Annotated in this window: 27 protein-coding genes and 1 pseudogene; 20 read left to right on the top strand and 8 right to left on the bottom strand. The window is 44.3% G+C overall.

Annotation, left to right across the window (positions count from 1 at the left end; translation table 11 throughout):
• Positions 1 to 383: 383 nt before the first annotated feature.
• The 7 genes from RCH61_RS06810 to rsmI all read left to right on the top strand — a co-directional run bounded on the left by RCH61_RS06810 (position 384) and on the right by rsmI (position 16,751).
• The gene (locus RCH61_RS06810) at positions 384 to 10,706 is read left to right on the top strand and encodes a Spy0128 family protein (protein WP_306480247.1); all 10,323 of its coding nucleotides are present in this window, start codon (positions 384 to 386) and stop codon (positions 10,704 to 10,706) included.
• Between the two features lie 161 nt (positions 10,707 to 10,867).
• A complete protein-coding gene (locus tag RCH61_RS06805; RefSeq protein ID WP_306480246.1) occupies positions 10,868 to 12,361 on the top strand; it encodes an aminotransferase class I/II-fold pyridoxal phosphate-dependent enzyme in 1,494 nt (497 codons plus the stop codon).
• On the top strand, positions 12,354 to 12,938 hold the full coding sequence (locus RCH61_RS06800) for a guanylate kinase (protein WP_306480245.1): 585 nt from the start codon (positions 12,354 to 12,356) through the stop codon (positions 12,936 to 12,938). The genes RCH61_RS06805 and RCH61_RS06800 overlap by 8 nt, the downstream gene beginning before the upstream one ends.
• A 142-nt stretch (positions 12,939 to 13,080) precedes the next feature.
• The gene (gene holB, locus RCH61_RS06795; RefSeq protein WP_306480244.1) at positions 13,081 to 14,076 is read left to right on the top strand and encodes a DNA polymerase III subunit delta'; all 996 of its coding nucleotides are present in this window, start codon (positions 13,081 to 13,083) and stop codon (positions 14,074 to 14,076) included.
• A gap of 4 nt (positions 14,077 to 14,080) precedes the next feature.
• On the top strand, positions 14,081 to 14,959 hold the full coding sequence (locus RCH61_RS06790; protein WP_178006869.1) for a PSP1 domain-containing protein: 879 nt from the start codon (positions 14,081 to 14,083) through the stop codon (positions 14,957 to 14,959).
• 16 nt (positions 14,960 to 14,975) lie between these two features.
• Entirely contained in the window at positions 14,976 to 15,773 is a 798-nt protein-coding gene (locus RCH61_RS06785) for a tRNA1(Val) (adenine(37)-N6)-methyltransferase (protein WP_306480243.1), read from the top strand.
• A 126-nt stretch (positions 15,774 to 15,899) separates the two neighbouring features.
• Entirely contained in the window at positions 15,900 to 16,751 is an 852-nt protein-coding gene (rsmI, locus tag RCH61_RS06780; RefSeq protein ID WP_306480242.1) for a 16S rRNA (cytidine(1402)-2'-O)-methyltransferase, read from the top strand.
• Positions 16,752 to 16,794: 43 nt separating this feature from the next.
• Here the strand turns inward: rsmI and RCH61_RS06775 are convergent, their stop codons facing one another.
• Positions 16,795 to 17,448, bottom strand: coding sequence for an ABC transporter ATP-binding protein (locus RCH61_RS06775; RefSeq protein ID WP_306480241.1), 654 nt, complete (start codon positions 17,446 to 17,448; stop codon positions 16,795 to 16,797).
• A gap of 105 nt (positions 17,449 to 17,553) precedes the next feature.
• Positions 17,554 to 18,069 carry a spore maturation protein gene (locus RCH61_RS06770; protein ID WP_178006861.1) on the bottom strand — a complete coding sequence of 172 codons (516 nt, stop codon included), beginning with the start codon at positions 18,067 to 18,069 and terminating at the stop codon, positions 17,554 to 17,556.
• Between the two features lie 134 nt (positions 18,070 to 18,203).
• On the opposite strand from RCH61_RS06770, the gene RCH61_RS06765 reads away from it, so the two are divergent.
• Positions 18,204 to 19,946: a DUF885 domain-containing protein gene (locus tag RCH61_RS06765; protein ID WP_306480240.1), complete on the top strand. Its 1,743-nt coding sequence runs from the start codon at positions 18,204 to 18,206 to the stop codon at positions 19,944 to 19,946.
• 10 nt (positions 19,947 to 19,956) lie between these two features.
• On the opposite strand, the gene RCH61_RS06760 is transcribed toward RCH61_RS06765, so the two are convergent.
• The 3 genes from RCH61_RS06760 to RCH61_RS06750 all read right to left on the bottom strand — a co-directional run bounded on the left by RCH61_RS06760 (position 19,957) and on the right by RCH61_RS06750 (position 23,240).
• The gene (locus tag RCH61_RS06760; RefSeq protein ID WP_306480239.1) at positions 19,957 to 20,652 is read right to left on the bottom strand and encodes a 3'-5' exonuclease; all 696 of its coding nucleotides are present in this window, start codon (positions 20,650 to 20,652) and stop codon (positions 19,957 to 19,959) included.
• 331 nt (positions 20,653 to 20,983) lie between these two features.
• Positions 20,984 to 22,099, bottom strand: coding sequence for a glucose-1-phosphate adenylyltransferase subunit GlgD (gene glgD, locus RCH61_RS06755; protein ID WP_306480238.1), 1,116 nt, complete (start codon positions 22,097 to 22,099; stop codon positions 20,984 to 20,986).
• Position 22,100: 1 nt separating this feature from the next.
• Positions 22,101 to 23,240 (bottom strand): glucose-1-phosphate adenylyltransferase, encoded by a 1,140-nt coding sequence (locus RCH61_RS06750; protein WP_306480237.1) that lies wholly within the window; start codon positions 23,238 to 23,240, stop codon positions 22,101 to 22,103.
• Between the two features lie 254 nt (positions 23,241 to 23,494).
• Here RCH61_RS06750 and RCH61_RS06745 point away from each other — a divergent pair, with 254 nt between their 5' ends.
• The 3 genes from RCH61_RS06745 to RCH61_RS06735 are packed head-to-tail and all read left to right on the top strand — an operon-like array spanning position 23,495 to position 27,640.
• Positions 23,495 to 23,965 carry a MarR family winged helix-turn-helix transcriptional regulator gene (locus RCH61_RS06745; RefSeq protein ID WP_306480236.1) on the top strand — a complete coding sequence of 157 codons (471 nt, stop codon included), beginning with the start codon at positions 23,495 to 23,497 and terminating at the stop codon, positions 23,963 to 23,965.
• A 53-nt stretch (positions 23,966 to 24,018) separates the two neighbouring features.
• Positions 24,019 to 25,752, top strand: coding sequence for an ABC transporter ATP-binding protein (locus tag RCH61_RS06740; RefSeq protein ID WP_306480235.1), 1,734 nt, complete (start codon positions 24,019 to 24,021; stop codon positions 25,750 to 25,752).
• Positions 25,745 to 27,640 carry an ABC transporter ATP-binding protein gene (locus RCH61_RS06735; RefSeq protein WP_306480234.1) on the top strand — a complete coding sequence of 632 codons (1,896 nt, stop codon included), beginning with the start codon at positions 25,745 to 25,747 and terminating at the stop codon, positions 27,638 to 27,640. The genes RCH61_RS06740 and RCH61_RS06735 overlap by 8 nt, the downstream gene beginning before the upstream one ends.
• Before the next feature lie 19 nt (positions 27,641 to 27,659).
• On the opposite strand, the gene RCH61_RS06730 is transcribed toward RCH61_RS06735, so the two are convergent.
• Genes RCH61_RS06730 through RCH61_RS06720 form a run of 3 tightly spaced genes read right to left on the bottom strand, consistent with a single transcriptional unit; the run spans position 27,660 to position 31,806 of the window.
• Positions 27,660 to 28,706: a glycosyltransferase family 2 protein gene (locus RCH61_RS06730; RefSeq protein WP_306480233.1), complete on the bottom strand. Its 1,047-nt coding sequence runs from the start codon at positions 28,704 to 28,706 to the stop codon at positions 27,660 to 27,662.
• Positions 28,690 to 29,136 carry a GtrA family protein gene (locus RCH61_RS06725; protein WP_306480232.1) on the bottom strand — a complete coding sequence of 149 codons (447 nt, stop codon included), beginning with the start codon at positions 29,134 to 29,136 and terminating at the stop codon, positions 28,690 to 28,692. Before RCH61_RS06725 ends, RCH61_RS06730 begins: the two co-directional genes overlap by 17 nt.
• A gap of 21 nt (positions 29,137 to 29,157) precedes the next feature.
• Positions 29,158 to 31,806: a YfhO family protein gene (locus RCH61_RS06720; RefSeq protein ID WP_178006884.1), complete on the bottom strand. Its 2,649-nt coding sequence runs from the start codon at positions 31,804 to 31,806 to the stop codon at positions 29,158 to 29,160.
• A gap of 275 nt (positions 31,807 to 32,081) precedes the next feature.
• Here RCH61_RS06720 and RCH61_RS06715 point away from each other — a divergent pair, with 275 nt between their 5' ends.
• The 9 genes and pseudogenes from RCH61_RS06715 to RCH61_RS06680 form a co-directional block, all read left to right on the top strand.
• Entirely contained in the window at positions 32,082 to 38,717 is a 6,636-nt protein-coding gene (locus tag RCH61_RS06715; RefSeq protein WP_306480231.1) for a discoidin domain-containing protein, read from the top strand.
• A 1,112-nt stretch (positions 38,718 to 39,829) separates the two neighbouring features.
• Positions 39,830 to 43,444 carry a hypothetical protein gene (locus RCH61_RS06710; protein WP_442920447.1) on the top strand — a complete coding sequence of 1,205 codons (3,615 nt, stop codon included), beginning with the start codon at positions 39,830 to 39,832 and terminating at the stop codon, positions 43,442 to 43,444.
• Positions 43,445 to 43,627: 183 nt separating this feature from the next.
• A complete protein-coding gene (gene glgB, locus RCH61_RS06705) occupies positions 43,628 to 45,706 on the top strand; it encodes a 1,4-alpha-glucan branching protein GlgB (protein ID WP_330692936.1) in 2,079 nt (692 codons plus the stop codon).
• A gap of 298 nt (positions 45,707 to 46,004) precedes the next feature.
• Positions 46,005 to 46,796 (top strand): uridine phosphorylase, encoded by a 792-nt coding sequence (gene udp / locus RCH61_RS06700; RefSeq protein WP_178007685.1) that lies wholly within the window; start codon positions 46,005 to 46,007, stop codon positions 46,794 to 46,796.
• Positions 46,793 to 47,443 (top strand): annotated as a pseudogene (gene deoC / locus RCH61_RS09880) (deoxyribose-phosphate aldolase); the annotation flags it as partial. The gene udp and the pseudogene deoC, both read left to right, overlap by 4 nt.
• Before the next feature lie 66 nt (positions 47,444 to 47,509).
• The gene (locus tag RCH61_RS09875) at positions 47,510 to 47,983 is read left to right on the top strand and encodes a cytidine deaminase (RefSeq protein ID WP_334307310.1); all 474 of its coding nucleotides are present in this window, start codon (positions 47,510 to 47,512) and stop codon (positions 47,981 to 47,983) included.
• A 17-nt stretch (positions 47,984 to 48,000) separates the two neighbouring features.
• Positions 48,001 to 49,191 (top strand): phosphopentomutase, encoded by a 1,191-nt coding sequence (locus RCH61_RS06690; protein ID WP_178007681.1) that lies wholly within the window; start codon positions 48,001 to 48,003, stop codon positions 49,189 to 49,191.
• A 174-nt stretch (positions 49,192 to 49,365) separates the two neighbouring features.
• Positions 49,366 to 52,590, top strand: coding sequence for a carbamoyl-phosphate synthase large subunit (gene carB, locus RCH61_RS06685; RefSeq protein ID WP_306480229.1), 3,225 nt, complete (start codon positions 49,366 to 49,368; stop codon positions 52,588 to 52,590).
• A 404-nt stretch (positions 52,591 to 52,994) separates the two neighbouring features.
• A partial coding sequence (locus RCH61_RS06680) for a discoidin domain-containing protein (RefSeq protein WP_306480228.1) occupies positions 52,995 to 57,597 on the top strand: 4,603 nt, incomplete at its 3' end.

The raw sequence follows: 57,597 nt of genomic DNA, 5'->3' as shown, positions 1-57,597 counted from the left end.
ATAAATGGGAAAATAATATTAATAAAATACAATATTCAGAAAAAACCAACCGGTTACGGAAAAGAAAATTTCGTATCGGTTGGTTTTTTAGTTATCCACATTGTGTGGATAACCTATATGAATTATGTGAAAAAGTAAAAAAGTAAACAATGATGAAAAGTAACACTTTAGTAACACTGCCTTTTTTATACTGTTTTAAAGATAGGCGTATTTTGCGTTTTATGTTGTTTATATAGAGATGGGAGGTTAGATATAAGGGTGAAATCAGCAAAAATACACTATCGTTTTATAAAACTCTCCTGTTGGTTCTGAAGGAAATCAGGATGTGGCAGACTATGAAAGAGTTTTTATGAAAATAAAAAAGGAAAGGAAAGATTGCAGGAATGAGGAAGAAAGAAAAACGCAAAAAAGTATGTGCCTCAGTGCTTGCCCTTTTGCTGTCAGTGGCGATGATACTTGGCATGATCCCCGGTGAGATCGGTCAGGTATATGCTGCGGAACAAAAGACAAAAGGCGAGCCGGTTCTGGCGTCAGCGTTTGATGCGGAAACAAAAGCAGATCCGAGTACTCTTCAGACATGGAAATCATTAGTGTCGAATACGACGGAGAATATCGGACGCATTTGGACTGATAAGACGGTTTCGACAGAAGATATGGCATTTGATGGAACAACAGAAAAGGCAGAGATAGGCGACTCGCAGTTTTTAGTAGCATTATCCGCACTGTCGTCTACATCGAATACAGTAGCGATGTCAGAAAAGCCGCTTGATATTGTACTTGTTTTGGATGTATCCGGCTCTATGGGAAACAGATTGAGTACGAGATATATATACGAAGAGGTGTATGATATTAACACCGGCAGGCGGGGACCTTCTTATTATGCTATAAATGATAATGGTGATTATGTAGAAATCGATAAGATCCAATATTTTGGATTTTTTGATCATTGGGAACTGGAAGGCAAAGAAGTTGAACCGAAGACGAGTGCAAGCGATAACACAGAAGGGCACATTCAGTTTTATACGAGAAAAGAAGAAAATATCACGAAAATGGAAGCGCTGAAAAGTGCGGTCAACAGCTTCGCAGAAGCTGCTGCAAAACGGAATGATGACATTCAGGATGTTACAAAGCAACATGCTCTTTCCGTAGTGAAATTTGCAGATGATTCTACCAGTGATGTATATGGAGATGACAAGAATGGTGGATACAACTATACTCAGCGTTTAAATCCTCTGACCAAATATACAAGCACAACTATTTCAACATTGACAGATTCAGTGAATAAATTAGATGAGGCAGGATCGACTGCTGCAGATTTTGGTTTGAGCATGGCGAGGAAAGAACTGACGCAGAATGGAAGAAAAGATGCACAGAAAGTCGTTATCTTCTTTACTGATGGAGAGCCGAATCATCAGAATGGTTTTGACAGCAGCGTTGCGAATGACGCTATCGCAAATGCGGCTATATTAAAAAGTGAGGATCAGGCGTTAGTTTATTCAATCGGCGTATTTGAGAATGCAGATCCCACCAATACTTCTACAGCGGACTCCAATCGATTTAATGCATATATGCATGGTGTTTCCAGTAACTATCCGAATGCGTCGAGCTGGAAGCAGTTAGGAACGCGGGAAGCGGATTCTGATTATTATAAAGCGGCAGCAAATGCAGACGAGTTGACTCAGATCTTTACAGATATTTTTGAAGATGTGAGCATCGGTTCCGGTTTCCCGACAAACGTTACACAGGGATATGAACCGAATAAAGGTGGATATGTGACGTTTTACGATCAGCTCGGTTCTTATATGCAGGTAGATGAATTTAAGACGATTTTATTTGCAGATAAGAAATTTAACCTGAATAGAGACACAGGAATAAAAACAGAAGGAAATGTAACAACATATACATTTGAGGGAGAAGGCGGAAACGCCCTTTATCCGCAAGGGAATCTCCACGATATCCTTATTACGGTGACGAAATCCGATGACCTGAAAACAGGAGATATTGTGGAAGTTAAAGTTCCGGCATCTATGGTTCCGCTTAGACATTTTAAAGTGGATACAGATATAAACGGGCAGGCGACTATGAATGTAGATGAAGCTTATCCGATTCGTATTATGTATGGTGCAAGTATAAAGCCGAAAGTAATCGAGACACTGCGGGATGGATTGGATGACAGCGCAGACGATGCGGCGCTGGAAGCGTATTTGGAAGAAAATAAGACAATGACAGGAGGGAATACCGCAGCGCTGTTTTATTCAAATGCTTATACAGGCACATCGTGGCCGGGACATCCGAATAAGACACTTGGCGATACGGTGGCTTCTTTTGAACCGGCAAAAGGAAATACATTTTATTATTTTACAAAAGATACACCGATCTATACGGATGAAAATTTTGAACATCCGGTGACGGACAAACCGGTATCTGGAGATACTTATTATTATGCGAAAACGTATTGGGCGTTGGAAAACGGACAGGCAGTTGAAAAAACGAAAGCTTTTCCGTTTGCAAGCGACAACTTTGAGCAGGCGTCGGCAAACTGGGAAGTAAATGACAAAAATGAAGTTTATATTAAGGCTGGATCAGCCAGACTGACAAGAGTAGATTCTTTGACCTTGAGCAAGGAAAATAATGCTACGTCTACAGCCACAGAAGTAATCAATCCGTTGTGGGACAATGTAAATAACCCGCAAACGCTGCATGTGTATTTGGGAAATAACGGACTTATTGCAGTGGAAGTACCGGGAGCGTTGGAGATCACTAAGGACGCGACGGTTGCTGCGGATAAAAACTTAAATGAAGATGAGGTTGTTAAAGACAAGGAGTTTGCATTTAAGATCAACATTCCGGATATGAAAAATAAAACTGTTAAGGCGGAAAAGAGAAACCTTCAGAATGAACTGTTGGGAGAAGTTTTTGATCTTACATTTGACTCAAAGGGAGATATCGTTCAGTCAGTGAAGTTGAAAAACAATGAACGGCTGTATATTCATGGGTTGGATGCAGGCGCTTCTTATACAGTAACTGAAGATGGAACGTCTATGCCGAAAGGATTTTCGCTTACATCTGTCGTGACAGACGGAAAAGAAGAGAAGACGGAAAAAGCGGAAGGAACGATTGAAGCCGGACTCTCAAAGAGACATACATTTGTAAACACGTATGATGTAAAATCAGTGGATGCAGAAGAGTTTGCACCTTTTAAAAAGACATTTGAGCGTTGGGATCTTGCGTCAGAATTTGACATGATGCTTGTAGCAGACAGCGCTTCTTATCCGATGCCGGAAGGAAGCAAAAATGGTCAGAAGATCGTGAAGGCAACAGAAGAGAATTCGAATGGAAATTTTGGAACGATTACATTCTCAGCTCCGGGAACGTACGGATATACGGTACTGGAAAAGATAGAGAATGAAGATCGTGTATCAGGAGTTCATTATTCGAAGGCGCTTTATGATGTGACGGTAACTGTGTCTGATAATGGAGACGGTACATTATCCGTTGATTCTATCGTTATGAAGAAGACGAACGGAGATGATGGATCACAGATCCCGGAAGGACAGCAGCAGGAGACGAGCATCGCAGAATTTGTCAATACATTTAATGCAGACAGCGCATCACTTTCGGCAAGAGTACGCAAAGAATATACAGATACTACAGGCGGAAGTATTTCAAATGGACAGTTCAGATTTAAGATGACTCCGAGGACAGATTTGGACGAAGGAGATACTGTACAGGAAAATCGCCCGCAGCTTCCGGCAGGAACACAGTTTGAGGATGACGGAAAGAGTATTATTGTAAGTAATATCGGAAATAATGTTCATTTCGGTGAGGCAACGTACAATGCAGATTGTATTGGAAATACATATGCCTATGAATTGACGGAAGTTGTTCCGGATGAAGTGACGGCGGAATCTCCGAAACTTGATGGGATGAAGTATGATCTGAATCGCTATCTTGTTAAGATGGCAGTGACAAAAGGGGAAGATGCAGAGGGAAAAGCAAAGGTAGTTGTAAATGCATCTTACTATAGAATAGAGACAGATCAGAGCGGAAAAGAGATCTATACGCTCTTAAAAGACGAGAATGATAAACCGGTGATTCCGGTATTTACAAATGTCTATGATCCAGAAGATCTTATTTTACCGGGTGACGGACAGAATGCTGTTTGCGGCAGTAAGACGCTGGAAGGACGTGATTCCCTGACAGGAGAAACGTTTACATTTACATTGTCTGCTGCAAATGAGGCGACAGCAACAGGGCTGGCAAATGACTGGATTGTTTTTGAAAATGATCCGTCAAAGACAGAAATGCAGGCAAACGTATCAGAACTTATTAATAAGCAAGAAAAGCCATTTGATTTTGGCGAAGTGAGATTTACCCGACCGGGAATATATCAGTTTAATGTAGTTGAAAATGCTCCCGAAAACGGAAAAGGTATGGTGTATGACCGTCATACGGCATTGGTAACTGTGACTGTGAATGATAGAAACGGAACGCTGGAAGGGAACGTTACATATAATAACGGACAGGGAATGTCCGAAGATAAAGCAGCGTTTGTGAACGTTTATAAAGCAGGTACGGTTTATGGAAATGGTATGGATCTGAATTTGTCCAAGACATTGAACGGCCGAGCACAGACGCTTGGAGAATTTAAGTTTAAAATTGCAGGACAAACAGAGGAAGCGGACTTAAAGTTAAATAATGCAGACAGGGAATTTACAACGATCGCGCCTGCAGATGACGGAGTTGCATCGAAGATTTTCAATAAATTGTCAGGTGTGCAATTTGATGAGACAGATGCAGGAAAGACATTTTCGTATACAGTGCAGGAAGTTTTGCCGGAGGATGACGATGCGGAGGTAGCAGGAGTTCAGAATTCGGGCGTCACATATACGCAGATGCAGTATCAGGTAGATATCAAGGTAAAGGATAACGGCGACGGAACGATGAGTACACTGACAACAGTGTCACGCACATATGATGATGCAGGAAATCGGCTGGATACTCCGGAAGTACTGGAAACATATAATAGCGCAGATGGAAAAGACGTATGTAATGTGATTTCTTTTATAAATACATATGCGGCAAAATCTGTGACTGTAGATACGGATACAGATGAAAATGTAATGCTTACAAAACAGCTTAAAGGACGCAGTTGGAAAGAAACAGATCGTTTTCAATTTACATTGAAAGCAAACAATCCGGCAGATGCGCCGCTTCCGGTGAAAAACGGGCAGCAGACAACGACAGCAGAAGTAAGTCAGCCGGTTGGAACAGAAGATTCAACTGTTGTCGACTTCGGATTTGGTTCGATTACATTTGATAAACCAGGAGATTATTATTATCAGGTAACAGAAGCGCATGCCGGAGAGACGATTGATGGAATTACATATGACAGTGAGGCGGCATATATTTGGATTCAAGTAAAAGATTCAGGCAAAGGTCAGCTGACAGCTGAGGTTAACACAACGGATTCAGATTTTGTCAACACATATGGCGCAGTATTAAACCATAATGCGGCGGGCGGTATTGTGACCGCAAAGACGCTGAATGGGCATGATATGGCAGATCGTCAGTTTACGTTTCAAGTAGAGGCGCTGGCTGGTACAGGAACGACAGCAGAAGAAAACGCAAAGCGCATCGGAGTGAAAGATGGAACAACTGAATTGTATAGAAATGACGGATCAGCAAAAGCCGGTGAGACGCTTACAATGGAAACAGAAGATAAGAATGCGATTGAATTTACGGCGGATGACGTCGGAAAAACAATGGTATATCGATTTTCGGAAAAAGGTGCTGACGGAAACTTCGGCACAGGCGGAACAAAAGACGGATATACTTATGATGGTGCAGTTTATACAGTAGAACTGGGAGTAACGGATGACGGAGACGGAACATTGACGCTCCACACGACGGTAAAAGATAAGGAAGGCACGGTACTTATTGATAATCAGACAAGCAATGAGACTGATCCGAAAGAAACCGTTGTGTCGTTTGTAAACAACTACACACCGGATGAGATCTCTGTCGAACCGGGAACTTTTGCAGGAAAAGTGACAAAAGTGCTGAAAGGAAACCGTGGAACAGATCTGAAGAATGGCGAGTTCACGTTCCGGATGAAGATTACGGCATCTGATGGAAGCAGCATGGACAATGTCGTACTTCCGGAAGGCGCGGTGGATTCAGCAGTTACATCGGCAAACAAGGCGGATGGATCTGTAAATTTCGGAAATATTTCGTTTAAGGCTGCAGGAACGTATCATGTTGAGATCAGCGAGGTTATTCCGATAGAGGATGCAGACCCGAATATGACGTATGACGGACATACGTTTAGTTATGATATTGTAGTAACTTATGACGCGGCGAAAGGTGAGTTGAGCGCGGCTGCAGCAGAGGAAAGTAAATCCGGAAGCGCGACATTTACAAATGTTTACGAGAAGGGAGAGCCGAAAGACGTATTCACCGGAACAGGAGATGCGAAGACATCAGTAAACGGAAAAATGGTCGGAGTCGGTGATGAATTGACATATACGATCGACTGGGTCAATAACGCGTCCGACGAGAAAGGACAGCCGACGGAGGCAGAAGTCACGGTTACGGATGTTGTACCAACCGGTACAGATTTTGTAAGTGCGGGACAGGACGGAACTTATGATAATACGACAAATACGATCACATGGAGTCTTGGAAAGCAGGAACCGGGAGCTTCGGGAACAGTTTCATTTGTTGTGAAAGTGACAGATGAGGCAGCAAAAGGCGGAACGGTAGAAAATACGGCGTCTATTACAATCGGAAAAAATGATCCGAAGACAACAAATACAACAGTCACTCATATACCGGGAAAAACAGTTGCAAATAACGATGTGGAAGCATCGTCTATAAAAGTCGGGGATACGGTGACTTATACGATCAAATATCACAATACGGAATCTGAATCGGCAGAGGTGATTATTAGTGATCGTATTCCGGACGGAACGGACTATGTAGATGGAAGCGCCGGAGATGATGCAGTTTATGATAAAGAGAGCCGGACGCTGACATGGACACTACAGGATGTGAAGCCAAACACAAGCGGTGAGGTAACGTTTAAGGCAGTTGTAAATGAAAGCGCGTTGAAAGAAAGCGTTAAAAATAAAGCAACTGTTCAGATCGGTGAAAACGGACCGCAGGTGAAGACGAACACAGAAACATTTGAGGTGAAGGTGGGAGATGTTACCCTGTCAAAAGAAGTTCAGGTGACGGAAGGTCAGGGTACGAATATCAACAAGAAACAGGTATTTACATTTATTGTCAAGTTGACAGATTGCTCCGGTAAGGAATTAAGTGGAACGTATAAGTATGAAATTGCGGGAGCATCAGAAGAAAAAGATCTGAAGAATGGATCTAGAATCGAATTGACTCACAATCAGACAGCCAAGATCAAAGGATTGCCGGAAGGTGCGGTATGTACGGTAACAGAAGAGCCGGTCACCGGATATACTTCGAAGGATGGAGCTGAGAAGTCAGCAGAGGTCATTGCCGAACAGACACAGGCAATCAGGTTTGTTAATGTTTATAATGCAGCAGCAGGTGAGCTGACAGAAGGCAGCTTGAACGTTGAGAAAGCATTAAGTGGTCGTGAATGGAAAGAAACAGATCGTTTTATTATTCAGCTGGAAGCAAAAGGCGGAAGAAATGCAGCAGGAGATGAGCTTGAAGCATCAGAAGTTCCGATGCCTGTGGGCGCATCTGAGAATAAGATCACGCTGGATCTGACAAAAGAAAAACAGAACGCAAGTTTCGGAACGATCAGTTACAGCAAAGTGGGAACATATAACTATATTGTTACGGAGCTTCAGCCGGCAGAAGGAGCAATCGAAGGAATTACTTATTCAAAGGCTTCTTATGACGTTAAAGTGAATGTGACAGATAAAGGCGACGGTACGCTGAATGTGGCTTTTTCGCTGGGTCAGACAGCAGATGATCAAGGAGAGGAAATCTTTAAAAATGTAGACAAAGCAATGTTTACGAATACATATACAGCGTTGATGCCGGAGGAAGATAAGGCAGCTACAAATGCAGTCTTCACGAAAGTAGTGAATGGACGCCAGTGGATTCAAGGTGACAGTTTCACGTTCCGCTTAGCAGCAGTAACGAATGGAGCGCCTCTTCCGAAAGATGCCGAAGGAAATGATGTGACAGAGAAAACGGTGACAGCGGCAGATGTGTTGGACGGGAAAGTGGATTTCTCTTTCGGAGTGATCGAGTATAGTCTTGATATGGTCAAAGAAGAAGAGAACCGCACGAAAGAATTTGTATATGAAGTAACAGAAGTTGAGCCCGGTGAAGGTGAAGCAAAAATTGCGGGAATGACCTATGATACGCATAAAGCAATCATGAAGATTACAGTGAGTGACGACGGAGAAGGACATTTGCAGGCAGTGACAACGATCGAAAACAATACGTTTACGAATGTGTATCAGTCGAAACTGGATTATAACAGTATTGGCGGATTGCAGATCTCCAAAACTTTGAACGGAAGAGATCTGCAGAAAGATCAGTTTACATTTACCGTGACTCCGAAGGAAACTGTAGGAAGTACGACAGCGGAAGAAGCGGCACAAAAACTTGGACTTCGCACAGATGGAGAGAATGCATTCACGAATGGAGCAGCTCAGTCTGGCGAGGCGGCGATCACAGATGTTCTGGCAGGCAGGAATGTTGTATTTACACAGGCAGACGCAGGCAAGACGTATACTTATGAAATAAGTGAAAAAGCAGGTGAAAATGCAGCGTATACTTATGATACGGAAACGGCGATTGTGACAATTACGGCAGAGGATCATAACGACGCAACGCTGACTGTTACAACAGTTGTAACAAAAGGCGGAAAAGAAGTTGATCGTCAGGTCGTTACAACAGGAGCAGCAGAGGCGTCGGCGGCAACTGTTCCGTTTGTCAATGAGTACAATGACCAGCCGGGATATTTAGGCGGCAGAGGAAGTGTGAAGCTTGAGGCAGAAAAAACATTGACGAACAGACCACTGTCAGACGGTGAATTTACATTTAATGTGCTGGATCAGAACAACAACGTAGTAACTTCCGGTGTGAATGATGCTGCCGGCAAGATTACTTTCGGGGAAGTCGAATATACGACAGATCAGTTAAATCAAGATGCGGCATCGGGAATTGCAGTTAAGAAGTACGATGCGCAGACAGATCAGTACACATACAGCTACGCATATAAAGTTGTGGAAGATCTGACAGATGCAGGCGAAGGAATTACAGGAATTACAACAGAGTTTGCAGTAACAGTGACAGTTTCCGATAATGGAGACGGAACTTTAGCAGTGAAGGTTACATATCCTGAAGGCTCAAACAGTCTTGTGTTTGAAAATGCATATGGAACAGGAGCAGAAGCGGAACTTTCGGTTAACGGACAAAAAGTTCTGAATGTGGAAAGTGGAAATAATGCACCGGATATTACAGGAAAATATACATTTACGCTGGAGGGATCAGAAGGCGCTCCAATGCCGGAGAATATGACTGCTGTTAATGATGCGGCAGGAAATGTGATCTTCGGTAAGATCGTGTATACGATGGAAAATGTATTCGGAGATACAGGAGTGCAGGATTTGCAGAAAGAAAAAGACGATGAAAAAATGCCGGAGATCGAGAGCCGTACAAAAACCTTTACATATACCGTGAAAGAGAGCGGAAGTGCAGCTGGTGTTAGAAACGATACGGAAAAGGTATTCCATGTGACGGTAACAGATAACGGTGACGGTACGATCAGCGTCGATAAGGATTATGAGAACTTTGCATTTGTATTTACAAATACATACTCGGTTACAGAAACAGAGTACAGCATCAGTACAGATATATCCGTGACGAAGATGCTGGAAGGACGCGACCTGAGAAATGGAGAGTTTACATTTGAATTGATTAGCGATAAAGATAAATCAATTCGGGAAGCTGTTAATGATGAAAACGGAAAAGTTGCTTTCGATTCAATTACATATACAACTCCGGGCGAGTATTCTTATACAATCCGTGAAAGAAATACGGGATTGAAGGGGATTACATACGACGCAAGAGAATATAAAGTTGTGGTGAAGGTGACAGATAATGGCGACGGTACGATGAGCGCATCGGCAGAGTCATCAGTTGGATCACAGGAGATCGTGTTTGAAAACAGTTATAAAGCATCGCCTACGTCGGTTGTTCTCGGAACATCGAAGATACTGAAGAATAAAGATTTGAAAGCAGGTCAGTTTACGTTCTTGCTGAAGGACAACGGAACGGTGATTGATGAGGCAACGAACGATCAGGACGGACAGGTTATGTTTAAATCGATCGGATTTGAGTCGGCAGGTACTTATAAGTACGTTATTGCCGAGAAAAATGATAAGCAAAAAAATATCATTTATGATACGACAGAATATGGCGTGATGATCGAGGTGACAGATGACGGAGAGGGAAGTCTCAATGCCGTGGTTCATTACGATCAGGGCGTTCCGCCGACATTTATGAACAAATATGTCAAACCGGCGGAACCAAAACCGGAAGAACCGAAACAGGAGACACCGAAACCGTCTGAACCGGAACAGATTAACACCGTTCAGACAGGAGACAAGACTCCTCTTACAGGAACAGCGGTGATATTGGCGGCAGCGCTTGCAGCAATGATTGGCGCGGCAGGATTTGCTGGTAAGAAACGCAGGAAATAGTTTTATGATGCTGTGATGATACGGAAAGGTATCGTCACAGCATTTTTTTGCAATGGCATATTACATGAAAATGATTTTGGAAAATACAGACTATTTCTTTTGGGAAAAGCATGGTATGATAAAGTAGGAAAAAATTCGGGATATTTGACAGGGGTATAAAAATGGAATCACTGTATAAAAAACTTGTGTCATATGGAAATTCGGACTACTATCCTTTTCATATGCCGGGACATAAGAGAAATGCGGCATTGATCGGGGCAAATCTTCCGTATGAGATAGATATTACGGAGATTGACGGATTTGATGATCTTCATCATGCGGAAGGAATTTTAAAAGATCTGCAGGAATATGCGGCAGACGTATATCATGCGGAGGAAACGCATTATCTTGTCAACGGAAGTACGGTCGGACTGCTGAGCGCAGTTATGGGAAATACAAGAGCCGGAGATTGGATATTAATGGCAAGAAACTGTCACAAATCAGTATATCATGCAGTTGAGATGAATGGTCTTCATCCGATCTATATTTATCCGGAAAAGCTGAATATCGGCGATAAGTGTTCTTTTGGTCAGGAGCTAAACGGAGAGGCATCGCCGGAAGAGATCGAAAGACTTCTTGAAGAATATCCGAAGATAAAGGCAGTGGTCGTTACATCGCCTACTTATGACGGCGTTGTTTCTGATGTGAGGCGGATTGCCGAGATTGTTCATAAAAAAGGGATTCCGCTGATCGTAGACGAAGCGCATGGGGCACATTTTGGATTTCATCCGTATTTTCCGATGAACAGCAACGAGCTGGGAGCAGATCTGGTTATTCATAGTTTACATAAGACGCTTCCGTCTTTGACCCAGACGGCGCTTCTGCATATGAACGGAACTTTGGCAGACAGAGAGAATGTCAGAGAATATCTTCATATGCTGCAGTCAAGCAGTCCTTCTTATGTACTTATGGCAGGGATTGATGAGTGTATTCGTTTTGTCGGAGATAGAGAAAGTCCTGTTTTTGCTCAGTATGCGAAACGCCTGCAGTCGGTTCGGGAAAGGCTGAAGAGCCTTTCTGAATTGCAGCTGGTGGAATCAGAGAAGTATGATAGATCCAAGATTGTGATCGCTGTCAAAAACAAAGAAATAAATAAATTTACTGGAAAACAATTATATAATGAATTGAAAGATAAATATTTACTGCAACCTGAAATGGCAGCGGGATCATATGTTGTTTTGATGACATCTCTGGCCGATACAGAGGAAGGATTAGAGCGGCTGGTGCTGGCGTTGAAAGAGATTGACAGAAAACTTGCAAAAATCGGAAAAAGCGGAAGAAATAATTCTTTGTTACAAGATATAGATGTGCATGGAGATATTTGTAAGAACATCTTGTGGAAAGAGGAAAAGCAAAGAAATACTTATGTGTATAATCCAGGTGATGCAAAGCGGCTGCGCCGTGAGGAAGGGTGTGAATCTGTCGGATGGGAAAAGTGCAGCAGAAGGATATCGGGAGAGTACGCATATCTGTATCCGCCGGGGATTCCTTTGATCGTTCCGGGAGAGAGAATCTCGGAGAAAACGGCAGAACGGATAAAAGAATACGAAGAAATGGGATTTCAAATTGAAGGCACGAAGAAGAAAGGAAAGATTGAGGTATTGATAAATGGGTAAAATCTATTATGTAATGGGAAAGAGTTCTTCGGGAAAAGATACCGTTTATAAAAAATTAAAAGAACAATATCCCGATCTGCGTTCAGTCGTGCCGTATACGACCCGTCCGATCCGTGAGGGAGAGCAAAATGGTGTGGAATATTATTTTGTGGATGAGGAGAAATTGCATGAGATGGAAGAGAAGTCTCAGGTGATTGAAGCGCGGTCTTATCATACCCGCTGCGGAGTGTGGACTTATTTTACTGCGGATGACGGACAGATCGATCTGGATGGATCGGATTACCTTTTGATCGGAACGCTTGTGTCGTATCAGGCGCTGAGAAAGTATTTCGGGGAGAAGGCGCTTGTGCCGGTCTATCTTGAAGTGGAGGATGGTCTGAGACTTGCCCGGGCGCTTGAGCGGGAACGCAGACAGGATCAGCCGAAATATGCGGAGATGTGCAGGAGATTTCTTGCGGATGAGAAAGATTTTTCAGAAGAGAATCTTGTGGAAAGTGGAATTACACGGCGCTTTTATAATGAAAGTTTGCCGGAGTGTCTTGATGAGATCGGGGCATATATTAAAGAAATGCGATAGATTTAATTAGTTTTTGATAGATTTCACTGTTTTGTAATACCTTTTAATTTAAAGTTGTAGTACAATAGGAGTATGTTTTAAAGGGAGATGATCCCGATAGGGCATATAATAAAAATTAATTTTATGAGTGCAGGTGATATGGATGAGTGGTTTTAAAGACGTAGTAGGACATAAGAATATTATTAAGTACATTCAGAATGCGGTGACTGCGGATGCGGTTTCTCACGCGTATATACTGAATGGCGAGAGAGGTTCGGGAAAGAAGCTGCTTGCGAATTTGTTTGCCATGAGCCTGCAGTGTGAGAACCGGGATGAAGACGGCGACGCCTGCGGCAAATGCCGTTCGTGCAGGCAGGCGGTGAGCGGCAATCAGCCGGATATTATCAGGGTGATGCATGAGAAGCCGAATACGATCAGCGTGGATGATATCCGCGTGCAGATCAATGATGATATTGTGATCCGTCCGTACAGCAGTAAATATAAAGTATATATTATTGCAGATGCGGATATGATGAGCGTGCAGGCGCAGAACGCGCTTTTGAAGACGATTGAAGAGCCGCCGGAGTATGCGGTTATCATGCTTTTGACAGAGAATGCCGAGACGCTTCTTCCGACAATCCGCTCAAGATGTGTTATGATGAAACTTCGGAACATTAAGGATCAGCTTGTAAAGAAGTATCTTATGGAGCAGTTGGAAGTTCCGGATTATAAGGCGGACGTCTGCGTAGCATTTGCCCAGGGAAATATGGGAAAGGCGATCATGCTGGCAAATTCGGAATATTTCAATGAGATCAAAGAGGAAGTCGTCCATTTGCTCAGAAATATAGATGAGATGACTGTTCCGGATCTGATGGAAGCGGTAAAGCGCTGTATGATTTATAAGATGGAGATCAGCGATTATCTTGACATGATCGCTATCTGGTACCGGGACGTCCTGATTTATAAGGCAACGAGAAGTGTGGATCGGGTTGTATTTTCCGATCAGATGAAATATATTCGGGAGCGGGCGAAAAAAAGCTCATATGAAGGAATTGAGAATATTCTTGATTCGCTTGAAAAGGCAAAGGCGCGAATGAAAGCGAATGTAAATTTTGAGCTGACGATGGAGCTGCTCCTGTTGACAATAAAGGAGAATTGACAAAATGATAAAAGTAATCGGAGTCAGATTTCGTACGGCAGGGAAGATTTATTTTTTCTCTCCCGGACAGTTTGACATAAAACAGGGCGACAATGTAATTGTCGAGACTGCCAGAGGCGTGGAGTTCGGACGCGTTGTGAGCGGCGTGAAAGAAGTGGCTGAAGAGGAAGTGATCCAGCCGCTGAAGTCAGTGATCAGGATCGCGACAGAACAGGATCAGAAAGTAGTCGAGAAAAATAAAAAGAAAGAAAAAGAAGCGTTTAAAATCTGTCTTGAAAAGATTCGCAAGCATGAGCTGGAAATGAAGCTGATCGATGTCGAGTACACTTTTGATGGTAATAAGATATTATTTTATTTCACAGCAGATGGGAGAATTGACTTTAGAGAGCTTGTAAAGGATCTCGCGGCTGTCTTTCGGACCCGAATCGAACTTCGTCAGATCGGCGTTCGAGATGAGACGAAGATCCGCGGCGGTATCGGAATCTGCGGGCGTCCGCTTTGCTGCAGCACGTATTTAACGGAGTTTTCTGCGGTGTCGATCAAGATGGCAAAAGAGCAGAATCTTTCTCTGAATCCGACGAAGATCTCAGGGGTGTGTGGAAGACTGATGTGTTGTCTGACGAATGAGGAAGAGACTTATGAGATGCTTAACAGCCAGCTTCCGTCGGTGGGAGATTCGGTTACAACAAAGGATGGTCTTACAGGAGTCGTTCATTCACTGAGTGTTCTTCGCAGACAGGTGAAAGTTATCGTGAACCTTGAAAATGATGAGAAAGAGATCAGGGAATATTTAGCAGATGAACTGAAGTTTAAGCCTAGAAGAAAGAAACAGAAGGTTACGAAAGAAGAGCTGAAACAGCTTGCGGAACTGGAAAAAGAATAAGGAGTACGAGGACCGGATGTCGGATGAATATAAGGCGGCTGCCGCCAAAGAGCGGACGGAAGAGAAGGATGCGGTTCTGTCAGATCGAGACGGAGAAGGACATGGAAAGTCGAGAGAGCCGAGAACGGCGGAACTGTTGGAGGGAGAACGGCTGGATGATTTGCAGCTTAATGGTCTTGAACTGATCCAGAATCCCGAGAAGTTCTGTTTTGGTGTAGATGCGGTTTTTCTTTCGGATTTTGTGAAAGTAAAGCCGGGAGAACGGGTGCTTGATCTGGGAACGGGAAACGGGATTATACCGATTCTTTTGTCTGCAAAGACGAAGGGCAGCCATTTTACAGGATTGGAAATACAGCCGGAGATGGCGAAGATGGCGCGAAGAAGCGTGTCATACAATGGACTGGAAGAAAAAGTGGACATCGTGACCGGTGATATCAAGGAGGCGGCGGAAATATTTAAGCCGGCCTTTTTTGATGTGATCACGACAAATCCGCCGTATATGATCGCAGAACATGGTCTGCGTAATCCCGAAGATGCGAAAGCGATTGCAAGGCATGAAGTGCTTTGTACGCTTGATGATATTTTGCGGGAAAGCATGAGACTTCTGCAGGATAAAGGCAGATTTTATATGATACACCGACCGTTTAGATTGACGGAAATCATGATTAAAATGAATCATTATAAGATAGAGCCGAAGCGGATTCAGTTTATTTATCCACATATTAATAAAGAGCCGACGATGGTTTTGATCGAAGGTGTGCGCGGGGCAAAACAGCGCGTAATAGTAGAACCTCCGATTGTGATCTATGAATAGACAGTCAAATAAACAGAGCGGTGAAATCAAAGAACATGAGAATCGGATAAAACAAGAAAAACAAGAAAAGAAAACGAGAGTCAGCTAAGATCATAAAAGCAAGGAAAGGAAAAACGGGAGGGAAAGATGGCAGGAACGCTCTATTTGTGCGCGACACCGATCGGGAATCTGGAAGATATGACATTTCGGGCGGTTCGTGTGCTTCGCGAGGCGGATCTCATTGCAGCAGAAGATACGCGTAACAGTGTGAAGCTTCTTAATCATTTTGAGATTCAGACTCCGATGACAAGCTATCATGAATATAATAAGTTTGAGAAAGGGAGAAAGCTTGTAGAGAAGCTTTCTGAAGGAAAGAATATTGCCTTGATTACAGACGCGGGCACGCCTGGGATTTCCGATCCCGGAGAAGAACTTGTGCGTATGTGTCATGAAGCGGGGATTACGGTGACGGCAGTGCCTGGAGCAGCGGCATGCGTAACGGCGCTTACGATCTCCGGTCTTCCAACAAGAAGATTTGCATTCGAAGCATTCCTTCCACCGGAGAAAAAGGAGAGGGAAGCAGTGTTAAGTTCGCTGGAGAAGGAACAGAGAACGATCGTACTGTATGAAGCTCCGCACAGGCTTGTTAAAACATTAAAATTACTGGCAGAACGATTGGGGGATCGTCAGGTCAGTGTTTGCAGAGAATTGACAAAACGCCATGAAACGGTGTACAGATCAACCCTTTCCGGGGCGGCGTCCTATTATGAGGAACATACGCCGAAGGGAGAGTGTGTTCTTGTCGTTGAAGGCTTGAGCCGGGAAACGATTGAACAGGAAGAGCAGGAGCGATGGACGCAACTTTCGATTGAAGAGCATATGGAATATTATTTGTCGCAGGGGATTGACAGAAAAGATGCGATGAAGAAAACGGCGAAAGATCGAGGTATGCAGAAAAGAGAAATTTACAACTATCTTGAGAAGATAAAAAATAGCTAATGAAACTTAAAAGTTTCACATCTAAAATAACCGATATCGGAGGTTATCCGATATCGGTTATTTTTCCGTCTTTCATAAAAACAATTTTTTTCCCTAATGTTCGTGCTTCCAAAGGATCGTTTGTCACATACAAAACCGTGATCTTAAGTTCTTCGTTGATTTCCAAAATATCACAGAGCATCTCTTTCCTGCGTTCGGGATCTTGCCGCGCGAAGTCTTCGTCTACAAGGAGTACTTTCGGGTGGCAGACGATCGCGCGTCCGAGAGCCACTTTTTGCTTGTCTCTTTCGGAAAGGGACTTGATCTTTTGGTTAAGAACTCCTGAAATTCCGAGAAGGCTGGCGGCGTCATTCACACGGTTGTCGATAATATTGCGGGGAAGATCTCTTAGCCGCAGACCGAGAGCCATATTGTCATAGGCGTTGAAATGCTTGTAAAGCGTGTAATTTTGAAAAGCCATCGCAAGCCGCCTGTCTCGCGGCAGGATATCGTTCAATAATTCGTCGCCGAGATAAATCTTTCCCGAAGTGATGTCTTCCAGTCCGCCGATCATGCGTAAAATAGTGGATTTGCCACAACCGCTCGGACCGTGAAACGTGATAAATTCACCGTCATCAACATGAAGACTGACGTCGTTTACGGAAACAAAACCGTTTGAGTAAGTTTTTGATAAGTGTTCTAATGTCACACTTGCCATAAAAACACCTCCGTATTTACATGATAATATTATATTAGCACAAAGAAGTTTTATCTACAATCCCAAACCCTCGTTCAGCTCCTGATTGGAGCACAAGTGCGGCGGTCAGGCAAGCAGAACACTTGCTGCAAGTCCTGCGAATGTCGCGATGAGAGCGCCTGCAAGCGTGTAGCGGGATTTTTTGATTCCGGCAGTCATGAAATAAACGCTCATCGTATAGAAGATCGTTTCTGTGCAGGCAAGCGAGATCGAGGCGATAAGTCCAATATGAGAGTCAGGTCCGAATTGCTTGAAAAGATCCAGCAGAAGTCCGGTCGCGGCAGAAGAAGAGAACATTTTTACAACAGTAAGAGGAACAAGTTCTCCGGGAAATCCGATCAGATCCGTAAAGTTTCCGATCAGTGCCGCGATAAAATCGAGAAATCCCGATGCGCGGAGTATTCCGACTGCGGCCATCAGTCCGATCAGTGTGGGCATAATACGGATGACAGTAAAAAATCCGCTTTTAGCTCCTTTGATAAATGTTTCATAAACATTGACTTTTTCAAAAAGACCGTAGACAACGATACTTAAAATAAGGAACGGAACTATATAATTGGAAACATAGACGAGCAGATGCATAAAAAGACCTTCCTTTACAGAATACACGGATTATTTGATTCTATGTACGCTGTGCAGATACATTCCTCAAAAAGCGATGTATATTAGGAAAAAAGGAAACATAGGATGCAGTAAAAGACGGTTCGGGGGTCGGGATGTCGGTAAGGAAAATGGTTGCTTTGCTCCTTGCTGTGGCAGTTGCTTTCTCTGTTGTCGGAGGGGCAAGTGGATGCGCTGCAAAAAATGCATCGGAAGGTCAAAGCGAGGATGCGAAATTCGAGGAATATACGAAGGAATTATTTTGTAAAGAAGTGTCCGCGAATACAATTAGCCTTCACTATACGCTCAAAGCTCCGGAAGAGTATGGAATCGAAGTGTCTGGCGCCACATTCGGTCAATTTGAAAGAGAGCCGGAAACAGTCAAGGCTGCGGCGGAAAATATGAGGCAGGCTCTGTTGAAATTCGAATACGATCAATTAAATACTCAAAATAAGATTACATATGATATTTTAAATTATCGGTTAAAGATGATGAAAAAAAGCGCAGATTATACAATGTACGAAGAACCTCTTGGGCTTGTGAGCGGGGCGCAGACACAGCTCCCGGTTGTTTTATCGGAATATCGGTTTTATGACAGGGAAGATGTGGACGTTTATTTGGCGCTTGTGCGTCAGACAGAAACGTATTTTGAGGAGATTATAGAGTTTGAGAAACAGAAGGCGGAAGCGGGGTTGTTTATGTCGGATCAGGCAGTAGAAACTGTAATCAATCAGTGTCGGGCATTCCTTGAAACAGGAAACGGAAACTACTTATATTCTACATTTGCAGACCGCGTGATGGAATTAAAAGAGTTGACGGAGAAAGAAAAAAGTGACTATATACAAGAAAATGCACTTGCCGTATCCGATTATGTTTTTCCGGCATACGAGCGTCTGACAGAGGAACTTGAAGGACTGAAAGGGGAAGGAAAAAACGAGGAAGGGCTAGTGCATTTTCCGGAAGGAAAGGCGTATTATGAACTGCTCGTGCGTCAGTCGACAGGATCAGGACGGTCGGTGGAAGAACTGAAAGATATGACACGACGGCAGATCAATGAAGATCTTACGGCAATGGAGCAGGTGCTTGGGATGACAACGAAGGAAGCGAAAGAAGCAGCCGCTCTTATGTCGAACAAAAAGGCAGAGCAGATTTTGGAACAGTTGAAAGAAGGCTGTGAAACGGCGTTTCCGAAACCTCCTAAAACAGACTTACAAGTAAAATATGTGCCGGAATCGATGGAAGAACATCTAAGTCCTGCGTTCTATATGATCCCTGCCATTGATAATTCCGGGCAAAATGTAATCTATATTAACCGGGCGCGCATGGGAAATGATATGACGCTTTTTACGACGCTTGCCCATGAAGGATATCCCGGCCATCTCTATCAGACGATCTATTATGAAAGCACTGATCCGGATCCGATCCGCAGCCTGCTTGATTTCGGAGGTTATGTAGAAGGGTGGGCAACCTATGCGGAGATGGGAAGTTATTATCTGATGGGACTGTCGAAAGAACAGGCAGTTTTGCTGCAGAAAAATGCCTCTATCATATTGGCTCTTTATGCACTTGCAGATATAGGGATCCATTATGATGGCTGGAGTATTGACGATGCGCTTCGGTTTTTTAAAAATTATGGCATCACAGATGCAGAGACTGTGGGGGAGATATACGAGTTAATCTTAGGGTCGCCCGCCAATTATCTGAAATATTATATCGGGTATGTAGAGTTTCTGGAATTGAAGAAAAAATGGGTTGATGAGAAAGGAAAAGATTTCTTACAAAAGGAATTTCATTCGGCTGTGCTCAATGTAGGCCCTGCACCGTTTGAAATTGTTGAAGATTATATGTGGAAAATGTAAATGTAAAAAATCAAATTCCTTTCAGCAGCTTGTCGATCATTTTGGAAGCCTCGCTTCGGGTCAGTGTGTCGGCATTCGGAAAAATGCTTCCGGTTCTTTTCGTGAGACGTTCAAGAAGAGCAAGCTGTTTCGGGGTGGCAGGCTGAGGTTTTTTGATCTTATATGTAAGCTGTTCTGGTTTAAATGTTTTCGGATTCTCTGCTTCGAAGTAATGAGAAAGAGTTTGATATAATTTGGCAGTTGCAAGCGCGTCGAAATAGGCGCGGTGCGCTGCCTTGTTTTCGATGCTGTAGTGATCGCACAAAGCGCCCAGACTTCGGGATTCCAGTTCGGGGTGGACTTTTTTGGCAATCTTTAAAGTGTCGATTCCAAGTTTCTCAAAAGAAAGTCCTTCGCGGGCGGCAGTGCATTTTGTGAAACTGTAGTCAAAGATGATATTGTGTCCTATAAGAATATCGTCTTCGCAAAAGTCTACAAAATCTGAGATGACGGAACGCGCAGTTCTGGCAGAGCGAACCATATCGTTCGAGATGCCGGTTAAGTCTGTGATTGCGGGAGAAATAAGCTCTGTCGGTTTGATAAATTCCATAAAACGTTCGCTGACTTTTCCGTTACGGACTTTTAAAGCTCCGATTTCTATAATTTCGTTTGTCATAGGATTTAATCCGGTTGTCTCAAGGTCGAAAGCGATGTAAGATTTCAACATGGTAATCGTGCTCCTTTTCAGATGTGGAAAGTTGTTGGGAATAAACTTTACTATAATTAAAATTACTATAATTATATAGGAATCAGAACGGAAAATCCAGCAGGAAAAGAGGATATTCGGATTTATAAAAGACAGTTGCCGGAAGCGTCCAAAGGCACATTCCGGGATTGTAAGTGGTCGCCAAGGTCTTGTGCAAGCCGGAATTTGGCTCATCGCCATTGCAAAAATACAGGGAGTCCGAGGCAGAATACTTGCCGTGGACTCCCTGTACTGTTTATAAGATCCTGTTAAGGAGGAAATCTCGAAGCTATGTTTTCGGGATTTTTTATGATTAAAGTTTATCGCCACGTTTTACATATCCCGGTTTGTCAGGAGCTGCGATGACACGTTTTCCGCGGATGAGGCGGGCGTGTTTGTCTACAACAAGATTCTCTACATGAACTCCTTTTCCGATGACAACGTCTGCAGATATGATACAGTTTCTTACAATCGCGCCGGGTTTGATGACGCAGCTTCTTCCGATGATCGAGTTCTCAACAGTACCTTCGATCAGACAGCCGTTGGAAATAACAGAAGAAGTTACTTTGCTGCCCTCAAAATATTGTGTCGGGCAGGAATCGTTCGTGTGTGTGTAGATCGGCCAGTCTTTATCAAAAAGGCTGCTCGCATTAGTCGGATTTACAAGCGACATATTTGCCTGATAATATGCGTTGAAATCATTGATCACTGCGAAAAATCCACGATGAGATACCGCGCGGATATCAAGGTTCTGAGATTCTTCATCGATAATGTCAGAAAATGTATACATGGATGACATCTTGCTGGCTTTGCGTACGAGTTCGATGAAAAGATCTTTTTTCATAACATATGTATCCATTGAAATGTTGCGGTTCTTTGCATTGCCGTGATTCTGCTCAATAGAAAGGACACCTTTCTGTTTGTTGATATTCAGAACATAACAGTTCAGGAACGCTTCTTTTGCGTTGTCTACCGAGTGATACATCATAGAAATATCAGCGCCGGATTCGATATGTGCGTCAAGGAACTCACTGTAATCCGCCTTGTAAACCATGTAGCTTGGTGCGATCACAACATATTCCTGTTTCATCTCTTCAAGACAGTCCATATTCTCCATATATGCAGTGATATCTGTGCTGTAAATATCGCCGATCTGACCATGCTCTGTGTACATGATATTCAGACTGCCGCGCTTGGAGTTGATGTTATAGTGACGTCCTGTTCCGAGATGCTCTGTGAGGGAACGCGGTTTTCTGCGTACAAACACTTCGATGTTGTCGATTCCGCTGTTGCTCATATTAGAGATTGGGAAATCGATGATACGGTATCGACCGAGGAAAGAGAACGCACCTACAGGACGGAAGTCCTGAAGACCGTCTACTTTAATATGATTTCCGGCAAAATTTATAATTCCAAAAGCTTTGTTCATATTATTCATCCCCCTTTACACGTTTGGCAACAAGCTCGATATTTTTGCTGTCTGCACTTCCGACAACAGCATTCTTGCCGATCTTAATACCGTCGGCAACGAGCGCGCGGGTAACGACTGCACCTTCGGCAACTTCTGCGCCCGGCATAAGAACGCTGTCGATCACCTGTGCTCCTTCCGCTACTTTTGCGCCTGTAAACAGGACGGAATTTTTCACTTTTCCGTTGACAACACAGCCCTGTGTGATAAATGCGCGGTCAACAACGGCATCAGCGCCGATGTACTGCGGAAGAGCTGTAACGTCTTCTGTATAGATCTTCCATGCCGGATCGTTCAGATCAAGGGCATTGTTTTTGTCGAGAAGATCCATGTTTGCTTCCCAAAGAGAATCAATCGTTCCTACATCTTTCCAATAGCCTTTGTACTTGTAAGCGCAAAGTTTTTTCTCGTTGGTAAGAAGTGTCGGGATGATATCTTTTCCGAAATCGTGGCTTGAATCTGCGTTCTTCATATCGGCAAGAAGTGTCTTGCGGAGCAGTTTCCAGTTGAAGATGTAAATACCCATAGAAGCAAGATTGCTCTTCGGGTGTTCCGGTTTTTCTTCGAATTCTACGATACGTCCTGTTTCGTCTGTGTTCATAATACCGAAACGGCTGGCTTCCTTGAGCGGAACTTCGATTACCGCAATCGTTGCGTCGGCTTTACTCTCTTTGTGGAATGCGAGCATCTTTGCATAGTTCATCTTGTAAATATGGTCGCCGGAGAGAATAAGAAGGTATTCCGGAGAATAAGTGTCGATAAAGTCGATATTCTGTGAGATCGCGTCAGCAGTTCCACGGTAAACATCAAGATTGGCATCTGATTTTTCACGGGGCGGGAGTACATAGACGCCGCTGTCTTTCGCGTCCAATCCCCAACGTCTTCCGGCAGCTACATAACTGTTAAGAAGAATGGATTCGTACTGTGTTAATACGCCGACAACATCAATTCCGCTGTTGGCACAGTTGCTGAGTGGAAAATCAATAATTCGATATTTTCCGCCGTATGAAACAGCCGGTTTGGCAACTTTTTGGGTCAGGTCATGAAGACGGGAACCGCGTCCACCGGCCAAGATCATGGCTAACATATTATTTTGTTTCATGCTTGAGTCCTCCCTTATAATTTACTCCCTTTTATTATACAATTTTATTTGTTAAATTGCTATACTTTGTTAAGGAAAACAGTAAAAAATTCGTTAAAATGGTATAAATTGTAAAATTGTGCAGAAAGAAAGGATTGACATTAAAAATTTTGATACATATACTATATTGTTAGCACCCGAACTATTATAATTTACATAGAAAACGAAGGTATCATTTGCGGAACGAAAGAAGCGGAAAGAGAAGAGGAAAGATTATGAACGAGCGGCGGGATGCAGGAAAGATCATTAATCGGATCTCTCATCAGCTAAAGCGGAGAATGAATTGTCATGAGGAAGAAGATTCGCTGACGAATATGCAGAGACATGTACTTCATTATGTATTGCTGCAGTCGCTGAGCAGAGATATTTATCAGAAAGATATTGAAGCAGAGTTTCAGATTCGAAGGTCAACGGGGACAGGGATCCTGCAGTTATTGGAAAAGAATGGATTCATCACAAGGAAAGCAGAAGATCGGGATGCACGGCTGAAAAAGATCGTGCCGACAGAAAAAGCGGAGAAGGTCAGAGAACATGTACTGATGAATATAGATTGTACAGAGAAGATCATTCGTCGGGGAATACCGGATGAAAAGATGGAAATCTGTATGGATGTGCTGGAACAAATATCGGCGAATCTGTCTGAAGATGAGAGCTGCTGCATGGAGAATAAAAAAGAGTTGGAATAGACAGAACGTATAGTTTGGGAATGCGGAAATAGAAGAAAGGGGATCATAGGAAGATGGATAAAAAATTACTGCGCTCCGTGCGCGAGTATAAAAAGCAGTCATTTCTGACGCCTGTTCTTGTTGCGGCGGAAGTGTTTGTAGAAGTGCTCATCCCGCTGTTGATGGCAAAGATCATTGACGTAGGGATCATGAACGGCGATATGGCATATATTATCAAGTTGGGAGTTTTGCTCGTAGCGCTTGCGGTCGTTGCTCTCTTTTTCGGAGCAAAGGCCGGACAGCTTGCTGCCATAGCGTCTTCGGGTTATGCAAAAAACTTGAGGCATGATATTTTCTATAAGATTCAGGATTTTTCTTTCGGCAATATCGATCATTTTTCGACGCCGGGACTTGTAACAAGATTGACGACAGATATTACGAACGTACAGATGGCGTATATGTTTACAATCCGCCTTCTTGCGAGAGCGCCGATTATGATCGTGATGTCTTTGATCATGACTGTGACGATCAGTCCGGCAATCGCGCTGATGATGTTGATTACAATCCCGGTGCTGGGAGGTATTTTGATCTTTATTGCGAAGAAGGCGCATCCTCATTTTATCAAAGTATTTGATGAATATGATGAATTAAATAATGTCGTTCAGGAAAATGTCAATGCAGCCCGTGTTGTGAAAGCGTATGTGAGGGAAGAGCATGAAGTGGAAAAATTCGGGAAAATCTCGGGCGTTGTATTCCGGCTTTTTACGAAAGCGGAAAAGATCGTTGCGTGGAACTCTCCGACGATGCAGTTCACAATGTACGTTGTTGTGCTGGCAATGGTTCTGATCGGAGGCGAGAGTATTATGAGCGGCGATATGCTTACGGGAGAACTGACAAGTGTGATCGTCTATGCGCTTCAGATACTGACCTCTCTTATGATGGTGTCGTTTGTGTTTGTAATGATCATGATCGCAGAAGCATCTACGGAACGTATTAATGAAGTACTGGATGAAGCGCCGGAAATGGAAGATAAAGAAGACGCTGTCTCAGAAGTTGCGAACGGTGATATTGAATTTGACCATGTGGATTTTAGTTATTCAGGTGAAGGAGGCAATCTTTCGTTAAAAGATGTAAATCTTCATATTAAGAGCGGTCAGATTGTTGGAATTATCGGCGGTACAGGAAGTGCAAAGTCAACGCTTGTACAGTTGATCCCGAGACTGTATGATGTGACATCGGGAACGGTGAAAGTCGGAGGAGTCGATGTGCGGGACTATAATTTGAAAGTACTGCGGGATCAGGTGTCTGTCGTGCTTCAGAAAAACGTACTTTTTACAGGAAGTATTTATGAGAACATTCGTTGGGGAGATGAAAATGCCGGTGATGCGGAAGTAGAACGTGTATGTAAGCTGGCGCAGGCGGATGGATTTATCAGAGAGTTTCCGCATCAATATGAAACGATGATTGTTGAGGGCGGAAATAATGTGTCAGGAGGTCAAAAACAGAGACTGTGTATTGCAAGGGCGCTTTTGAAAAAGCCGAAGATCCTTATTCTGGATGATTCGACAAGTGCGGTAGATACAAAAACAGACGCGCTGATCCGTCAGGCGTTCAGAGAAGAGATCCCTGATACGACACGGATCATTATCGCACAGAGAGTTTCTTCTGTAGAAGATGCCGATGTGATCATTGTTATGGATAACGGAGAGATCAACGGAATCGGAACTTCGGAAGAATTGCTGAAAACAAATGCGATTTACAGGGAAGTGTATGAATCGCAGATGAAAGGGGGCGGAATCGATGAGTAAAGAGAGAGGACAGAAGCCGTCTGTGGATAAAAACACTCTGAAAACGGCAAAACGTCTGCTTGGCTATGTGACAAAGACATATAAAGTTCAGTTTATTATTGTATTGATCTGTATTCTTGTCAGCTCCATTGCAACAATCTCGGTTTCTTTGTCATTGAAGTTTTTGTTAGACGACTATATCATCCCGTTGATCGGACAAAAAAGCCCTGATTATACGGAACTGTATCAGGCGCTGGGTGTGTTGGCATGCATTTTCTTAAGCGGTGTGATTGCTTCCTTTGTATACACACGGCTTATGGTCGTGATCGGTCAGGGAGTGCTTAAGCGTGTCCGTGATGAAATGTTTGAGCATATGCAGAAATTGCCGATCCGTTATTTTGACCGGAATACAAATGGTTCGATCATGAGCCTTTATACGAATGATACGGATACGCTCCGGCAGATGATTAATCAGTCGATCCCGCAGGTTCTGATGTCGGCGCTCACGATCGTAGTGACATTTATCGCCATGCTTGTGTTGAGTCCGATTTTGACCGTACTTGCCGTTGTGATGATCGGGGTGATGACGTTTGTATCGAGAGTTGTCGGCGGAAACAGCGGAAAATATTTCGTGCGGCAGCAGCTTGATCTGGCAAATATCACCGGATTTGTGGAAGAGCGAATGACGGGGCAGCGTGTCGTTAAAGTGTTTAACCATGAGCGGATTTCGGAAGAGGAGTTTGATGCGCTTAATGAGAAGTTGTTTGTGAGCGCATCTAAGGCGCATACATTTGCAAGTATTATGGGACCGGTCATCGGAAACCTTGGAAACTTGCAGTTTGTTTTGACTGCTGTGCTGGGCGGAGCTCTTTCTGTTCTCGGCATTGGAAATATTACGCTCGGTGTGATGGCGTCTTATCTTCAGTTTACGAAGAGTTTTACCCAGCCGTTTATGCAGATCGCCCAGCAGTTTAACTCGATCATTATGGCTCTTGCGGGTGCAGAACGTATTTTTAATATGATGGATGAAGCGCCGGAAGTAGATGAAGGATATGTTACTCTTGTAAATGCAAAGAAAGATGCAAATGGAAATCTTACAGAGTGCAAAGAAAGAACTGGTTTATGGGCGTGGAAGCATCCGCATCAGGCTGACGGTACGGTGACTTATACGGAGCTGAAAGGTGATGTGAGATTTTATGATATGACGTTTGGATATACGGAAGATCATATGGTGCTCCATGATCTGACCCTGTACGCGAAACCGGGGCAGAAACTAGCCTTTGTCGGATCGACGGGAGCAGGAAAGACAACGATCACGAACTTGATCAATCGCTTCTACGATGTGCAGGATGGAAAGATCCGTTATGATGACATTAATATTAACAAGATTAAAAAGTCGGACCTGCGAAGATCGCTTGGTATCGTTCTTCAAGATACACATTTGTTTACAGGAACGATCATGGAAAACATTCGTTACGGAAAGCTGGATGCCACAGACGAGGAAGTTTATAAGGCAGCAGAGCTGGCTCACGCAGACGGATTTATCAAGATGCTTCCGAAAGGTTATGAGACACGCTTGAGCGGAGACGGGGAAGAATTGTCTCAGGGGCAGCGTCAGCTTCTTGCGATTGCCAGAGCCGCTATTGCCGATCCTCCGGTACTGATCCTTGATGAAGCGACATCCTCTATTGATACAAGAACGGAAAGTATCGTTCAAAAAGGCATGGATAACTTGATGAAGGGACGTACCGTATTCGTGATCGCCCATAGACTTTCGACGATCCGAAACAGCGATGCAATCATGGTGCTGGAACACGGACGCATTATCGAACGTGGAACGCATGATGAACTGCTGGCGCAGAAAGGAACATATTATCAGCTTTATACAGGGAACTTAGAGTTGTCGTAGAATAGAAAGAGAGGGGATTTTAAAACCCCCCTTTCTTTTTTATAATATAGATCGGCCGCTTCTTACTTTCCATATAATCTTTTGACATATATTGTCCAAGCAGAGACAGGAAGATCATCTGTATTCCGTTTAACGCGAGAATCAGGCAGATAAGCAGGATGATCCAGTTTGTTCCGTGTCCGGTTAAGACGGAAACGAGTTCTGTGACAACCGCGGCGATCAAAAGAAATATTCCGATGAATCCGGGAAGGGAAGCAGGAGCGGAAGAGAAGGATAAAATTCCGTCCATGGCATAGCGGAACAGAGAACGGAAATTCCACTTTGTTTTTCCTGCGGCGCGCTCGGTGTTGTGAAATGGAATCCATTTCGTGTCAAATCCGACGAAAGAGAAGATCCCTTTCATATAGCGGTTGTATTCTTTGAGTTCCAAAACGGAATCGGTCATGGCGCGGTTCATCATTCGGAAATCTCCCTTTCCGTCACCCATGTCAAGATGACATGTTTTGCCGATCAGGTGGTAGAAAGAGCGGGATAAAAATGTTCGGACCGGATTTTCGCCGGATCTGTCTTCTCTTAGACCTGCACAGCAGTCGTACCCTTCGTATTTGACGGCATGATACATCTCTTTGAGCAAAGCGGGCGGATGCTGCAAGTCGGCGTCCATAAATACACAGTAGTTTCCCGATGCATTCTGAAGACCGGCGTACATTGCGGCTTCTTTTCCGAAATTTCTGGAAAATGTAAGGAAACGGACGCGGTCATCTTTCTCGGTGAAGAGCTGCAGGATATCCGCTGTGCGGTCAGAACTTCCATCGTCTACGAAGATCAGTTCACAGACAGCGCTTTCGATCGAGGATGCGGCGTTTGAAACTGCGTCGTAGAAAGCGGGGAGAACTTTTTCTTCGTTGTAACATGGCACGATAATGCTGATCACATCAGCGGCGGGACTTGGATTTGATTCTTCGCAAGGCAGCATCTTTTCAGCAGATGCGGTCAGGTGAGGCTTAAAAGAACAAATATTGTTTTTGATCGTATTATTTTTGGCAGCGTTATTTTTGGTTGTCATAGGGCAGCAGCTCCTTTCTGATCATAGGTTGTCCCTGCCGATGGCCGGCAGTTTTGAAAACACGGTATTTGCACAGTACATAGTTTCCGATTACAGTTACGGCGCTTACAATCAATTTTGATATAAGCGGAGATAAAGCGAATTGGTCAATGGCAATCCACAGAAGGAGATTTTCGACAAGCAGCGTAAGGAAACGCAATGCTGCGAATGCAAAAAATTCTTCCGGGATTCGTCTGTCTGATCGGAAGACCCACCTGCGGTTCAGCGTATAGGCAGTGATTACTGCGGCTGCCCACGCGATGCTGTTAGAGCCAAGATACGGCATGTGAAAAAATAAAAGTAAACTGTAGAATATATAATTTACTCCGGTTGTGATGACTCCGGTTATAAGATAGGTAAGCAATTCTTTATTTAAATAATTTCGTTTCAAAACAAATTCCTTCTTTCTTCATCAAGATGTTATAGTCAAAGATTTTTCCCTCAAAATAAAATGCAGAAAAGATAAGATCAGCCTGCAAAGGTATAGGGACAGAGCAGTGAAACTTATTATGCAGCCGACAGTTTTTCCGGGTGGGGAAAAACGGATTTCTATCAGGTGAGTTCCCTTGTCAGCGGCCGTTCCGGCAAATGCTTTGTTTATACGAATGATATCTGCCTGTTTTCCGTCAATGAGAAGTTCCAGCCCGTTTTGGTATGGGATCGAAGTGGCAAGGATTCCGTCTTGATCTGCGGTAAATGTTCCGGAAAAAACGGTTGTGCCTGAAAGAAAGTTCTGTTTCTCTTTTCCTTCGGCAGTCCTTCTCATCGAGGCAGGGGAGACGTTCTTTTCATTAAAAATTTGTTCGCTGCACGAATACCACTGCACATGGCTGATGATAAAATGTCCTTTCGGGATCGTGACATGCATCTTGGTTGAGCCGGCGTCCTTATCAGTGGAAAGTTGGTAGTGAAACGTATTGTTTCCGTTTGGATAAGGGGCGAAAGTTCCCGAAAGTTTGTTGCGGATTTTATTAATATCAATTACGACAGGTTGGAACGTCTTGTTTTTTACTTCAAAAGAAAGCAGCAAAATACTGCCATTTCCCGTGTTGTCCATCGAAAATGTCAACGATTGTTTACATTTCGAAATTATTTCATACCCTTTCGATGTCTTTTTAATATCAAGACTTTCCGGCAGCGCGCCGCTGACAGAAAGCTTTGGAGAAAAAGGGGTGATGAATGTCTGCAGCTTGAAGCTTTCAGCGGAGGAATCAGAGGAGAAACCTGAAGAATGGTCGGCAGTACTGGCGTCAAACGTTTTCTTCTGATTGCTGATAACTGTTTTTTGAAAGAGCGCTTCCAGCTGCTCGATCTTGCTTAAGCGGTCAAAGTTTTCTTCAGAGATCGTGTCTGATGTGAAATAAACATTCGGAAGCACATTTTTATTTTCTGCAATAATCGTGTCCTTTGCAGTGGAACACAGCGGCGTGTAACCAAAAGGAATATGATCCTTTTCGGTTTCAATGTACCGAACGCCGAGAAGCCGAAGCATGAATGGATTATCGGCGGTGAGCAGAGCCACACGATTGTTGATCCCGATGGGAGTCATTAATATGTCGTAGTACAGATCAGAATAAGCGCTGTTTGTCACAGAAGAGTACATGGAACTTCGCGTCATTTCGGAAGTGACTGTTTCGTTTCCGCTTGCAAGCGGGGCAGCCAGACTGTCAAAATGATAGCGCGGATCCATCGGGACATTCGCAGCTTCTTCTGAAAGAGAATCCGATGAAAGTGCGGATCTCTTTACCCAGTTTTCCTTCGATGCGGTTGTAATATACATGCCGATTGGGGCAATAAGTACGAGCAGATAGACAAGCATTTCCATTTGGCGAGAAATACAGGGGTTTTTGAGCTTCTGTAAATCAGGCGTCTGCTTTCTCCTTTGGATCAGGCAAAATAAAAACAGAAGACAAAGTTCGGTCAAAATCCATGGGAATTGTATCTGACTGAACCAGAGCAGTCCGATTGGGAGCATGACCGCAAACGGATAGAGCGGATACCATGAGCCGGAATTTGTCGTATGTTTTTCGGCATGGGCTGATTTTAAGTAACGGATGCAGTGCAGGATGAACAGAGGCAGAAACGGAATGAGTATTTTCGGTCTTGCGTAAAGCGTTCCGTTTAAAATGTAGGAAAAGAATCCGAACAGTCCAAAAGACAGAAATAATACGCTGTCTGCGAAGAAGTTCTTTTTTGCCGGATCTTTGCGGTTTAATCCGGCAAGGATCGTATAAAAGCAGATGAGCGTCAGTCCTAAGCCGTATTCGTTAAACAAAATATTGTTCATGGACACGTTTGGTCCGAATAGTTCCAACAGTTTAAAAAGGGAGAATCCACCTCCGTTTCGCCTGTGTTCTGTCAGTACAAGTCCGGTCGGCAAAAGCAGCGCGGCAGACATACATATAGAAAGAGCGGCGGAAGGAAGATATTTTTTGAAAAAAGAATGCTTCCAAAAGGAAATGCCCTCCAGCCGCAGCCAGTACCAGCCGATGGAGGCGAATGCAGCGATTGCAAAATAAAAACTGTGCAGGCAGATCAGCAGTATACATAACGGAAGGAAACGAAACCGCTGTTTCTTAATGCATAGAAAGGCAAGGATTAAAAACGGCAGATAATTGACAAACATAATCTGACGGTGCATATGGAAAAGACATCCGGCAGTCAGAAAGAGAATGCTTCCGATCAGGGCGAAAGACGGAGAAATCTCTTCGCTTCGCAGCCATACATAGCAGAGCAGGATGGCGGCAAGATAAAGGAAAAACATATAACCGATTAAAATGGAAACCATCGGGATCTGAGGAAAGAGACATCCGATGAGAATATCAGGTCTTAAAAATCCGTAGTAGGAAAACTGATATCCGTTACTGCCGCTGCCGAGATTGATCCAGTCGGGAAGAAGCGTGTGCTGTTCCACGCAGGCATCACGGATCGTTTCTGCCAGTACGGCATGTTGGGAGAGCCAGTCGGTATTGGAACCATAGATGGCATCGGACGGCAGGATTACAGCGGTTAATATGATGAAAAGAACAATCAGCATTGTCGGATAAACGTATTTCTTCATATATATAAGCTCCTTTATCGGGTGACTATAGCATTCCCGTTATTTCTTGATGTAAACAGAGTAAAACATCTCTCTTAATAAACAGTGGAAAATAAATCGAAGAATTCTTAAGAAAAACCGATGAAATCTTAAAAAAATGTGGATATGTTGATAAAAATTAAGCAAAATTCACAAAACAAATATTTGCCATATCTAAATCAAGGGGAATATGCTATCATAAAATAGATGCAGACTGTGAAAAGATAAACAATTTCACAGAGAAAGGAGAGAAAATTATGAAAAAGAAATTTTTCAGTGCAGTGCTCGCCACAGCAATGGTTGTGACGAGCGTCTTCTCCACGACATCAGTTGTAGGGGCTGTAGAAAATGAGACAACAGTTCCTTATGGCAATGTGACCGTAAAACAGGAAGGTAATACTGTTACAATCGGAAACGATGCCATTGAAAGAACATTTTCAACAGCGGGCAATAAATTGTCCACGACTGAAATTGTGAACAAAAGAACTGGTGGAGAAGGCACAGTATTCACGCCTCAAGAAGGCAGTGAAGAATTCGTTGTAAAAACAACGAAAGAGCAAAAAGAACCGATTAGCTTACCGGCAATCGAGCGTACAGGCTGGACAGCAACGGCAGACAGCTATCAGAATGCATCGGGCGATTCAGATGGTCCGGCGCAGAACTTACTGGATGGCAATATCAATAGTATTTGGCATTCTAATTATGGTGGAGGAACTGGTACTCAGGCATATCCATACAATGTAGTAATTACATTTGGAAAAGACGTGACGTTCCAGTCCTTCTCTTACACGCCGAGAAAAGAAGGGGAAAATACAAATGGAAATATCAAGGGATATGAGCTGTATGCATCAACAGCAACAGATCCACTTGCTTATGATTCCAAAGATTGGGGAGAACCGATTGCCAGAGGTGACTTCGAGTATAATGGAGTGAACCCGATCTATGTGAACTTGAAAGAAGCATGTACTGCGAAACAGATTAAGTTCGTAGCAACGTCTTCAAACAATGGAGCTCAATTTGCCGGCGGAGCAGAGTTTAATCTTCACGCAGAGAAAGCACCGGTAGATACGGATGATCGTGCATTTGAGACAAGCGACTTAGAGCTGAAAGATACGGATGCAGTGAAAGTTGAAGATACGACGGCGACGATTAACGGAGTACAGAAGAATGGTAAGAAAGTAACATTTTCTTTCAAGCCGTATACTCACAAAGACGTAGCCTATACGATCGACGAAGTAATCGTAATGTATGAAGGAGATCACTTCATGCGTAAATTCCTTGAGATCGATGTGCCGGATGACAAAATGGCAGATGCTGAAATCGACTACATCGACCTTGAGTCTCTGAAAGTGGCAGAGTCCGATGCACAGTGGACAATTCCGAGAGGAAAAGGCGGCATCGTAGAGATGGAAGAGTTCAAGGCAAACCTCGGACAGCCGATCTACATTCAGGGAATGTTCTTCGGATGTGAATTCCCGGTGGCGGATACAGAGATCGTTGACGGAACTGGATTTATGCGCTATTACAGCGGTAAGACATTCAGCAGATTGAAAGAAGACAACCAGTTGACAACAGATAATAAGTATGTAACATGGCAGACAGTTGCAGGAGCGGCAAGAAGTACGGAGCAGGAAGTTATTCAGGCAGACTTCTTCGAGTATATCAAGTCGATCGCAACTCCGTCAGAGTTCCGTACACAGTATAACTCATGGTTCGATAACATGATGAAGATCAGTGATGAGAATATTCTGAATTCCTTCATTGAGATTGACCGCGAGTTGAATAAAGCGGAAGTCAGTCCTCTTGATTCCTATGTAGTAGACGATGGATGGAATGCATATAATAATGGATCAATAGGCGAAGGTTCGCACGAACAATCCGGAGCAACAATTAACAACAAAGGTTTCTGGACGTTTAATGAGAAATTCCCGGAAGAACTGACACCATCCAGCGAACTTGTTAAGAAGTTCGGAAGTAACTTCGGAGTATGGGTTGGACCGAGAGGCGGATATAACTTCTATAGTACATTAGCAGATATTATTCAGACAGCAAAAAACGGAAGTAAAGCCGGCGGCTCTATCGACGTGGCTGACCGCACATATGTAGATAACTTTACAAAAATGGCAGTTGAATGGCAGAAAAAATGGGATGTCAACTACTGGAAATGGGATGGATTCGCAGACAATGCTCAGTACAACCATTTTAATAATGCAGGCGGAGCAGACGGTGTTCCGGTATACAGCGAGTCAAACCACCATATGACAGGCGGTTATCATCAGATGTATCATGTGACTGATCTGTGGGAAGCATGGATCGATCTGATGGAAACAGTTCGTAAGAGTGAAAAAGAAGACAATATTAATAATCTTTGGATTTCCCTTACATGTTATGTAAACCCGAGTCCGTGGTATTTACAGTGGGCGAACTCCGTATGGCTTCAGTGTACAGCGGATCAAAGAGACGCATCTTTTGGAACGACAAAGATGAACAAGCAGATCACATACCGTGACGCTTGTTACTATGATTTCCTGAAGAATCATCAGTTCCAGTTCCCGCTCCAGAACCTTTACAACCATGATCCGATTTACGGAAAAGAAGGAACAGGAATGACGGTTAATACTGCTACAGATGAAGATTTCCAGAACTATCTGTACATGCTTTCTACTCGTGGAACAGCATTCTGGGAGTTGTACTATTCTGACAGTATTATGACAGACGGAAAATACGAGATCACAGGAGAATTCCTTGAGTGGGCAGAGGCAAACTACCATATGCTGAAAAACTCCAAGATGATCGGCGGAAAACCGGATGTTACAAAATTAAATAATTTTGACTCAAACGAAGCGCAGGCAGAAGCATACGGATTCTCATGCTTCGACGGAACAGACGGAATCATCTCACTCCGTAACCCGTCTGCAAGCGCAGATAAGACGATCAAGTTCACATTTGACCGTACAATGGGCGTTGCAGAAAATGCAGGCACATTAAACTACTACTTAGAGCACAGCTATCTTCTTTCAGATGAGTCTGCTCAGACAGGTACATTAGAGTACGGCAAAGAATATACAGTGAACCTGAAACCGAACGAAGTGCGTATCTTACGCGTTTCAGCTCAGAAAGACACAACAGCGCCGAAGATCGACAGAATTATGACAGACGGTGCGAAAGAAATCACAGTGAAGTTCGATGAGAAAGTATCAGGAAACCTCTTTAAGGTAGAAAATGGAAAAGTTGCTTCCGTTAAGAAGAGTGCAGACGATACAACATATCATATCGAATTAGCAGAAGCTCCGGCAAATGAAGCGGCAGTAAAAGTAACTCCGCAGGATATCAAAGATATGTCCGGCAACAAAGCAACAGAAGCTGCATCTGTTGTATATCACAAAGATAACGTGATCGTTGAAAACGGAAGCGTTACAGCAGGAGAACTTGCAGCAGAAGATAAATCTCTGAATTCCAACAACGGATTCACAGTAGCTGCTACAGTAAACACAACAGGTACAGATAAGTCTCTCGTAAAACAGGATGCTCAGTATGAGTTGAAAGTAACGGCAGAAGGAAAAGCATCATTTACACTGAACGGCGCTACAGCGGTTTCCGGCAAGGTAATCAATGACGGAGCAGAGCATAAAGTGGTAGGGGTGAAAGAAAACAACGGTATGCTGAAGCTTTATGTAGACGGAACACTGGAAGGATCTGCTTACAATGCAGATAACAGATTCCATACAGTGAAAAAAGCTGCCATCACAGCAGGTGAAGGCGTGACAGCGGCATCTGTGTACGATATCGCATATGGTTATGATGAAGTAGCTAAGATGGGAGAGCCGGAAGGACTTCCGAAACTGACACTTGAAGACAGCATGATTACAGTTTCTGGTACGAGTGAAGGTGAAAAAGTCAAGATCTTGGACGGAGACAAAACAACATTCTGGACAAGTCAGGAAGTGCCAGAAGGCAATGTAAGCAGTGATAATGCATGGCTGAAAGTTGACTTAGGATCTACATATAAGTTGGATCAGGTTGATTACACACCGCGATACTTCAATGGGGCACAGAATTACTGGGCATGTACAGGTAATATTAAGAATCTGGTGGTAGAGCTTAGTAAAGACGGACAGACATGGACTCCGGTAACAGGAGAAAACGGACTTGATCTTTCAAGCAAGATTAAAAATACAAATGATGAGTCATTCTTCCCTGAGGAGATTATGTTCGCGGCACAGGAAGCGAGATATGTACGCATCAGCGGAACAGCGTCCTATCACTGGCAGGCGGCTAAAGAAAATACATCTATCACAGTCGGTGATCTTGCAATCTACGGAGAAAAAGTAGAAGCACAGAACATCGCAAAAGATGCAAACGTAACAGCAAAATGGACAAAAGATGACACAGACGCAGCAAAAGGCAGCGACAGACCAATGTCTATGGCTGTTGATGGAAACAAGACAGATTATGGTTCAAACTATGCTGAGTTCGGTGCAGACAACAGACGCGAATCCTCTTATATGCAGGTTGATTTAGGGGATGTATGTGATGTGAATTCCCTGTCACTGTATCGTTACTGGGGTGATGGTAGAACATATGGCGATACAGTAGTGGCTGTAGCAGAAAAAGAAACAGACTTCAAAGAAGGAAAAGCTACAATCGTCTACAATGCAGATGATCAGAATGTTCATAAACTGTATACACAAGCACCGGAAAAATTCGACGAAGACTATGCAGAATCTGCACAGGGCAAATCATGGACATTGCCGGAAGGCACAAAAGCACAGTTTGTTCGTGTTTATATGTACGGAAGAACGAACAACGCTACAACAACAAACCACGTTGTAGAGCTTGAAGTATTCGGAACAAAACCGGAAGAAGGCGAAACACCGAGCGTAGACATTACAACATTAATCGAAAGATTGACTGAATTGTCAGCAGTAGACACATCCAAAGCAACGACAGACAGCGCGGCAGCATTCAAAGCGCTCGTAAAAGAAGGTTACGATCTTGTGGCGACAGGAGCACAGACACAGGACGAAGTAACTGCTATGATAACGAAACTGGAAGGCGCAGAAGGTAAACTTGTAGACGCATCCGCTCTGAAGACAGCAATCGCAGACGCAGAGAAGAAAGTTGAAACAAGTACAGTAACAAGCGCAGAGCCGGTAAAAGCTAAAATTGCAGAAGCAAAACAGCTTCTTGTAAACGGTACAAAAGAGCAGATCGAGGCGATGGTTACAGCATTGAATGAAGCTGTAGCAGGACTTGTAGAACGCGGAAACACAGACGAGCTGAAAGCTTTGATCGATCAGTATGCAGAAGAAAAACTGACAGCAGACGCTCACACAACATCTACATGGAGCGCTTATGAGACAGCTCTGAATGCGGCAAACGCAATCGTGGCAGACAACAGCGACAGCGATCAGGCAGCAGTAGATGCGGCGAAGAAAGCTTTGGAAGACGCTCATACAGCATTGGCAAAACGCGGAAATACAGATGCTTTGAAAGCTCTTATCAAAGAGTATGAAGAACTGAAAGAAGCGGATTACACACATGAGACATGGGTGAAATACGAAGAAGCTCTTGAAGCGGCAAATGCAATCGTGGCAGACAACAGCAATAAGACGCAGGCAGAAGTAGATGCGGCGAAAGACGCGTTGAAAGCAGCGAAAGAAGCGCTTGTAAAAGCTCCGGTAGATCCGCAGCTTGATAAGAGCAAATTGCAGGCAGCAGTTGATGCGGCAAAAGATAAAAATAAAGATAAAGATACATACACAACAGATTCTTACAAGGCAATGGAAAAAGTTCTCGCAGAAGCAGAAGAACTTCTGACAAACGGTAAGGATCAGGCGGCAATCAATGCGAAAGCAAATGAACTGAACGCAGCAGTTGAAGCTCTTGTAGCACGTGGAAACACAGGCGCGCTGAAAGCGCTCATCGATCAGTACGCGGCAGAAGATCTGAAAGAAGCAGACTACACAGTTGATTCTTGGAAGACTTATACAGATGCATTGAAAGCAGCAGAAGATGTAGTGAAAGATAACAGCAACCTTGATCAGGATGCAGTAGACACAGCGAAGAAAGCGTTAGAAGATGCTCATAAAGCATTGACAAAAGTAGAGCAGATCAACAAAGAAGCGTTGAAAGCAGCAATCGATGCAGCGAACGCGGCTGATGCGAACCTGTACACAACAGCTTCTTATGACGCAATGACAAAAGTTCTTGCAGACGCAGAAAAGGTACTGAAAGACAGCAAAGATCAGACAGAGATCGATGCAGCAGCAAAAGCATTGAATGATGCAGTTGCAGCTCTTGCAGAACGTGGAAACACAGATGCGCTGAAAGCTCTCATTGAAGAGTATAAAGATCTGAAAGAGACAGACTTTACGGCTGATTCCTGGAAGGATTATGCAGACGCGTTGAAAGCGGCAAACGCAATCGTGAAAGACAACAGTAACAGCAATCAGGCAGCGGTAGACGCAGCGCTTAACGCGTTAAAAGACGCTCGTGCAGGATTAACACCTGCTGAAAAACCGTCGGTGAAACCTGGTGATAAGAGCGAACTTAAGGCATCTTACGACAAGTACAAAGATATGAAGAACGACGGTTACACAGCAGAGAGCTGGGCGAAGTTTGAAAACGCTCTGAAATCTGCAAAAGCAATCCTGGATAACGAGGCTGCGACAGCAGATCAGGTAAAAGCTGCTTTGGCACAGTTGAATTCAGCGGCAGACGGCTTGACGAAAGCGCCGATTACACCGCCGAAGGATGATCCGCAGACACCATCAACTCCGTCACAGGGCGGAAGCGTACAGACAGGTGATACTGCAAACGTAGCGTTGTGGCTCGTGCTTGCAGGACTGTCAATGATCGCTTATGTAGCGGTTAGAAGAAAAAGAGCATAGTGTATTCTTGTCTTTTCATTAAGGCAATGGACATTTAAGCTTTAACAGGGCAAAGCGTTCGGCGGCGGACGCTTTGTCCTTTTTTGTATAGGCGACGAGCCAAAGTCCGGGCTTGTCTGAGACTTTGGCAGCCGCTTACGATCCTGAGATATGCCTTTTGGCGCTTTTGGTAATTGTGCAGAGGCAGAAAAGCCGGATGTTTGAAAGAAAGAGATTATATTATCAGAAAATTCATACAATATAAAACTAAAATATAATTATTTAAAGTTTTTTATAAAAATGTATTGACAAAACAAAACTCGGGTGATATTATAAAGACATCCAAAAGAGATACAACAAAATAAAAAATAAGAAACATCTCAAAAGGATATTTAACTAAGAAGACATCATATCAGTTGTCTGATTAGATTAAAAATAAACGGATAGCAGGAGGAAAAGACCAATGGACAGTGTGATTTCAGTGAATCATCAATATGTTAGTGGTATGGCAAGTGTAAGTTCCTGTGGAAAAGAGACCTTTGCTCAAGGATAGATAATCCGGAATAAAAATAACGAAAGAATTGATCGGAGAGTTGTAATCCGGATAAAGATCAGAAAGATTTGACATTTGCAGGCATATTGAATACAGATACCACATATAGCAGAATTTCAAAAGATGTGTAAAGAAACATTGAGTAGATTATCATTCGTGCATATCGAGTTTAGTATGTGTGGTGGTACCGGAAACAAGGATCGTAAGTGATGTGTGGTAAGGATGCTGTTATGAACTCAAATTTGTTATTAATTGAAGGAGGGAAGATTTAATAAGCAGGTTTTAGTAAATCGACCGAAGATTAAATAACAATGGCAGAGGTCTTACAGGAACGAAATCTAGTATTTGCCTCCGATTTAAAAATAAAGAAAATATGAAAAAATTAAATAGATTATAAAAATGCATCTCCAATGTTAATTGAGGATGCATTTTTTTGACATTGCGAAATGCATATGATAAAATATTGAAAGATATAGGTATGCAAAAAAGCATAGAAGGAAAGACACTGCCCTGTACAAAACTATTTTTTAATGAGGTGAATGCGGTGGATAAATACGAATATAAATCAAAGACTGACCGGATGCTTGAGCTTATGGAAAGCGGAGCTTACAGCAGAGCGGCGGAGATCGCTGACGAGATTGATTGGAGACGCGTGCGTAACGCGGGGATGTTGTCAAATGTCAGTGAAATTTATGAGAAAAACGGAGAATATCAGAAAGGGTATGATACGTTGACGTTGGCGTATCAGCGGGCGGAAGGAAGCCGAAAGATCATCAGTCGTCTATGTGGATTGGCGCTTAAGACTGGCAATGTCGATGAAGCGATCGATTTTTATGATGACTTTATGCAGATCGCGCCTAAGGATCCGAATCAGTATATTTTGAGATATAAGATTCTCCGTGCTCAGAGAGCGCCGATCGAACAGCAGATCGAGGCGTTGGAGGAATATAAAAAGTCCGAATATATTGAAGAGTGGGCATATGAACTGGCAAAACTGTATCAGGAAGCCGGGATGATAGCAGAATGCCTGGAAGAGTGTGACGATCTGATCCTTTGGTTCAGCGAAGGTCAGTATGTGTATAAGGCAATGGAACTGAAGATGCAGTACAAGCCGTTGACGCCGTCTCAGAAGGAAAAGTATGACAGACGTTATGAACGTGTTTCGGAAGAGACGGAAGAGATTCCTGATATCTTTTCTTATGCGGATGCGGATGAAACAGCGTCAGAGGAAGAAGACGTTCAGATTCGGGAGGAAGAACCGGAAGGCAAAGGGGAAGACCAGTCCTTAGCAGAGCAGGAAAGACCGAGAGTTCCGAGGGGAATGGAAGAACTTGTTCCGGAGATGATGCCGGAGACTTCTCCGGAAGGAGAGAGCGCGCTTGCGCCGGAGAGCAGGCCGGTGGAAGTGAATACAGAAGCGTGGGATGCAGAGGATATCGTTGAGGCAGAAGAGACCTTAATGGAGCAGGTGCAGGACGAGGATGCAGATTTGGCGTCGGAAACTATGCAGGAAACGGAGTCTGAGGAGGCGAAGGATATAGCGGAAGCCGGGGATTTTGCAGAAGCGGATGCTGCCGAAGCAGAGAATGCAGATCGGTCGGAAGAGATCGATCAGACAGAAGGAACTGATGAGGCGGAAGCTGAAAAAGGGTTAGATGTTTTGGAGACGACGGCAGAGCAGGAAGAAGAAAGACATTCCGCCAAAAAGAAACTTGGAGATACGATGCCGCTTGATGTTGCGTTGAGAAAATTGCTTCATCCGGAATTGGAAGAACTGACCGCGGATGATTTTCAGGATGAGACAGCGCCGATGGATTTTCATTTTGAAAAGGGAGATGCCGAAGACGAAGAGTCGGAATTTGACCTGACCGAGACGGGAGCGATGGACTTTGATTTCGAAGAGGAAGAAGATGAGGAGACAGAGTTTGATCTGACGGAAACGGGAGCGATGGATTTCGATTTCGAAGAGGAAGAAGATGAAGAGACAGAGTTTGATCTGACAGCGACAGGAGCGATGGATCTTGACTTTGATTTTTCTGATGAAGAAGACGCAGGATATAGTGGAAATTCAGATTTGGGGAATACATCACAGATTAAATTCCGTCCTGAACGGAAAGATGAGATTGACGGCGAGGAAGATCTCGCAGATTTGGAGCAAGCGATTGGAGAAATCGAGTCGGTTGCCGATATCGGTATGGTCAGCCGAATAAAAGAGGAAAAACGGCGGGCAGCAGAGGAAGCAGCCAAAGCAGAGGCGGAAGCAAAAGCGGCGGAAGAAGCGGCTAAAGCAGAGGCAGAAGCAAAAGCGGCAGAAGAAGCGGCTAAAGCAGAGGCAGAAGCAAAAGCGGCAGAAGATGCAATGAAGGAAGACGACCAGATTACAGGACAGATCAGTCTGGAGGATATTCTTTCGGAATTTGAAGGGAATACAGAGGAAGAGCCGGTTAAAGAGGGGGCGGATGCAGAGAATGCATCTGAAGTGAAACAAGAAGACATGGCAGATTCAACAGGGGACATAATAAAAGGGGACACTATGGAGACGAATAAGAAAACAACACCGATTTTACCACCGGATATTCAGCGTATGATTGATGAAATAGAGGGAGTTATTCCACCGGAGGAAGAAAAGAAGGAAGTAACGGGCGTACGTCTTAAGAGAAAAGAAGAACCAAGTGAGAATATGGGACAGGTTGCAGAAGATCTTAGGATGGACGATGAATTTGTCGATGATTTCGACGAAGACTATGACGAAGATTACTACGAGGAAGCGGAAGAAGTGATCGATGAAGCAGAGGATGAAGATTACTACGAGGAAGCGGAAGAGGTGATCGACGAAGCAGATGAAGATTACTACGAGGAAGCGGAAGAAGTGATCGACGAAGCAGATGAAGATTACTACGAAGAAGCGGAAGAAGTGATCGACGAAGCAGATGAAGATTACTATGAGGAAGCGGAAGAGGTGATCGACGAAGCAGAGGAAGATTACTACGAGGAAGCGGAAGAAGTGATCGACGAGGCAGAGGAAGATTACTACGAGGAAGCGGAAGAAGTGATCGACGAAGCAGAGGAAGATTACTACGAGGAAGCAGAAGAAGCGATCGACGAAGTGGATGGCGGAATAGAGATAGAGGATGAGTATTTCTTCGGTGAAGATGATGCGGAGGAGATTCAGGATATTGAAGAGGAATTTCAGGTGAATCCGGAGTATTCTGACGAGGAGGATGACCGAGAGATTCCGGATGATGATGAGCCAATCGATATTATGTCGGCGACAACACCGCTTAGCCGAAAAGAAACGGCAAAGCTGATCGCAACAGGAAAGACAGCGCCGATTCCGCTTGATGAGATTTCCGATGCGTTGTCGATGGATACCGGATTTGTCGTACATGGAAGATATGACCTTGAAACGCAGAGCGGTATCGGAACACGGGCAGGGCTTACAGAAGAGCAGAAGAAGTTATTCTCGTATTTTGTTCCGGTTCGGGGAATGAGCGAACAGCTTGTCGATGTGCTTGAGCAGGATAAGAATTGTACGAACAGAAAGGGAACTTCAAGAACGGGTAACTTGCTTATTATCGGAAATAAAGGAAACGGAAAAACGGTTCTTGCAGTGGATGTTGTAAAAGCGATCCAAAAACAGAGAAATATCCGTCAGGGTAAGGTTGCGATCGTGACAGGAGAGTCTTTGAATAAGAAGAAGATCGGCGACATTGTGGATAAGCTTTACGGCGGCGCTCTGATCATTGAGAAAGCTTCCAAGATGAATGAGAAAACGGTTGCGCGTCTTAACAAGGCGATGGAACAGGATACAGGCGAGATGCTGATCGTTTTGGAAGAACAAAGAAAACCGCTTGACAGACTTCTGTCTTCGAATAGAGAGTTTAGAAAGAAATTCACATCGAGACTGGAAGTTCCGATTTTTATTAATGACGAGCTTGTTACATTCGGGCAGACATATGCGAAGGAAAACGGATATCATATTGATGAGATGGGAATTCTTGCGTTGTACAGCAAGATCGACTCCCTGCAGAGAGAGGATCATTTCGTGACGGTAGCAGAAGTAAAAGAGGTTATGGATGATGCGATCCGTCATTCTCAGAAAGCTTCTGCGAAGAAATTGATGCGTCGGGTATTCGGAAGAAATACGGATGAATCAGATCGTATTATTCTTTCGGAAAAAGATTTTAATGTATAGAGCGTAGGATAATAGACTTTAGTTTGAAAAGTGTATAGAAATAGACACACACAAGAGAAACGGGCAGTAAAGAGCTGTCTGTTTCTCTTTATTTTTCGGGAGGAATCAAGTATAATAGTACTTATCACAGGGACGGGGAAGCGTGTCCCGATATATTATAAGGAAACGGCGAGGTGGGCTTTTATGGCAAGAAGAAAAGGCGCGGGCAGAAACGCGGCAAAGAGTGCGGGCAAAGGCACCGCGAAGAATACAGCCAAAGGCATGGCAGGCAGTGCGGTTAAGAAAGCGGCAGGCAGTGTTGGACGGAATATGGCGAATAATGCCGGGAGCAATGCCGCAGCGGGCGCGGCAAGTATGACTGCGAACGAGAATGCCTATGAGATAGGAGAATTGGATCATTATTTATTCGGTCAGGGTAACCATTATGAGATCTATAAGAAACTGGGCGCGCATAAGGCAGTACATGACGGAACAGAAGGCGTTTATTTCGCAGTCTGGGCGCCGCATGCGAAGAACGTATCCGTAATCGGTGAATTTAACGGCTGGAATTTGGAGACAGATCGGATGGAACGTCAGGAACCGCTTGGCATTTATGTGAAGTTTGTGCCGGAAGCAAAAGAGGGGCAGCTTTATAAGTTCTGTATCGAGACGCAGGCCGGTGAACTTCTGTATAAGGCAGATCCCTTTGCCAATTATGCGGAACTCCGTCCGGGAACGGCATCACGGATCACGGATCTTTCAAGAATAAAATGGTCGGACAGCGCGTGGATGAAGGCACGGAGAACATGGGATCACAAGAAGAATCCGATGTCGATCTACGAAGTGCATATGGGTTCATGGATGCGCCATCCGGGAAGAGAAGACGAAGGATTTTATACTTACAGAGAGTTTGCTGAGGCAATCGTAAAATATGTAAAAGAGATGGGTTATACGCATGTGGAGCTGATGGGAATCGCGGAACATCCGTATGACGGTTCCTGGGGATATCAGGTGACCGGATATTATGCTCCGACTTCAAGGTACGGAACACCGGAAGACTTTGCATATTTGGTTGATCTTCTGCATAAGAATAATATCGGTGTAATCCTTGACTGGGTTCCGGCCCATTTCCCGAAAGACGCCCATGGACTTGCCGATTTTGATGGAACGCCGACTTTTGAGTATGCAGACCCAAGGCTTGGAGAACATCCTGACTGGGGAACGAAAGTATTTGATTATGGAAAAGCAGAAGTACGGAATTTCCTGATCGCAAATGCGTTGTTCTGGATCGAGTATTTCCATGTAGACGGACTCCGCGTAGATGCGGTTGCATCTATGCTCTATCTTGATTATGGAAAACAGGATGGACAGTGGGTTGCGAATAAGTACGGAAGTAATGAGAATCTTGAGGCGATCGATTTCTTTAAACATCTGAATTCTGTTGTTCTTGGACGGAATAAAGGAGCGGTAATGATCGCGGAAGAGTCTACGGCGTGGCCGAAAGTAACAGGAGCGCCGGAGGATGACGGACTTGGATTCAGTTTGAAGTGGAATATGGGATGGATGCATGACTTTACAGAGTACATGAAGCTTGATCCGTACTTCCGCAAGAACGCGCATCATATGATGACATTTGCGATGCAGTATGCTTACAGTGAGAATTATATTCTTGTATTGTCTCATGACGAAGTTGTTCATCTGAAATGTTCGATGATTAATAAAATGCCGGGACTTGGATTTGATAAATTTGCGAATTTGAAAGCCGGTTATGCATTTATGATGGGACATCCGGGAAAGAAACTTCTGTTTATGGGACAGGAGTTCGCACAGCTTAGAGAATGGAGCGAGAAGCGGGAGATCGACTGGTTCCTGCTTGCAGAACCGGAACACAAAGAGATTCAGAACTGGTATCGGGATCTGCTTCATCTGTATAAGAGCAATAAGGCGCTTTACGAGATGGATAACGATCCGGCAGGATTTGAGTGGATCAATGCAGATGACATTTTCAGAAGCATTTACAGCTTTGTGAGACATTCGAAAAACAAGGAGAAGAATCTGCTCTTTGTATGCAATTTTACTCCGGTGGAGAGAGAAGATTACTGCGTAGGTGTTCCGACGAGGAAAACGCTGAAGCTCGTTTTAAACAGCGACGAGGAACAGTATGGCGGAACGGGCGAGAAGCGTCCGCTTACTTATAAGCCTGTAAAACAGGAATGTGATGGTCAGCCGTATTCGATCGAATACCCGCTTCCGGCTTACGGCGTGGCAGTATTTGAGTATTAAGATGATGGGATTGAGAGGCATAGAGCGCGTGCAGAACTGTCAGCGGTTTTTGTCTTAAACAGCATATTAAAAAAGAACGCAGAACAGAGACTGTTGCGAAATAGATGGGGATTTTTTGAAAAGCCGGTCTATCTTGCGGCAGTCTTGTTTTATTGTAATGGCGACGGACCGAAGTCCGGGCTTGCCCGGGATCTTGGCAATCGCTTACAATCCCGGGATGTGCCTTTTGGTACTTCCGGTGATTAATGGGATCATTTGCTGAAAGAATAGGTTGTGAACGGAATAGGAGGTGCGGCAGATGAAAAATTATTCAGAAGATCCGAGCAGACAGTATCATATTCAAGCGGCAAAAGGTGAGGTCGGACGATATGTTATTTTGCCCGGAGATCCGAAGCGGTGTGTGAAAATCGCGAAGTATCTTGACAATCCGGTTTTGGTTGCGGATAACAGAGAATATGTGACGTATACGGGAATGCTCAATCAAGTGAAGGTGAGCGTGACGTCAACAGGAATCGGCGGACCGTCTGCGGCGATCGCAATGGAAGAACTTTGTCGCTGCGGAGCGGATACATTTGTCAGGATTGGAACGTGCGGCGGAATGCAGACGAACGTAAAGAGCGGGGATATCGTTGTGGCGACAGGCGCCGTAAGGATGGAAGGAACGAGTAAAGAGTATGCGCCGATTGAATTTCCGGCGGTTGCGGATCTTTCGGTGACGAACGCTCTTGTCAAGGCGGCTGAATCGAAAGGATATCCTTTTCATACAGGAGTGGTGCAGTGTAAAGATTCTTTTTACGGACAGCATGAGCCGGAGCGAAAGCCTGTCGGATATGAGCTGCTGCAAAAGTGGGAAGCGTGGAAGCGATTAGGATGCCTTGCATCGGAAATGGAATCTGCGGCTTTGTTCGTTGCTGCGAGCAGCTTGCGGGTACGGGTTGGATCGTGTTTTTTGGTAATTGCGAATCAGGAACGTGAAAAGGCTGGGTTGGACAATCCGGTAGTGCATGATACGGATATGGCGATTCGTATCGCTGTGGAAGCAATCCGCAGATTGATCCGAGAAGATCAGGAGAGGGAAAAGAGCGTATGAATGAAAAGGAAATTTTGGGATATGTAGATCACACTTTGCTGGCGCAGTCTGCAACGTGGGAAGAGATCCGGCAGTTATGTGATGATGGAATGAAATATGGGACGGCGTCGGTGTGCATTCCGCCAAGTTATGTAAAGCAGGCATCGGAATATGTGGGAGGAAAGCTTTCGATCTGTACTGTGATCGGTTTCCCGAACGGTTATGCTACGACTGCCGTAAAGGAATTTGAGACGAAGGATGCCATCGCCAATGGGGCGGATGAGATTGATATGGTTGTGAATATCGGCTGGGTGAAAGAGAAGAAATATGATCTTGCAGAAGAAGAAATCAAAGTTTTAAAAAAGGCGTGTGGCAGAAAGATACTGAAAGTGATTATCGAAACGTGTCTTTTGACAGAGGAAGAGAAAGTGAAAATGTGTGAGGTTGTGACCCGGTCAGGAGCAGATTATATTAAGACGTCGACTGGATTTTCGAAAGGCGGGGCGACTTTTGAAGATATCCGGTTGTTTGCAGAACATGTAGGAGACGGGGTGAAGATCAAGGCTGCCGGAGGGATTTCCTCGATGGAGGATGCGGAGACGTTTTTAGGACTTGGGGCAAAACGGCTTGGAACAAGCCGGATCGTAAAACTTGTGAAAGCTGCGGAGGAAGAAGAAACGACGGATGAACACAGTTCGGCAGATGAAGAGTGCGCAGGGGATGAAAGCGGCGTGATGGAAGAAAAGACGGCGGCTGAAGCTGGGCTGCCGCGGGCGATGATAGAAGAACTGATACGAACGGCGATGGCACAGCGGGAATTCTCTTACAGTCCGTATTCGGGATTTCGCGTAGGAGCGGCGCTTTTGACGGAGAGCGGTAAGATATATACGGGGTGCAATATAGAAAACGCAGCCTTTTCTCCGACAAATTGTGCAGAGCGAACTGCGTTTTTCAAGGCAGTCAGTGAGGGCGAGAGAACATTTCGCGCAATTTGCATTGTCGGAGGCAAAGAAGGTCAAATGAACAGCCGGAAAGAAGAAGCTGAAAATATTGATTATACGCCGCCTTGCGGGGTGTGCCGTCAGGTGATGGCTGAGTTCTGTGATCCGGAGCAGTTTCAGGTGATATTGGCAGCAGCCGGAGGAAAGTATCGGGTATTCACATTGAAGGAGCTTCTGCCGCTTGGGTTCGGCGCAGAGTGTCTGTAAAAAAGGGAGATGGGATAATGAAAGCGTATAAAAGAATATTCGTGATTGTTCTTGATTCTCTCGGAATCGGGGCGCTGCCGGATGCGGCGCGGTTCGGAGACGAAGGTGCGGATACGTTCGGGCATATCTTGGAGAGGCGGAAGACATTGGACATTCCCAATCTGCGAAAGCTTGGGCTGCTGAATCTAAAGACCGGAGGTGAGATGGAAGGTGTTGAACGTCCTGAGGGACGTTATATGCGGATGAAAGAAGCGAGCAACGGAAAAGATACAATGACCGGACACTGGGAAATGATGGGGATTAAGACGGACAAACCGTTTCGGACTTTCACGGACAATGGGTTTCCGCCGGAACTGATCGCAGAGCTGGAAAAGCAGTGCGGAAAACGAGTGATCGGAAATAAAAGCGCAAGTGGAACGGCGATCATTGAAGAGCTGGGGGAAGAAGAGATCCGTACCGGAGCGATGATCGTGTATACGTCAGCGGATTCGGTTATGCAGATATGTGGAAATGAGGAGACGTTTGATCTTCAGGAATTGTATCGGTGCTGTGAGACTGCAAGACAGATTACGCTGAAAGATGAGTGGCGCGTAGGGCGTGTGATTGCAAGACCGTATATCGGAATGAAAAAAGGCGAGTTTAAAAGGACGAGCAACCGGAGAGATTATGCGCTGAAGCCGACGATGCCCACTGCTTTGAATGCGCTGAAAGATGCGGGGCTGGATGTGATCGGAATCGGTAAGATCAATGATATTTTCTGCGGGGAAGGCATTACGAAAGCATACCATTCGGAAAGCTCTGTTCACGGAATGGAGCAGGCGATCGAAAGATGCGGGGAAGATTTTACGGGAATGTGTTTTGTGAACCTTGTTGATTTTGACGCGCTGTGGGGTCATCGGAGAAATGTGGAAGGGTATGGGAAAGAGATTGAAAAGTTTGACAAAAACCTCGGAGTTTTGCTGGAGAGGCTCGGGGAGGATGATCTTTTGATCTTAACTGCGGACCACGGAAATGATCCCACATATAAAGGGACGGATCACACGAGGGAATATGTTCCGTTTCTTGCATACAGTAAAAAGATGAAAACAGGAGGGGAACTGCCGGAAGCGGAGACGTTTGCGGTAATCGGGGCTACGGCGGCAGACAATTTTGATGTGAATATGCCGGAAGGCTCTGTTGGATATTCTGTTTTGGATAGTTTGTTATAGTAAAAAAGGAAGCGTTATAAAAAGGGGCGCCGACAGAGCGAAAAGTTCAGGTCGAAGTTTCGCAAGTTCAGATTGAAAAGTTAAAAATAAGGATTGTCGGCGCACTCTTTTTATTGTATAATAATCGATTGAGAAAATGTAACGAGAACATGGGACGATACAGGAGGAAGAAAGATGGCAAAAAGAAATGATATCCATAAGGTACTTATCATCGGCTCCGGCCCGATCATTATCGGACAGGCTTGTGAATTCGATTATTCCGGAACACAGGCTTGTAAAGCATTGAGAAATTTAGGATATGAGATTGTATTGGTGAATTCGAATCCGGCAACGATTATGACGGATCCGGAGATTGCTGACGTTACTTATATTGAACCTTTGAATGTTGACAGAATAGAACAGATTATTAAAAAGGAAAGACCAGATGCATTGCTGCCGAATCTTGGCGGTCAGTCCGGTCTTAATTTATGTTCGGAACTGGCTCAGGCAGGAGTTTTGGAGAAATATAATGTAGAAGTAATCGGTGTGCAGGTCGATGCGATTGAACGTGGAGAAGACAGAATCGAGTTTAAGCACACGATGGATCAGCTTGGAATTGAGATGGCGCGAAGCGAGGTTGCGTATTCTGTAGACGAAGCTCTTGCAATCGCAGAGAAACTCGGCTATCCGGTTGTTCTTCGCCCGGCCTATACGATGGGCGGCGCAGGCGGCGGTCTTGTATATAACGTAGAGGAATTGAAAACAGTATGTGCCCGAGGTCTTCAGGCAAGTCTTGTAGGCCAGGTTCTTGTAGAAGAATCGATTTTGGGATGGGAAGAACTGGAGCTGGAAGTTGTCCGCGACGCAGAGGGCAATATGATCACAGTATGTTTTATCGAAAATATTGATCCGCTTGGTGTTCATACGGGAGACTCTTTCTGTTCGGCTCCGATGCTTACGATTTCAGAAGAAGTTCAGCAGCGTCTGCAGGAAAAATCTCATAAAGTAGTAGATTCTGTTAAGGTAATTGGCGGATGTAACGTGCAGTGGGCACATGATCCGAAGACAGACAGAGATATCATTATTGAGATCAATCCGAGAACGTCCCGTTCTTCGGCACTTGCTTCAAAAGCGACAGGATTCCCGATCGCGCTTGTATCTGCGATGCTTGCGACAGGAATGACACTGAAAGATATTCCGTGCGGAAAATACGGCACATTGGATAAATACGTTCCTGACGGAGATTATGTTGTGATCAAGTTTGCGCGCTGGGCATTTGAGAAATTCAAAGGCGTGGAAGACAAGCTCGGAACACAGATGCGCGCTGTCGGCGAAGTTATGAGTATCGGAAAGAATTTCAAAGAGGCGTTCCAGAAAGCGATCCGTTCTTTGGAGACAGGAAGATATGGACTTGGACATGCGAAAGATTTCGACGGAAAATCAAAAGAAGACTTGCTTAAGATTTTGAGATATGCGACAAGCGAGCGCTATTTTGTTATCTATGAAGCTTTAAGAAAAGGAGCTTCTGTGGAAGAGATCCATGAGCTGACGAAAGTAAAACATTATTTCCTTGAGCAGATGAAAGAGCTGGTGGATGAGGAAGAAGCTCTGCTTGCGTTCAAGGGTGGTCTGCCGGAAGATGCAGCGCTTATTGCGGCGAAGAAAGATGGATTCTCTGATAAATATTTAAGTCAGATCCTTGAGGTTGATGAGGACGAGATCCGTAATAAGAGAATCAGCCTCGGCGTTGAGGAAACATGGGAAGGTGTCCATGTAAGCGGAACACAGGACAGTGCATATTACTATTCAACATATAATGGAACAGACAAAAACCCGATCAGTGAAGAGAAACCGAAGATCATGATCTTGGGCGGAGGTCCGAACCGTATCGGACAGGGAATCGAATTTGACTATTGCTGTGTACACGCGTCACTGGCATTGAGAAAACTTGGTTTCGAGACGATCATTGTCAACTGTAATCCGGAAACAGTATCCACAGATTATGATACGTCAGACAAACTGTATTTTGAGCCGTTGACACTGGAAGACGTCCTTAGCATTTATAAGAAAGAAAAACCGGTCGGCGTGATCGCACAGTTCGGAGGACAGACACCGCTGAATCTTGCGGCAGATCTGGAGAGAAACGGTGTGAAGATCTTGGGAACAGCTCCGTCTGTAATTGATTTGGCAGAAGACCGTGATTTGTTCCGTGAAATGATGGACAAACTTGAGATTCCGATGCCGGAGTCAGGAATGGCTGTTACGGTGGACGATGCCCTTGAGATTGCTGAGAAGATCGGTTATCCGGTTATGGTGCGCCCGTCTTATGTACTTGGCGGTCGCGGTATGGAAGTTGTATATGACCCGGAAAGCATGGTTGGATATATGAAAGCGGCAGTCGGTGTGACACCGGATCGTCCGATCCTGATTGACCGTTTCCTCGGACATGCGACAGAGTGTGAAGCGGACGCGATCAGCGACGGCACACATGCATTCGTTCCGGCAGTTATGGAACATATCGAGCTTGCGGGAGTGCATTCCGGTGACTCTGCTTGTATCATTCCGTCGAAAAATATTTCCGAAGAAAATGTAAGGACGATCAAAGAGTATACAAGAAAGATCGCGGAAGAAATGCATGTTAAAGGTTTGATGAATATGCAGTATGCGATTGAAAACGGAAAAGTATTTGTACTGGAGGCAAATCCGCGTGCGTCAAGAACGGTTCCGCTTGTATCGAAAGTATGTAATATCCGTATGGTTCCGCTGGCAATCGATATCGTAACAGGCGAACTGACAGGAAGACCTTCACCGGTTCCGGCTCTGAAAGAACAGAATATTCCGTATTATGGTGTAAAAGAAGCGGTATTCCCGTTCAATATGTTCCCGGAAGTAGACCCGCTGCTCGGACCGGAAATGAGATCCACAGGAGAAGTGCTTGGATTGTCAAAATCTTTCGGTGAAGCGTTTTATAAAGCACAGGAAGCTACACAGACAAAGCTTCCGCTGGAAGGTACGGTGCTGATCTCCGTAAGCAACCGCGATAAACCGGAAGTTGTGGAAGTTGCGGCTGATTTCGCGAAAGCGGGATTCCATATCATTGCGTCGGATCATACATGCGCTTTGCTTAAGGAAAATGGAATCGAAGCGGAAAAGATCAATAAGCTTCAGGAAGGCCGTCCGAATATGCTCGATGTGATTACGAACGGAAAAGTTGATATGATCGTCAATACACCGTCGGGCAAAGAGAGCAAGAATGACGACAGTTATTTGAGAAAGGCTGCGATCAAGAAAAAAGTTCCGTATATGACGACGATGGCTGCTGCGAAAGCTGCGGCAAACGGAATACTTGCCGTGAAGAAACACGGAAGCAGTGAAGTGAAATCTTTGCAGGAGATTCATGGGGAGATTACAGATAAATAAAAAGATCAGAAGGATCCTGGAAAGTGGGAAAGATACCGGCTGCGTTTGCGGTCGGTATCTTTTTGCTTGGCGACGCGCCAGAGTCCGGGATTGCCTGAGATCTTGGCGGCCGCTTACAATCCCGAAATGTGTCTTTTGACACTTCCGGTGATTGTGCAAAATGCAGATTGACTTGCTTCTTTTTCCTTGATGATATAGTGGAAACGAGAAAAAGATAAAGAGAAAAAGAAATAAAGAACGGTAAAATATACGAAAAAGTGTGGAATGAAAAAGGAAAAATGTAAAATAAGACGGTAAAAAGTGCAAATACTATGGAGCGAGTGATGTGTTATCATTATAAGATGATGGGGGTACTGGAATTTGTTTGTTTAAACATTATATTTTAAGGAGAAGGAGAAAAGTTTATGAAGAAGGGAATGTTCCATAAGGGGATGGCTGCGGTTCTTGCAGTATCGCTGACAGCCGGCGGGGCGCTTCCGTTTTTGGCTCAGACAGTTCATGCGGAAGATGCTGCGGCAGAACAGGGTCAGACGCCTGAGAAAAAGAGCGGCACGGTAACGCTTGAGAAGGCGAACGGTTCTTACATATTCGGAAACGAGTATCTGAAAAGAACGTTTTCTGTGAGCGCAGACAAAGTATTATCAACAAAAGAGATAACAAACTACCGTACAGGAACAACTCCGACTGTGTTTACACCACAGACCGGAAGTGAAGAGTTCGTGATCAACACATTGGAAAACGGATCTGACGGAGAAGACGGAGGATTTACTGCACCGACCCAGAAGCTTGATACAAAAGGGTGGAATGCAGAAGCGGACAGCGTTGCAACGAATGAAGGAAACAACGGCGGAGCGGATAAGATGTTTGATGGTGATAATAATACATATTATCACTCCAGCTACAGCGGGGGCACAGATGACGAGCAAAAATATCCTCATAATATTTATGTGGATTTCGGATCGGAGAAGTCTTTCCAGTCTCTTCGCTATCAGCAGAGAGTAGATGCAAACGGCAATCCGACGGTGAGCGGTCATGTAAAAGGCTACAAGATCTATACGGGAGAAAGCATTGATGCATTAAAACAGGCGACGGATGCTCAGCCGGCTGCGGAAGGTTCTTTTGAGGATAAAAAAGAGACATATGTGAATTTGGAGCAGAAGATTACGGCGAAGTGTGTCCGCATTGAGTTTGTCGACGGTTATGAACCGGCGCAGTCGAACGTAAACAAAAATGTAGCATGCTGTTCGGAATTTGATTTTTATGAAGACACAGCGACATTTCCTACGGTGACGGACAATGCGACACAGCTTAAAACCAGCGAGATGAAGGTTCAGGGCGAACCGGAACTGACGGAAAAAGACGGCGTAAAAACATTGACCTTTACATTTGAACCAAAGAAGGTGCGCGGCGTAGATTATACGGTAAAAGAAGTCATCACGATGAAAGACGGCGATTCTTTTATGAGGAAGCATCTTGATATTTCGGTTGGCGAAGGGCAGGCAGAGAAAGCGAAGATTGATTACATCGACCTTGAAAATATGAATATCGGACAGAATGATCTGAAGCAGAATGAATACTGGTCGATCACAGATAATATGGCGAATAATCCTGATATGGGTAATATGAGAGGAGATTATCTCGAACTCGGACAGCCGTATTATGTCGGAGCGATGTACTGGGGATGTGAATTTCCGGAGACAGAGAATAAGATCAAAGGCAATAATTCTTTTATCCGTTATTATTACGGAAAATCCTTAAAGCCGGATACGAAGTTTGAGTACAACGAAGGCAATGAGGAAGGAAAGATGACAACGTGGGATGCTGTTGTGGGAGCTGCGCGAAGCAGAGATTACAGCGTAACACAGAGTGATTTCTATGAATATATCGAGACGATCGCGACAGATACACAGTTCCGTCAGCAGTACAACTCTTGGTATGATAACATGAAGGAGATTACGGATGAGATTATCCAGAAGAGCTTCTTTGAGATCGAGAAAGGATTTACACAATATGGAATCGCACCGCTTGATTCTTATGTTGTAGACGATGGATGGACCAATTACAGTTCATTTTGGGATTTCAACAATAAGTTCCCGAACGAGCTTTACAACTCCAGTCTGCAGGTAAACCAGCTTGCATCCAACTTTGGATTATGGCTCGGACCAAGAGGCGGTTACGGAACAGAAAGAACGATTGCGAGTTGGATCGCAAATAATGGTTTGGGTTCTGTAAATAATCAATCAGGCGGAGATATTAATATTTCTGATGCGAGATATCTGACGAAGCTGAATAAAGATATTTTCTGTGAGTATCAGGATAAATTCGATATTAACTACTGGAAACTGGACGGAATGCTTTTGAATCCGTCAACAGAGCCGTCGGAATATTATGTGACGGGCAATCCGTATTATACGATCACCGAGACGTATGAGAGATGGACAGATATCTTTGAAGACATGCGTACCAACAGAGCCGGAAAAGATCTTTGGCTGAATATGACTTCTTATACGAACCCGAGTCCGTGGCATGTTCAGTGGGTGAACAGCGTATGGATGCAGAACACAGGAGATACAGGTTATACGAACAGCTTTAATGCAACGGACGAAGAGGCGATGCTTACATACCGTGACAACGCTTACTATAATTTCTTGAAAGAAAGACAGTGGCAGCTTCCGAATAAGTACTTCTATAACCATGATCCGGTTTACGGGTTAACGGCAAACGATGCTTATGGAAGACCGGACATCAAATATACAGATGAAGAGATGAGAAATCATCTGTATATGCTCGGAACGAGAGGAACGGCATTCTGGGAGTACTATTACAGCTATTCGATGTTTGATGACAATAAATGGCAGATCAATGCGGAAGCAGCGAAATGGATCGAAGATAATTTTGATATCCTTCAGAAGTCGCAGATGTTCGGAGGCAAACCAAACGACGGAAACATTTACGGATATTCCTGTTGGAATGGAAAAGAAGGAATCGTTTCGATCAGAAACCCGAAGAATGTAGAGCAGAGCTATGAGCTGACGTATGACAGATTGATTGGCGTTGGCGAAGATCTCGGAACAGTTTACGGAAAAGTTGTCGTGGGCGATCAGAAATATCAGACGGATACTCCGCTTAAATACGGCGATAAAGTGACGTATACGCTTGCTCCGAAGGAAGTCTTGATCCTGCAGTTCGGTGAGAAAGATGAGATACCGGCAAAGATCCTTTCAGTAGAAGGAAACGGCAAGGAAGCAGAGGTTGAATTTGACGAGACGATCCGCACACCGGAAGCCGGAATGTTTAAAGTAGACGGCTGTGAAGTGACAAAGGCAGAACTGAAAGCTGACAGACGGACAGTGAAACTGACTCTGGACAAGGCGCTGCAAGATGCACAGACGGTGAACGTCAGTGTGGACGGTGTCAAAGATATCGTTGGAAATACTTCAAAAGTAAATGCACAGAATGATGTGTTTGAAGACGGTATCGTGACAGGCGTGATCAGGAGTGATCTGAAAGACGGTTCTGTAGTAACGAAAGAAAAGTATTCGATTGACGGACACGGCGGATTTACTGTGACAGGTAAGATTAAGACAACGTCGAAAGGCGCGGTGATCGCAGAACAGAAGGACGCTTATAAAGTAAGCATTGATAATGAAGGCTATCTGGCGTTTGAATTCAATGGAATGAAGATCACATCAAAATACGATCAGAAGACAGTTGATAAAGCAAACGACAGTTTCACAAGCGAGACAAAAGGTATTGCGGCTGACGGCAAAGAGCATCAGTTCTCTGCTGTAAAAGAAATCAACGGAATGATCAAACTTTACCTTGACGGAAAGGCGGTTGCTTCAGCATACAGCGCAGATAAGGCGAATCCGGAAATCGCAAAGGGAGAAACGAAGTTTGCAGAAGGTCTGACGAAGGATGAAGTTTCTTATATTACAGTTCTTGACCGGGCTCTTGCTTATGATGAAGTGAAAGATTTGATCGATACGGAAGAAAACGTTGTTCTTGCAAAGAACAATTCGAAGGTAAAGGTCAGTGCATATGATGTGACAGCTAAAGCAGCAGTGGCGGAAAAATCAGACAGACCGTTCAGAATGGTGAACGACGGCGCGAAGAGCCAGGCAAATTATCTGGAATTGACAGATACAAGCGATAACCAAAATCATTCACGTTATGTGCAGTTCGATCTTGGAAGTGAGTATGATCTGACAAAGATCCACATGACAAGATACTGGGATGCTGCGGGAAGACAATATGGCCCGACAGTGATTCAATTAAGTACAGATGAGAACTTTGCGGCAGACAAAACGACAACGGTATATAACTCTGATAAAGAGAATGTGCATCAGCAGGGTGCGGGCACAGATGAGCTTTATGCTGAGACAGCAGAAGGCAAAGAGATGTGGAATGCAGAAAACAGCGGCAGCTCTGTAACAGCACGTTATATACGCGTTTATGTAAACGGAAGAATCAACGGACAGGGCACATCAGATCATATTGTTGAGTTTGAAGCTTATGGTTCGAAGGATGGCGGATCGATCATTCGTCCGGACAGACCGGAAGAACCGGAGAAGCCGGAGAAACCGGTTCTTACAGGTGTGGAAGCATCCGTTGAAAAGGCAGATCTGAAAGTTGGAGAGACAACAAAAGTATCAGCGAAGATTACACCGCAAGATGCAGAAGACGTAGCAATCGCATGGAGTTCTGATAAAGAAGACGTTGCGACAGTAGATAAGAATGGAAATGTTGCAGCAGTCGGTGAAGGAACAGCGAAACTGACCGTGACAGCAACGCAGGGAAGCGGAGCAGACGCGGTGACAGTAACTGACACGGTGACAGTGAAGGTGACAAAAGAAAGCGAGCCGGAGAAACCGGTCCTTACAGGCGTGGAAGCATCTGTTGAAAAGGCAGATCTGAAAGTTGGAGAGACAACAAAGGTATCAGCGAAGATCACACCGCAAGATGCAGAAGACGTAGCAATCGCATGGAGTTCTGATAAAGAAGACG

It is taken from the genome of Mediterraneibacter sp. (assembly GCF_030825015.1).
Lineage (GTDB): Bacteria > Bacillota > Clostridia > Lachnospirales > Lachnospiraceae > Mediterraneibacter.
This window is presented reverse-complemented; position numbering and strand designations above follow the sequence as displayed.

What these genes read in the sequence shown, in the direction of transcription:
- RCH61_RS06790 (WP_178006869.1), top strand. Translation starts at nt 14,081, where the DNA reads ATGATAAAAGTAATCGGAGTCAGATTTCGTACGGCAGGGAAGATTTAT.
- RCH61_RS06800 (WP_306480245.1), top strand. Translation starts at nt 12,354, where the DNA reads ATGGGTAAAATCTATTATGTAATGGGAAAGAGTTCTTCGGGAAAAGAT.
- RCH61_RS06740 (WP_306480235.1), top strand. Translation starts at nt 24,019, where the DNA reads ATGGATAAAAAATTACTGCGCTCCGTGCGCGAGTATAAAAAGCAGTCA.
- rsmI (WP_306480242.1), top strand. Translation starts at nt 15,900, where the DNA reads ATGGCAGGAACGCTCTATTTGTGCGCGACACCGATCGGGAATCTGGAA.
- udp (WP_178007685.1), top strand. Translation starts at nt 46,005, where the DNA reads ATGAAAAATTATTCAGAAGATCCGAGCAGACAGTATCATATTCAAGCG.
- RCH61_RS06710 (WP_442920447.1), top strand. Translation starts at nt 39,830, where the DNA reads ATGCTTGAGCTTATGGAAAGCGGAGCTTACAGCAGAGCGGCGGAGATC.
- RCH61_RS06715 (WP_306480231.1), top strand. Translation starts at nt 32,082, where the DNA reads ATGAAAAAGAAATTTTTCAGTGCAGTGCTCGCCACAGCAATGGTTGTG.
- RCH61_RS06785 (WP_306480243.1), top strand. Translation starts at nt 14,976, where the DNA reads ATGTCGGATGAATATAAGGCGGCTGCCGCCAAAGAGCGGACGGAAGAG.
- RCH61_RS06775 (WP_306480241.1), bottom strand. Translation starts at nt 17,448, where the DNA reads ATGGCAAGTGTGACATTAGAACACTTATCAAAAACTTACTCAAACGGT.
- RCH61_RS06810 (WP_306480247.1), top strand. Translation starts at nt 384, where the DNA reads ATGAGGAAGAAAGAAAAACGCAAAAAAGTATGTGCCTCAGTGCTTGCC.
- RCH61_RS06765 (WP_306480240.1), top strand. Translation starts at nt 18,204, where the DNA reads ATGTCGGTAAGGAAAATGGTTGCTTTGCTCCTTGCTGTGGCAGTTGCT.
- RCH61_RS06720 (WP_178006884.1), bottom strand. Translation starts at nt 31,806, where the DNA reads ATGAAGAAATACGTTTATCCGACAATGCTGATTGTTCTTTTCATCATA.
- RCH61_RS06805 (WP_306480246.1), top strand. Translation starts at nt 10,868, where the DNA reads ATGGAATCACTGTATAAAAAACTTGTGTCATATGGAAATTCGGACTAC.
- RCH61_RS06760 (WP_306480239.1), bottom strand. Translation starts at nt 20,652, where the DNA reads ATGTTGAAATCTTACATCGCTTTCGACCTTGAGACAACCGGATTAAAT.
- RCH61_RS09875 (WP_334307310.1), top strand. Translation starts at nt 47,510, where the DNA reads ATGGAAGAAAAGACGGCGGCTGAAGCTGGGCTGCCGCGGGCGATGATA.
- holB (WP_306480244.1), top strand. Translation starts at nt 13,081, where the DNA reads ATGAGTGGTTTTAAAGACGTAGTAGGACATAAGAATATTATTAAGTAC.
- RCH61_RS06770 (WP_178006861.1), bottom strand. Translation starts at nt 18,069, where the DNA reads ATGCATCTGCTCGTCTATGTTTCCAATTATATAGTTCCGTTCCTTATT.
- RCH61_RS06735 (WP_306480234.1), top strand. Translation starts at nt 25,745, where the DNA reads ATGAGTAAAGAGAGAGGACAGAAGCCGTCTGTGGATAAAAACACTCTG.
- RCH61_RS06690 (WP_178007681.1), top strand. Translation starts at nt 48,001, where the DNA reads ATGAAAGCGTATAAAAGAATATTCGTGATTGTTCTTGATTCTCTCGGA.
- carB (WP_306480229.1), top strand. Translation starts at nt 49,366, where the DNA reads ATGGCAAAAAGAAATGATATCCATAAGGTACTTATCATCGGCTCCGGC.
- RCH61_RS06750 (WP_306480237.1), bottom strand. Translation starts at nt 23,240, where the DNA reads ATGAAACAAAATAATATGTTAGCCATGATCTTGGCCGGTGGACGCGGT.
- glgD (WP_306480238.1), bottom strand. Translation starts at nt 22,099, where the DNA reads ATGAACAAAGCTTTTGGAATTATAAATTTTGCCGGAAATCATATTAAA.
- glgB (WP_330692936.1), top strand. Translation starts at nt 43,628, where the DNA reads ATGGCAAGAAGAAAAGGCGCGGGCAGAAACGCGGCAAAGAGTGCGGGC.
- RCH61_RS06730 (WP_306480233.1), bottom strand. Translation starts at nt 28,706, where the DNA reads ATGACAACCAAAAATAACGCTGCCAAAAATAATACGATCAAAAACAAT.
- RCH61_RS06745 (WP_306480236.1), top strand. Translation starts at nt 23,495, where the DNA reads ATGAACGAGCGGCGGGATGCAGGAAAGATCATTAATCGGATCTCTCAT.